The organism is Anaerosacchariphilus hominis (assembly GCF_014290175.1).
GTDB classification, from domain to species: domain Bacteria; phylum Bacillota; class Clostridia; order Lachnospirales; family Lachnospiraceae; genus Laedolimicola; species Laedolimicola hominis.
Map to the genome: position 1 here is coordinate 1 of NZ_JACOOR010000003.1, position 57671 is coordinate 57671.

Annotated in this window: 56 protein-coding genes, 2 pseudogenes and 1 riboswitch (1 of these 59 running past the window's edge); of the genes and pseudogenes, 2 read left to right on the plus strand and 56 right to left on the minus strand. The window is 51.0% G+C overall.

What is annotated here, in order from left to right; translation table 11 throughout:
* The 8 genes from H8S44_RS04895 to H8S44_RS04930 all read right to left on the minus strand — a co-directional run.
* Nucleotides 1–785, minus strand: a 785-nt coding sequence (locus H8S44_RS04895) for a virulence-associated E family protein (RefSeq protein WP_243167500.1), incomplete at its 3' end; no start/stop codon positions are given.
* Nucleotides 754–1398 carry a CHC2 zinc finger domain-containing protein gene (locus H8S44_RS04900; RefSeq protein ID WP_118693033.1) on the minus strand — a complete coding sequence of 215 codons (645 nt, stop codon included), beginning with the start codon at nt 1396–1398 and terminating at the stop codon, nt 754–756. The genes H8S44_RS04900 and H8S44_RS04895, both read right to left, overlap by 32 nt.
* Nucleotides 1399–1462: 64 nt before the next feature.
* Nucleotides 1463–3043 carry a MobQ family relaxase gene (gene mobQ, locus H8S44_RS04905; RefSeq protein WP_186871547.1) on the minus strand — a complete coding sequence of 527 codons (1581 nt, stop codon included), beginning with the start codon at nt 3041–3043 and terminating at the stop codon, nt 1463–1465.
* 194 nt (nt 3044–3237) lie between these two features.
* Complete coding sequence (locus tag H8S44_RS04910) at nt 3238–3747, minus strand: hypothetical protein (RefSeq protein ID WP_006873177.1); 510 nt, start codon at nt 3745–3747, stop codon at nt 3238–3240.
* Between the two features lie 57 nt (nt 3748–3804).
* On the minus strand, nt 3805–4059 hold the full coding sequence (locus H8S44_RS04915; protein ID WP_006575072.1) for a CPCC family cysteine-rich protein: 255 nt from the start codon (nt 4057–4059) through the stop codon (nt 3805–3807).
* 303 nt (nt 4060–4362) lie between these two features.
* Nucleotides 4363–4665 carry a DUF3847 domain-containing protein gene (locus tag H8S44_RS04920; protein WP_006859273.1) on the minus strand — a complete coding sequence of 101 codons (303 nt, stop codon included), beginning with the start codon at nt 4663–4665 and terminating at the stop codon, nt 4363–4365.
* Complete coding sequence (locus tag H8S44_RS04925) at nt 4662–4994, minus strand: hypothetical protein (RefSeq protein WP_006859272.1); 333 nt, start codon at nt 4992–4994, stop codon at nt 4662–4664. Before H8S44_RS04925 ends, H8S44_RS04920 begins: the two co-directional genes overlap by 4 nt.
* On the minus strand, nt 4995–5180 hold the full coding sequence (locus H8S44_RS04930; protein WP_033118356.1) for a hypothetical protein: 186 nt from the start codon (nt 5178–5180) through the stop codon (nt 4995–4997). It abuts the gene before it with no gap.
* Nucleotides 5181–5715: 535 nt separating this feature from the next.
* Between H8S44_RS04930 and H8S44_RS04935 the strand changes: the two genes are divergently transcribed.
* On the plus strand, nt 5716–6537 hold the full coding sequence (locus H8S44_RS04935) for a helix-turn-helix domain-containing protein (protein ID WP_006859270.1): 822 nt from the start codon (nt 5716–5718) through the stop codon (nt 6535–6537).
* A gap of 44 nt (nt 6538–6581) precedes the next feature.
* Here H8S44_RS04935 and H8S44_RS04940 read toward each other — a convergent pair whose 3' ends face one another.
* From H8S44_RS04940 to H8S44_RS05060, 25 genes and pseudogenes are all read right to left on the minus strand, one after another.
* Nucleotides 6582–7007 carry a hypothetical protein gene (locus tag H8S44_RS04940; protein WP_022261510.1) on the minus strand — a complete coding sequence of 142 codons (426 nt, stop codon included), beginning with the start codon at nt 7005–7007 and terminating at the stop codon, nt 6582–6584.
* 43 nt (nt 7008–7050) lie between these two features.
* On the minus strand, nt 7051–7578 hold the full coding sequence (locus H8S44_RS04945) for a hypothetical protein (RefSeq protein WP_186871548.1): 528 nt from the start codon (nt 7576–7578) through the stop codon (nt 7051–7053).
* A gap of 221 nt (nt 7579–7799) precedes the next feature.
* Complete coding sequence (locus H8S44_RS04950) at nt 7800–8009, minus strand: helix-turn-helix domain-containing protein (RefSeq protein WP_015514784.1); 210 nt, start codon at nt 8007–8009, stop codon at nt 7800–7802.
* A gap of 136 nt (nt 8010–8145) precedes the next feature.
* Complete coding sequence (locus H8S44_RS04955) at nt 8146–8304, minus strand: Maff2 family mobile element protein (RefSeq protein WP_070099084.1); 159 nt, start codon at nt 8302–8304, stop codon at nt 8146–8148.
* 199 nt (nt 8305–8503) lie between these two features.
* Nucleotides 8504–8671, minus strand: a complete 168-nt coding sequence (locus H8S44_RS04960) for a hypothetical protein (protein ID WP_002610319.1) — start codon at nt 8669–8671, stop codon at nt 8504–8506.
* Nucleotides 8664–10166: pseudogene (locus H8S44_RS04965) on the minus strand (VirD4-like conjugal transfer protein, CD1115 family); the annotation flags it as partial. The pseudogene H8S44_RS04965 and the gene H8S44_RS04960, both read right to left, overlap by 8 nt.
* A 156-nt stretch (nt 10167–10322) precedes the next feature.
* A complete protein-coding gene (locus tag H8S44_RS04970) occupies nt 10323–12200 on the minus strand; it encodes an AAA family ATPase (protein WP_173700118.1) in 1878 nt (625 codons plus the stop codon).
* A 16-nt stretch (nt 12201–12216) separates the two neighbouring features.
* Nucleotides 12217–13725 carry a MobQ family relaxase gene (gene mobQ, locus H8S44_RS04975; protein WP_226840161.1) on the minus strand — a complete coding sequence of 503 codons (1509 nt, stop codon included), beginning with the start codon at nt 13723–13725 and terminating at the stop codon, nt 12217–12219.
* Between the two features lie 252 nt (nt 13726–13977).
* Nucleotides 13978–14274 (minus strand): DUF3847 domain-containing protein, encoded by a 297-nt coding sequence (locus H8S44_RS04980; protein WP_117628576.1) that lies wholly within the window; start codon nt 14272–14274, stop codon nt 13978–13980.
* Nucleotides 14275–14386: 112 nt separating this feature from the next.
* On the minus strand, nt 14387–15409 hold the full coding sequence (locus H8S44_RS04985) for a DUF4179 domain-containing protein (RefSeq protein ID WP_055304257.1): 1023 nt from the start codon (nt 15407–15409) through the stop codon (nt 14387–14389).
* Nucleotides 15406–15966 carry an RNA polymerase sigma factor gene (locus H8S44_RS04990; RefSeq protein ID WP_055304255.1) on the minus strand — a complete coding sequence of 187 codons (561 nt, stop codon included), beginning with the start codon at nt 15964–15966 and terminating at the stop codon, nt 15406–15408. Before H8S44_RS04990 ends, H8S44_RS04985 begins: the two co-directional genes overlap by 4 nt.
* A gap of 83 nt (nt 15967–16049) precedes the next feature.
* The gene (locus H8S44_RS04995; protein ID WP_055304253.1) at nt 16050–16352 is read right to left on the minus strand and encodes a hypothetical protein; all 303 of its coding nucleotides are present in this window, start codon (nt 16350–16352) and stop codon (nt 16050–16052) included.
* A gap of 134 nt (nt 16353–16486) precedes the next feature.
* The gene (locus H8S44_RS05000) at nt 16487–16702 is read right to left on the minus strand and encodes a transposon-encoded TnpW family protein (protein ID WP_055304251.1); all 216 of its coding nucleotides are present in this window, start codon (nt 16700–16702) and stop codon (nt 16487–16489) included.
* A 79-nt stretch (nt 16703–16781) separates the two neighbouring features.
* Nucleotides 16782–18632, minus strand: a complete 1851-nt coding sequence (locus H8S44_RS05005; RefSeq protein WP_055304249.1) for a recombinase family protein — start codon at nt 18630–18632, stop codon at nt 16782–16784.
* 54 nt (nt 18633–18686) lie between these two features.
* A pseudogene (locus tag H8S44_RS05010) lies at nt 18687–18983 on the minus strand (VirD4-like conjugal transfer protein, CD1115 family); the annotation flags it as partial.
* Nucleotides 18980–19456 (minus strand): PcfB family protein, encoded by a 477-nt coding sequence (locus H8S44_RS05015; protein ID WP_118530730.1) that lies wholly within the window; start codon nt 19454–19456, stop codon nt 18980–18982. The pseudogene H8S44_RS05010 and the gene H8S44_RS05015, both read right to left, overlap by 4 nt.
* A gap of 82 nt (nt 19457–19538) precedes the next feature.
* Complete coding sequence (locus H8S44_RS05020) at nt 19539–19757, minus strand: DUF5348 domain-containing protein (RefSeq protein ID WP_118530728.1); 219 nt, start codon at nt 19755–19757, stop codon at nt 19539–19541.
* 19 nt (nt 19758–19776) lie between these two features.
* A complete protein-coding gene (locus H8S44_RS05025) occupies nt 19777–20688 on the minus strand; it encodes a DUF6017 domain-containing protein (RefSeq protein WP_186871550.1) in 912 nt (303 codons plus the stop codon).
* 540 nt (nt 20689–21228) lie between these two features.
* On the minus strand, nt 21229–22260 hold the full coding sequence (gene rseP, locus H8S44_RS05030; protein WP_186871551.1) for an RIP metalloprotease RseP: 1032 nt from the start codon (nt 22258–22260) through the stop codon (nt 21229–21231).
* 1 nt (nt 22261) lies between these two features.
* Nucleotides 22262–23404 (minus strand): 1-deoxy-D-xylulose-5-phosphate reductoisomerase, encoded by a 1143-nt coding sequence (dxr, locus tag H8S44_RS05035; protein WP_186871552.1) that lies wholly within the window; start codon nt 23402–23404, stop codon nt 22262–22264.
* Nucleotides 23405–23432: 28 nt separating this feature from the next.
* Nucleotides 23433–24242 (minus strand): phosphatidate cytidylyltransferase, encoded by an 810-nt coding sequence (locus H8S44_RS05040; protein WP_186871553.1) that lies wholly within the window; start codon nt 24240–24242, stop codon nt 23433–23435.
* A gap of 1 nt (nt 24243) precedes the next feature.
* A complete protein-coding gene (locus H8S44_RS05045) occupies nt 24244–24963 on the minus strand; it encodes an isoprenyl transferase (RefSeq protein WP_186871554.1) in 720 nt (239 codons plus the stop codon).
* Nucleotides 24964–25078: 115 nt separating this feature from the next.
* The gene (gene frr / locus H8S44_RS05050) at nt 25079–25633 is read right to left on the minus strand and encodes a ribosome recycling factor (RefSeq protein WP_186871555.1); all 555 of its coding nucleotides are present in this window, start codon (nt 25631–25633) and stop codon (nt 25079–25081) included.
* A gap of 26 nt (nt 25634–25659) precedes the next feature.
* Nucleotides 25660–26355 (minus strand): UMP kinase, encoded by a 696-nt coding sequence (gene pyrH, locus H8S44_RS05055; RefSeq protein WP_186871556.1) that lies wholly within the window; start codon nt 26353–26355, stop codon nt 25660–25662.
* Nucleotides 26356–26675: 320 nt separating this feature from the next.
* Complete coding sequence (locus tag H8S44_RS05060; RefSeq protein ID WP_186871557.1) at nt 26676–28028, minus strand: alanine/glycine:cation symporter family protein; 1353 nt, start codon at nt 28026–28028, stop codon at nt 26676–26678.
* 117 nt (nt 28029–28145) lie between these two features.
* A riboswitch (glycine riboswitch) is annotated at nt 28146–28248 on the minus strand.
* A gap of 198 nt (nt 28249–28446) precedes the next feature.
* On the opposite strand from H8S44_RS05060, the gene H8S44_RS05065 reads away from it, so the two are divergent.
* A complete protein-coding gene (locus tag H8S44_RS05065; protein ID WP_186871558.1) occupies nt 28447–30108 on the plus strand; it encodes a diphosphate--fructose-6-phosphate 1-phosphotransferase in 1662 nt (553 codons plus the stop codon).
* 83 nt (nt 30109–30191) lie between these two features.
* Here the strand turns inward: H8S44_RS05065 and H8S44_RS05070 are convergent, their stop codons facing one another.
* The 23 genes from H8S44_RS05070 to H8S44_RS05180 form a co-directional block, all read right to left on the minus strand.
* A complete protein-coding gene (locus H8S44_RS05070; protein WP_186871559.1) occupies nt 30192–30902 on the minus strand; it encodes an ABC transporter ATP-binding protein in 711 nt (236 codons plus the stop codon).
* A gap of 13 nt (nt 30903–30915) precedes the next feature.
* A complete protein-coding gene (locus H8S44_RS05075) occupies nt 30916–31674 on the minus strand; it encodes an ABC transporter ATP-binding protein (RefSeq protein ID WP_186871560.1) in 759 nt (252 codons plus the stop codon).
* 1 nt (nt 31675) lies between these two features.
* Complete coding sequence (locus H8S44_RS05080) at nt 31676–32740, minus strand: branched-chain amino acid ABC transporter permease (RefSeq protein WP_186871864.1); 1065 nt, start codon at nt 32738–32740, stop codon at nt 31676–31678.
* A gap of 9 nt (nt 32741–32749) precedes the next feature.
* Nucleotides 32750–33631 carry a branched-chain amino acid ABC transporter permease gene (locus tag H8S44_RS05085; RefSeq protein WP_186871865.1) on the minus strand — a complete coding sequence of 294 codons (882 nt, stop codon included), beginning with the start codon at nt 33629–33631 and terminating at the stop codon, nt 32750–32752.
* 198 nt (nt 33632–33829) lie between these two features.
* Complete coding sequence (locus H8S44_RS05090) at nt 33830–35020, minus strand: ABC transporter substrate-binding protein (RefSeq protein ID WP_334297562.1); 1191 nt, start codon at nt 35018–35020, stop codon at nt 33830–33832.
* A 103-nt stretch (nt 35021–35123) separates the two neighbouring features.
* Nucleotides 35124–36053, minus strand: a complete 930-nt coding sequence (locus tag H8S44_RS05095; protein ID WP_186871562.1) for an AEC family transporter — start codon at nt 36051–36053, stop codon at nt 35124–35126.
* A gap of 14 nt (nt 36054–36067) precedes the next feature.
* The gene (locus tag H8S44_RS05100; RefSeq protein WP_186871563.1) at nt 36068–38173 is read right to left on the minus strand and encodes a glycogen debranching protein; all 2106 of its coding nucleotides are present in this window, start codon (nt 38171–38173) and stop codon (nt 36068–36070) included.
* A complete protein-coding gene (locus tag H8S44_RS05105; RefSeq protein WP_186871564.1) occupies nt 38170–39153 on the minus strand; it encodes an NYN domain-containing protein in 984 nt (327 codons plus the stop codon). The genes H8S44_RS05100 and H8S44_RS05105 overlap by 4 nt, the downstream gene beginning before the upstream one ends.
* A gap of 11 nt (nt 39154–39164) precedes the next feature.
* Complete coding sequence (locus H8S44_RS05110; RefSeq protein ID WP_186871565.1) at nt 39165–40100, minus strand: ComEC/Rec2 family competence protein; 936 nt, start codon at nt 40098–40100, stop codon at nt 39165–39167.
* Between the two features lie 144 nt (nt 40101–40244).
* Nucleotides 40245–42089, minus strand: a complete 1845-nt coding sequence (gene ftsH / locus H8S44_RS05115; protein WP_186871566.1) for an ATP-dependent zinc metalloprotease FtsH — start codon at nt 42087–42089, stop codon at nt 40245–40247.
* Nucleotides 42090–42249: 160 nt separating this feature from the next.
* Nucleotides 42250–44910, minus strand: coding sequence for an ABC transporter permease (locus tag H8S44_RS05120; protein WP_186871567.1), 2661 nt, complete (start codon nt 44908–44910; stop codon nt 42250–42252).
* Nucleotides 44907–45590, minus strand: a complete 684-nt coding sequence (locus tag H8S44_RS05125) for an ABC transporter ATP-binding protein (protein WP_158363101.1) — start codon at nt 45588–45590, stop codon at nt 44907–44909. Before H8S44_RS05125 ends, H8S44_RS05120 begins: the two co-directional genes overlap by 4 nt.
* A 144-nt stretch (nt 45591–45734) precedes the next feature.
* Nucleotides 45735–46754: a sensor histidine kinase gene (locus tag H8S44_RS05130; RefSeq protein WP_186871568.1), complete on the minus strand. Its 1020-nt coding sequence runs from the start codon at nt 46752–46754 to the stop codon at nt 45735–45737.
* A 65-nt stretch (nt 46755–46819) separates the two neighbouring features.
* On the minus strand, nt 46820–47488 hold the full coding sequence (locus H8S44_RS05135) for a response regulator transcription factor (protein ID WP_186871569.1): 669 nt from the start codon (nt 47486–47488) through the stop codon (nt 46820–46822).
* Nucleotides 47489–47562: 74 nt separating this feature from the next.
* Complete coding sequence (locus H8S44_RS05140) at nt 47563–48132, minus strand: peptidylprolyl isomerase (RefSeq protein ID WP_186871570.1); 570 nt, start codon at nt 48130–48132, stop codon at nt 47563–47565.
* 12 nt (nt 48133–48144) lie between these two features.
* Nucleotides 48145–49224, minus strand: a complete 1080-nt coding sequence (locus H8S44_RS05145; RefSeq protein WP_186871571.1) for a M24 family metallopeptidase — start codon at nt 49222–49224, stop codon at nt 48145–48147.
* A 24-nt stretch (nt 49225–49248) separates the two neighbouring features.
* Nucleotides 49249–50085 carry an ABC transporter permease gene (locus H8S44_RS05150; RefSeq protein ID WP_186871572.1) on the minus strand — a complete coding sequence of 279 codons (837 nt, stop codon included), beginning with the start codon at nt 50083–50085 and terminating at the stop codon, nt 49249–49251.
* Nucleotides 50082–51104 carry an ABC transporter permease gene (locus H8S44_RS05155; protein ID WP_186871573.1) on the minus strand — a complete coding sequence of 341 codons (1023 nt, stop codon included), beginning with the start codon at nt 51102–51104 and terminating at the stop codon, nt 50082–50084. The genes H8S44_RS05150 and H8S44_RS05155 overlap by 4 nt, the downstream gene beginning before the upstream one ends.
* A 251-nt stretch (nt 51105–51355) precedes the next feature.
* The gene (locus tag H8S44_RS05160) at nt 51356–52975 is read right to left on the minus strand and encodes an ABC transporter substrate-binding protein (protein WP_186871574.1); all 1620 of its coding nucleotides are present in this window, start codon (nt 52973–52975) and stop codon (nt 51356–51358) included.
* Nucleotides 52976–53028: 53 nt separating this feature from the next.
* Entirely contained in the window at nt 53029–54006 is a 978-nt protein-coding gene (locus H8S44_RS05165) for an ABC transporter ATP-binding protein (RefSeq protein ID WP_186871575.1), read from the minus strand.
* A gap of 6 nt (nt 54007–54012) precedes the next feature.
* Nucleotides 54013–55005: an ABC transporter ATP-binding protein gene (locus H8S44_RS05170; RefSeq protein ID WP_186871576.1), complete on the minus strand. Its 993-nt coding sequence runs from the start codon at nt 55003–55005 to the stop codon at nt 54013–54015.
* A 295-nt stretch (nt 55006–55300) separates the two neighbouring features.
* Complete coding sequence (gene xylB, locus H8S44_RS05175) at nt 55301–56788, minus strand: xylulokinase (protein WP_186871577.1); 1488 nt, start codon at nt 56786–56788, stop codon at nt 55301–55303.
* Between the two features lie 88 nt (nt 56789–56876).
* Nucleotides 56877–57671 carry the 3' portion of a threonine aldolase family protein gene (locus tag H8S44_RS05180; protein WP_186871578.1) on the minus strand. 228 nt of this gene lie beyond the right edge of the window, so the window shows 795 of its 1023 coding nt (coding positions 229–1023); its start codon lies off the right edge, out of view — the gene reads right to left on this strand; it ends in the stop codon at nt 56877–56879.

The window sequence follows — 57671 nt, forward strand, 5'->3', positions numbered from 1 at the left end:
GAAGTGCCGCCAAACACGCACTGACGGGGGCGGTCTGCTGGGTGGGTTTCATAGGGTATCTTGTAAACCTCTTTCTGTCGGCTTAAAAATGACTTGATTTCCTCAATGCTCTTGGCGTTGGCGGTTGCCATCATTTCCGACATTTCGATAATCCAGTGACCTTGCAGCTTGCGGTACACATTGTCATCGTCCAGCTTCCGCAAATCATCGGAGAACCACTCGTCCCGGACTGCCAGCAGACGGAAGAAAGTGGACTTGCCAGCCCCCTGACCGCCGACCAGACAGAGCATGATTTCAAACTTGCACCCCGGCTGAAAGGCTCGTGAGATTGCACCCAGCAAGAACAGCTTCAATGCTTCATAGGTGTAATCGTCTGCGTCAGCCCCCAGAAAGTGCCGCAGGCAGAAGCGGATTCGCTCTGTCCCGTCCCACACAAGGGAACTTAAATAATCCCGGATGGGGTGGTACTTGTTTTCATTCGCCACAATCCCGATGGCGTTATCAATCTTTTTCTCATTGGTAAGCCCGTAGGTTTCTTCCAGATAGAGAAGCAGATACTTCATGTCCGTATCGTTCAGGGCGGTGCTTTCCCTGTGAAAACCGATGGGCTTTATGATGTCCTTGCGGTCAGTCAGGATGTTGTATGCGATAGCCCCGGAAAGCAGCGGGTCACGCTGGAACACAGTCAGGCAGTTCCGTATGCTCTGACGGACACCGCCTTTCTCGGTAGTTTCCAGCCCCTCCTTGATTTCCTCAATGCTCTGGGGTGGCTGCATGGCGTTCATGGTGTTTTTTAGTTCTTGCTGCGTCTGCGGCGGCAAGCTCTGCCATTCGCTGTTCAAGCTGTATCACATCCTTTCCGTAGTCCGTAATCAAAGCCGCTTTTTCCTCCGTTTCCCCAAAGAGCAGCACATCCAGCAGATATTCCACTTGGTCTTGCTTCTGTAAGGCTTCCACAAACCGGGGATGAAAGGCTTCCTCCGGGGAGTGCGGGGCATATTCCTTTCTCCATGCCCGGAGCAGGTGGAGATAATCGGCAAGGATACGGAAGCAACGGTTTTTTGCTTCCTGAAACTGTTCCTCCGGGGATTTCTGCCGGGGCTTGGGCTTTTTTGCCTTTCCCGGCGGTTTCCAGTCCTCATAGGAAAGCCCGAAGTCCTGTGCCAGTTGTACGGCGGCTTCTTTCTTTCCCAGCCCATACAGGGCGGCGGTAAAATCAATCACATCCCCATCCGCACCGCAGCCGAAGCAGTGGTAACGCCGATCCAGCTTCATGCTTGGGGTTTTATCGTTATGGAACGGGCAGCAAGCCATCCCGTTCCGACCTACATGGATTCCATAATGCTCCGCAGCCTGTCTTGTTGTGACGGACTGCTTCACAGCTTCAAATACATTCAAATCTATCCCTCCTTGAAAACAAAAAAGCACCTGACATTCTCTGATTGAAAATGGCAAGTGCCTGTTAAAGTTCCATATCCTGTTGTTTGTGTTTCGTCTGTGCCGGGACAGTTCTTTGTGCTTTTTTCTCGTCAGCCTTATCCTGCAAGACTTCCTTGATAGGCTGCTTCTTGGGCGGCTCTTTGCTTTCTTCTGTGCCGGGTGTAGCTTTCCGTACCCAGTAGCGGATGTCCCGCAACTTCTTCAAATCAGCCTGTACCTCGGTCAAAGGTTCTTTCAGCTCTGCGATTTCGCTGAGAAGTTTTTCCTGCTCCTCTTGCAGCTCCTTTTGGGTACTGTCCTTATCGTCCGGGTGCTTGGCAAGGTAGGCGGCGGCTTTCTCATACCGGGCAACCTCCGGGTGTTCCTGTTTGAATTTCTCCTTTGTTTTCTTGAAAAATATCTTCTGGTACTTCTCATAGACAGGCTTACATTCCTTGCAGTCTGTCCGGCTGGCAAGAATCCCGTCAATCACTTTGCTGCGGGCTTCCTTTGGCTTCATCTGATTGCGGTAATCTGCGGCTGATTTCCCGGAAGATTCCAGAAATGCTTCTAAGTCCTCCACAGTGGAAAGCCCCTTTTGCCGGAGATAGGATAGGGCTTCGCTGACTGCCTTTAAGTCCTGTGAAGTCCCCCGGTTCTGTCCAGCCCTCGTCCAGTCCTTCCGTTCTTCCTTTCGTATCTCCATATACTTCATCAGCAGATTGGGAAGAAGTGTCGCTTCCTCCGCCGCTTTTTGTGCAAGCAGCTCCTTCCGTTTTTCTCCCAGCTCGGTAATCCAGCCTTTGAGGTTTTGGATAAGCTGCCGGATGGACTTCATTAGATTGTTGGCGGCTCTGATTTCCCGGTTCAGGTTGCCGATATTCGTCTGGATACCCCGCTTTTCCATCTGCCGGACAGCAGCTCCCTCATGGACAGTAGGGACTATATCAAGCCCCTGTCTGGCATAGGAACGCAAGTCCACACGCTCTGGGCGGTCATTGGCTTCCAGATAGCGGTTCTGGATGACCTCCCATTCATGCCGCCAGATTTCGCAATACTTCTGGTCGTTCCAATCCACCGTATCCTCCTTGTGGCTTTTCCATCTGCCGGACGGAAGTTTTATCCGTTCCCCGTTTTCGTCAAGGTCATAAACCTTGCGGCTCTTGGGAAGCCATTTTCCATGTTCGTCCATTGCCCTCATAGTGAGCATGACATGGGCGTGGGGATTGTGTCCCGGCGGATGGGGGTCATGGATGGCAAAGTCAGCAATCATGCCTTTGGAAACAAACTGCTTCTGGCAAAACTCCCGGACAAGGACAGCATACTGGTCGGGCGGTATCTCTCTGGGGATGGTAAGCACCCACCGCCTTGCAAGCTGGGAGTTCCATTGTTTTTCCACCGCTTCGGCGGCGTTCCATAAGGTATTGCGGTCTGCATATTCCTGTGGGGCATTAGGTGGGAGCAGGATTTCATTGTGGACGATACCACGCTTTTCCGGGTAGTGCTTCACTTGCTGGTCATATTCACAGAACAGTTTTTCGCCACTCTGGTAAGCAGCGGCGGCAACCGCAGACTGCCGCTGACTGCGCTGAACAATCGTGATTTCGTTGTGTGGACAGGGCATTTCGTGTCCCTCCTTTCGCTAATTGGTGGACGGGGTGGCGTTTTACCACCTCATTTTGGGCAGAAAAAAAGCAGGAAACCTTTCTTTCAGATTTCCTGCTCGGTGTGCCGCTGTGTGGGCGGCGGGTATTTAGTTGTAAAAGTTCGGGACAAGTTGACCCGATGTGAAGCTGACGAACTGGAATTTATTTGTTGTTATTTTCTATCAATCCCCAAAACATCATAGTATTCATCACTATACTCAATGCCACTATTGTCAAAGCGAGATTGCAGTTCTTTTACATAGTCATAAGGGTTATCAATAGGGGAAATTTCTAATTCTGTTTCAAGATAACTTAATGTCGCTTTCTGTTCCTCTGTGCGGATTGCTTCTTCCTCTTTGAGGTGTTTTTCAAATTTGTCTTTGTCCATCCAAATAATCTGCTCAATAGGATTAGTAGAACCACAAGCAAGAATAAGTCTCATAAAATCCTCAAAGGTTCTTGCCAGTGGATAAACAAAAACATCTGCACAAGTATCAGGATTGCAGGCAAAAACCATTTCCCCATACGGCTCAATAAAGCAATACATAATACTTCCTTCAAAACCTATTGCCTTTGCATTGGTCGGATAGCAGAAGTAAGAATAAATATCTTCAACTTGTTCAAGACAAATCAAAGAGCCATTTATATTCAGTTCTTTGTATTGGTCAAAAAGTGTTTCCATTTTATCACACTCCTTTACAACTTCTAATTTTTCAGTTCTACAAGTTGGAAGTTGTCGCTATGAAATTTCTTTTTCATCATCTCTTGGTGGTCGGACATAACATAACATTTCTTTTTCACAAGCACCAAATTTTGAGAAATTGGATTTCGCTTCTTTTAGCGTTATTCCATGATTAGAGTCGCTTGGTTCGTTATCAGAAGCAATGAACGGGTCATTCTCCCAAAAACAAACGGGGCAAATATACCCACAATCTTCATTTGCCGGAACATTATAGGTAAAATATCCGCAGCAAGGACATTGGTATTTTTTCATATAAACCTCACGTTTAAGCCTTGACCTCAAATTCCTGATTTATTTCTGACTTTATTATACTTCATCGATTATCGAAAAGATAGCATATTTTATGAAACTTGTCGGCTGGGAACAGCTTGCACCGCAAGGTGTCCCCAACAGGCAAGTCCACAAAAGGGTAGCTGGCTGCAGCCAGCGCAGGGGAAGCGTAGCGTCCCCTGTTTGATTTGGAGCAGACCATGACTGCGGAAAATCACAGCTCTCCGGCGAGGAGCCTTCGGAGAACGCAATGCACCAACCTCTGGGTGGTGTATAATTGCGCCCTTACTCCGTAAGGGATTCCCCGGCTACCCGCCCTTTCACGCTTTCTGCAACTATTTCCTTCATGCCACTTTGAGAAAATGCCTGTTTCAGAATGTCCATCACATCCTCGTCTGTCAGCACTTCCGGCCTTAAAAGGAAACTTTCCAGCATAGCTCCTCTGGTACAGAGCCGGTGCGTCCGTTCCTTCCGGGTAAGCTGCTTCACCTGGTGTTCCAGTATTTTTTCTTCATGCTGCGCCCGCCGCAGTCTGGCTTCGCCTTTGGCAATCTCCTGATTCAGCTTTTCCAGCTTCTCATTTATCATGGCAGCCCTCCTTTGGGAAGCAGCGTGTAAATGCGGTTTGGTTCTCCCACACCCCGGCGCACCCGCAGGATAAGCCCGATGTCCTCCAATTCTTTCAGGGAACGCTTCACAGTGACGGGGCTGCGGGAGAGGGCTGCCGCTAATTCCATGATAGGAAAACGGACAAACAAAATGCCGTTGCTATCCTCTATCCCTGCCGTAAGGGTGGTGTTCAGCAGACGGGCATACATGACTTTTGCTGTGCTGCTGATCGGCAGCCGAAGCATTGCGGCGGGTAGCGGCATACAAGGCGGCAGAACCGTGTCTGCGCTCATAAATTCAAATTCCATTTAACTGATTTTCTCCTTTCGCTTGGCTCGTTTTGACAGGTAATGGGGGCAGTCTATCACGACAGCCCGGAAACTCTGCTTGCACTTATGCTGGCACTTCCGGCACAGGTCGTTGTAGGCCACACGCCCCCGGTCATTGAGGAAGAAGGAAAGCTCCAACTTCCGTTTCTTGCTCATTCTCGGCATAGTGCCTCCTATCATAGAAAATCCGCCCATTTCAGCCGTAACAACGGGAACAGGCGGATAAAGGTTTTTGGTGTCATGTTTCGGGGCGATTTTCAAGGAAAATACGGCCATAGAGCCGCTTTGAAATGCCCCATAGTATTACGGACGGGGCAGACTACACCCCGCCGATTTGTCGTGTTTGGGTAGCGTTTTGGTATCAGTTCTGCCGGGTTGTCCTGCTGTCGTTCCTGCCCCTGAATCTCACAGCGGCGTTTCGTTCCCGTTGGTACGCTCGCTGCGGTCAAGGTTCCTCCATTTCCTTGCCGCAGGTCGTTGCGCTACATCGCCGGGGAGCATATCCCATCAGGCCGGTCATTCGATTGGAAATAATCCATCGATGAACTGACTTAATCATAGCTCATTTTTGAACCCTTTCCCGTATGTCCATAAAATAGGAAAACCGCCCCAAAATCGAAAAATTCCACGATTTCGGAACGGTATATGGTATAATAAGGAATAACAGCGGCAGCCAGCCGCAGGAAGGAGCGATGTGTTTATGAAAACCCGCATTTCCGTACAGGAACGCCTGAAAGATTTACGGGTGGAACGGGGCTTGAATCTGGAAGAACTGGCACAGGAAACCGGCATTTCAAAATCAGCCCTCGGCAGTTATGAAAACGACAACGACGAATACAAGGAAATTAACCACGGCAGCCTGTTGAAGCTGGCAGACTTCTATCAGGTGTCGGTTGACTATCTGCTCGGCCTTACCAATAATCGGAGATATGAAAACACCCCGATAGAAGAATTACATTTGAGTGATGAAGTCGTGGAACTGCTGAAAAGTGAACGCTTCAATAACCGGCTGCTGTGTGAGATTATCTCCCATGAAAAATTTAAGGAATTGCTGGCAGACGCAGAAATCTATGTGGACGGGATAGCAACCATGCACTTCCATGACACAAACAGCTCACTGGCTGCTTTACGGGCTATGGTACTGGAAGAACACCCCGAAGCTGCGGCAGACCGGGCAATCAAAGTGTTGGAAGCCTGTCAGATAGAGGAAGAAGATTTTTTCTGCCATGTGACGCACAAAACATGGGACGTCATTCTCCATGATATACGCAAGGCGCACGAAAATGACAGCGAAAGTGCGCCGGATACCACGCCTGCCGATGAACTTATACGGGAAGTACAAAAGGCCATGCAATCTCCGGGGGACAGGGTTCAGCAATTCACGGAGATATTCTGCAAGGCGTTCCGGCTCAAATACAAGCGGCTCTCACAAGAGGAACGAAGCCTTTTGAAAAAGCTGTTCAAGAAATCCCCGCTGATAAAACAGTCTGGTATGAACTTCCGGCGCAGGCCGTGGAAATAAAAACAGCCGTTGTAGGATTTTGTTCCTACAGCGGCTGTTTTTATTTATGAATCTTCTCCAACAAAAGACAGGATATTTTCATCAGTTTGTAATGTAATTGTTGCGCTTTCTGAATCATCAGAATAAACTCTTGTTCCATATACGCCTGTAACAGGCTCCTCTAAATTTTCAAAAGTTAATCCGAGTTTCGAAGAAGAATTGTCAATCTTTTCAAGCGAATATGTACCTGTCCATTCTTGTTTATGAGTGTTATCTGTTAAGATAAAACTTTTTTCTTCAAAACTCAATGTCAAATCCAATACTGGTATGTCATCATGCACTGAACCTGAGAATAACATATTACCATCTAAATCAGTAATAAATTCTAAAGACCAGTTATATGATGATACCGACCGAGTTTGGGAAGAATCACACGAACATAAGCCTACACACATAAAAAAACATACGCATATTGCCAATAACCGTTTCATTTTACCTATTACCAACCTTAATTCACAACTGTTTTGCATTTAATTAGGGAAGTGTCACAGGGTAAGAAATAGCGAAAGCTCCACCGCCTGCCAAGGCATTATTAGCGGTAGCAACACCAGAAACAGAAACCGTTCCCTTATCTCCGCTATTACCTGTTCTTCCAGTATCCACATCAGTTTCGATTATTTCTTCACCGTCGGCTAATTCTGCAAATGCCGTATTGGTGGATTTTTTGTTCATAAGCACATTAACTGTACCAGTCATACCAGTGAACTCCGGTTTTGGAGATTCATACCACGGTACATACAACTTCACATGAACTTGAATCCCATCATCCTCATCATAAGTTGCATAAGAGTTAATACGAACATTAGCGACTGCTCTTTTGGTGACACCATCGGAAATCATAACATCGGTTAAGTATCCGTCATATTCTCCAATGACTACCGGCTGTTGAGTATCCGTTATTTCCGTTGTTGTTTCCGCTGCAAAAGCAGGAACCGCACTCACAGCAAAAAGCATACAAAACGCTACCAACGAGGTAAACAATCTTTTACTAAATTTTTTCATAAACAATGCTCCTTTCTAAAATGACCAGAACCTACATTTTTTGTATTCAGTTATTGGCAATATGCTACTAACCTGCAAGCACACTCTCAAATCATAAAATGTTTCAAATGTACTTGTTTTATTTTATGATAGCACTTATTTACATTGGGTACAATAGAAAATATACACCATTAAAATTTAATTTTTTGTGCAAATCGAATCAAATATAAAATTATATCGCTTTAGATATTGTCCTGTTCTAATTTAATCACATTCATAATACCACAATTCAAGGCTTCACAAATGCGAACCAGCGTTTCCATGCTGATATTCTTTCCCTTGCCCATGTTGGCAATCATATTTGTGGTAAGACCGGCGGCAAGCCGCAAATCCTCTTTCCTCATGCCACGCTCTTTCAGTGTGTTCCATAGTGGCTGATAACTAATGTGCATAGGCTTCCCGCCTTTCTTTCCATCGTCAAGTGTTTTATACCCATTATAGCAGAAATCTTGCGTTTCCACAATATTTCTTGACTACACCGCCGGTTCCGTCTGGATTGTGCTTTTCCTTTCTCCGCTTTTATTACATCTAATTAGCCATGAGCTGCTTAATGCCCTGTGATTTTGCGCCCGGATTGTCGTTTCCATATCCCTCTAAGAGATTGATAACGCCCCAAATACCAAGTCCTGCTCCAAGAGCGATAACCAAAGTCTGTAATACGCCGATTGCGCTGTTGAAAAATTCCATAAAACTCCTTTCTGCCGCAAATGCGGCTTGCCCCGTAAAAGGGTATAAAAAACGGCGGTCAGTTTTCAAACTGCCGCGGTCATAAGTCCCCGCGCTGCGTAAGTGTCTGCCGCGCGGCGGTATTCAGTTGTCAGTGTGGGCGATAGGAATTTTTGTAGGGGCGCGTATCATGCAAGTTGTCTTTTTCTTTGTTACTGCGTCAATTCCTCCTTTCTTTTCGCTGCTGCTCATACAGGGCTTCACACCGTTTCACAAATTGCCGGATAGCAGCCTGCCGCTGCTGTTCCCGTCGTTCAGCAATCGAAACAAGCCCGTTTATGGCTTCTGTGATTTTCTTGTCCTTTTTCTTTCTGATACGTCTATTCATGGTCGGTGTCCTCCTGCAAATCGCTTTCGCTGATTTTGTAGTAGTCAAATACTTCGTCCGGCTTCACAAGGGCGGGTCTGCGCCTTAAATGCTTTTCCATATCAAAAGTATTTTTCTTGTCATAGTCGGAAAGATATTTATAGTTTGGGTGCTTTGTAATGTCGTACTTATCAGAGAAGAACGGGCGCACCCCTCTAAGCTGTAAAATACATTTCCCGCCGTCCATGACTGCTATTTCATCTTCCGTCATAAGCTGCTTGCCTAACTTCTGATAGTTCAGCCCATGCGATACCTCGCGCCCCCGGTTCTCGGAAGTGTTGAAGCTGTCAATGGTTTCTTTCCCCAAGATTTCCGACATTTCTTTGAGGGTGGTTTTCTCCTTGCCGCCCAAGAAAAGGGTGGTGTCGCAGTTGCCGACTATGGTATCGGCGTTGTCCTTATAGATTGCCTTTAACTGGCTTTGCGACTGTAAGATAATCGACGCGGAGATTTCCCGGCTTCGTATGGTGGCTATGAGCTTTTCAAACTTCGGTATCTGCCCGATATTTGCAAATTCGTCTAACAGACAGCGCACATGGACGGGCAGCCTGCCGCCGTATTCATCATCTGCCTTGTCGCAAAGGAGATTGAAAAGCTGCGTGTAAAGAATACTCACGACAAAGTTAAAAGTATCGTCGGTGTCGCTGATGATAACAAACAGGGCGGTCTTGCGGTCGCCTATGGTGTCAAGCTCCATTTCGTCGGTTTCCATAAGGTCGCGCAGCTCCTTAATGTCAAAAGGGGCAAGCCGCGCACCGCAGGAAATGAGAATAGAGCTTCGTGTCTTTCCCGCAGATAACAGGAATTTCTTATATTGCCGGACGGCAAAGTGTTCCGGGTCTTTTTCCTCCAACCGTTCAAACATGAGGTCAACGGGGGACTGAAATTCCGGGTCGTCCTCGCGGGCTTCACTGGCATTTATCATTTCAAGCAGCGTCGTGAAGTTCTTTTCTTCCTCCGGGGCTTCGTACCAAATGTAGCCGATAAGGGCGCAGTAAAAGAGCCGTTCCGATTTTACCCAAAAATCCTCCCCGGCTTTTTCCCCGTCCCCTTTGGTGTTGGCAATCAAGGTATTTACCAGTTTCAAAATGTCTTTTTCGCTGCGGAGATAGGCAAAGGGATTGTAACGCATGGATTTCTTAAAATTTATCGTGTTCAGCACCTTTATCCGATACCCGCCGCGCTGTAAGAGCTTCCCGCACTCGACTAAAACCGTTCCTTTCGGGTCAGTTACAACGTAGCTTGAGTGCATTTGCATTAAGTTGGGCTTCACAAAAAATCTCGTCTTGCCGCTGCCGCTTCCCCCGATAACAAGGATATTTTTATTCCTTGCATACTTCGGCTGCTTCGGGCGGCTGTTCATGGTAAGCCGTTCCGTCTGTGTCAGCAGCACGTTATTTTGAAATACCGGGTCGGTGTAGGGCTTTATATCTTCGGCGTTGCCCCATGAAGCGTTTTGTCAAGTGCTTTTTAGAGTTATTGACGCAACATAGGCTCTTTTTTCCACGATAAAGCCCCACGCGGTCATACATGGGGCGGTGGGATTATGGTTGAAGTGGCGAAGTGGCAAAGTGGCAAGGTATCTGGGTTTTGCCACTTGGATTTTGCCAGTTCACTTTTTTAGGGCGTGATACCATGCTGCGCCGATACGCTTTGAGGTAATGCGTCCGTCAAGGTTTTTCTTTGCCGCCCGGACAGTACGGGCAGAAATCCCCGCGTCGGCTGCGGCTTTCTCTATGTCCTCGCTGGCAAGTTCTTTTCCGTCTGCCAGTAGGTCAAGTATCAGCTTTTCAGCCTGTTCGGTTTTGGTGGCGTTGTTGCCGCCCGCGCCGGACAGCAGCTCGTCGGCAGTTATATCATATTCGCCTATCCACTCAAAGCCTGTTTCCGGGTCAAGGCAAAAGGCAACGGGCTTTCCCTCCGGCGCAAGGGAAGATTTGTCGTGAATGATAACACGAACATTCGGCTCACGCTTCACGCGCCCGATTAAAAGGACGCTCCTTGCTGCGGCTCTAAAGTCGATAGAACCTAAGCCCCTGTATGCGCTCTGTCCTCCGGCAGCTTTGTTGAGGTGTCCGATAAGGATAACGGCGCACCCGGTACGCTCTGCAACTTCGGCAAGGCGGCGAAAAATGGGGCGCACCTCGTTTGCTTTGTTCATGTCGGCTTTGTCGCCCATATACGCCTGTATGGGGTCAAGGATAATCAGACGCGCCCCGTTCTGTATGATTGCTTTCTCTATGCGCTCGTCGGACAGGGTAAGCTCCCGTTTTGCTTCATCAATCACAAGCACCCGGTCAAGGTCTGCGGCGGCTTCTATCAAGCGGGGCTTGACGGTATCGCCCAAACCGTCCTCGGCGGTCTGATAAATCACTTGAAACGGCTGTATAGGCTTCATGCCCGGAAGCGTCCCGCCAGTGGTACAGGCAGCGGCAAGGCGCAGCGCAAAGGTGGTCTTGCCCTCGCCGGGGTTGCCCTGTACTATGGTTACTTTCCCAAAGGGGATATACGGCTCCCATAGCCATTCAACGGTCTGTGTGTCAACCTCGCTCATGCGGATAATCTCAACGGTTTCTTCCTGTGGCGGTTCTTTCAATCCATAGACAGCTTCCCGCAGATATTTCCCGTCTGTGATTTCGCCCCGGCGCGTCTGCACCTCGTTCCAGTCTTTGAAAAGAGGGATAAGGCGGTGGACGGTCAAGCCCTCCGGCATAAGCTCCACAAGGCGGCTGCAAGCGTCGTTTCCGGCTTTGTCGCTGTCAAGGCAGAGATATACGGTCTTGATGTTCGGGCGGTCAGAGAGAAAGCGCATAAGGGCTTTATCTCCCACGCCACCCAGCGCAAGATAGCTTTGCTTCTGCCAGTCCTTTTTGAACAGGCAGAGAAAAGATAAGAGGTCAATAGGGGCTTCAAAGACAAACAACCTTTCGCCCTCGCCCCGGTAGCAGAAGTTAAAGGCTTTATCGCTGCCTTTCACATCAAGCCGGAAGTTCCCGGCTGTGCCGCGCTGATGAGCGTAGCGTGGTACTCCGTCCTCGTCCCGTCCCACAAATATGGCGTTATGGTGGGCGGCTTCCTCGTAAATATCCCCGGTGGAAAAGAAAAAGCCCGACACATCTTCATCAATGTGGCGGGCGGCTGTGAGGTAGTTCCTCGCTATGCGGTTGTCGGAGCTGCGGGGCGGCAGTCGGAAGTCAGAAAAGGACGCAGGGCTTGGTCTGTCCGGCGGTGGTGCTGCGCCTTTTTCTCCTGTCAGCAGTTCTACGGCTTCGGTAAAGCTCTTACCGAAAAACTCCATGACAAAATCAATGGGTGCGCCGCCTTTGCTTTGGCTGTGCCTGTACCATTTGTTTCCCCGGATAGTCAAGCTGTCGTGCCGTTTCCAACGGTATTCCTGTCCGGCGCGGGTAAGCTGCTCGCCCCGTCCTTGAAGAAAAGAAACAAGGTCGGCTTGGTTGGCTCGGTCTATTTGTTCTTGGGTGTAATACATAAAATTTCAACTCCTTTCAGCGGTCTATATCATGCCGCTTGGTACGGTTCTGTGTCTGCTCCGGCTGCTCGGCTCTCAGCGCAATATCAACGCACTTGCGTATCTTCTGAAGCTCGGCAACCTCGGCGCGGGTAGCTTTCAATTTGGTGTAGTCGGTATCTCTCTGCTCTTTGAGGTCGGCGTATTCCTGTTTCCATTTGGAGATAGGCAGCGTCTTTGTATCTGTCAGATTTGCATGGAGATAGCGGCTTGCTGCATTCCATAAGGTTAGCTCGGCGCGGTGGGTTTCCTCATACTTATCCCGTTTGTTCGTCCAGCCGTTTTTCAGCTTTTTCAGTTCTGCATGAATGGGCTTGTACTGCAAATAATTCTCGCCGTTCTCTATCAGCTTTTGCAGCTCTTTCATGCGCTGCTCGGCGGCTTTCATTCCCTCCCGGATTGAAAAGGCTTCATCACTGACAGAGGAAAGAGAAGCGTCCAACTCGTCAAGGGTAGAGATACCATGCTCCGCAAGATAATTCGCCGCCTGTGATATGGTTTTCAGTTCGTCGGCTGCGTGTTGGTGCTGCCAGCTCTGCGAATACTTCCGGCTCTTTTCCCTCTGAACGCCCAAATACTTCATCAGAAGATTTGCAAGGTTCGGAGATTTTGGCGGTTGTTGTTTTCTTGGGGAAGTTTCCCACGCCGCAAGCAGTCCGGCAATCCATTCTTTGAGGTTGCCGATCTGCGCCCGGATTTCCTTTATCAGTCTGTTTGATTTGCGGATAGCCCGGTTCAGTTCGCCTTTCTCGGTGGCTATGCCTTTCTTCTCCATTTGACAGGCGGCTACGCCCATGTGGACAGTAGGTATCTCGTCAATTCCTCTCTCGGCGTTGCTGCGGTGGTCGATACGCTCTGTGCTTCCGGCGCGTTCAAGATAGCTGTTTGAAATATCAGCCCACGCTTTGCGCCACAAGAGGGCGTTGCCTTTGTCGTTCCAGCCTGTGAGGTCAACCTTGTGGGTCTTGTATCTGCCATTCGGCAAGCGTATGCGCTCCCCGTTTTCATCAAGGTCATATTCCTTTTTAGACTTCGCCGCCCACGCGCCGCGCTCGTCAAGTGGTCGCATGGTCAGCATGATATGACAATGGGGGTTGCCGCTGTCGGTGTCATGGATAGCAAAATCCACGCACATTCCTTTAGAAACAAATTGAGAGGAACAGTATTCCCGGACAAGCCGTATCTGTTCCTCTCGTGATAATTCTATGGGGAGTGCTGCGTCAATCTCACGCGCAAGCTGGGCGTTCCCGGCTTTCTCATAAAGTTCCACGCTGTTCCATAGGGTAGAACGGTCAGAGAAAGAGGGCGGGGCATGGGGCGGCAGCATGATTTCGGTATGGACAACGCCGCCTTTGCGGGTGTAGTCGTGGGTCATTCCGTCCCACTCGTTTGTCAGCTTTTCGCCGCTTCGGTAGGCGGCTGCGGCAACTGCTGATTTGCCTTTGCCCCGACTGACTATGCTGATGTTACAATGGTAAATGGCTATGGGTATCACCTCCAGTATAGCGGATATAAAACTTGTGGAAAATGAATAGCTTGCGTAGCAAGGTGTTCGGTTTCCGCAAGTACACAAAAGGGTAGACAGCGCAAGCTGTCGCAGGGGAAGTGTAGCGTCCCCTGTCTGCGGCAAAGCCGCCAATCGTAGCGCGGGGTAAAATCCCTGTGCTTAAGATAAAGCCCTCGGCAGAGCGCACACGCCCGTTAGGGTGTATAAGTGCGCCCTTAGTGTCTAAGGGATTTATTCAGCGTTCCCGTTCTCGGCTCGTTTTTTCAGATATTCCCGTACCAGCTCACTCGTCAGTGCAAACCTAAGAAGTGCTGCGGCTTCCTCGTCGCTCATGTTCTTTGCTTCCGGCACAATGCTTTCAAAGACTGCGCCTCGGACAATAAGGCGGTGGCTGCGTGTCCGGCGTTCCTCTTGCGACAGCTTTTGCCGCAGCACCTTTTCCCGGTTCTCAAACTGCCGGATTTTCTTTTTTCCGTCCTCGATTTCGGCTTGCAGTTCCTCGCGGGTTTTCTCTCTTGGCTTTGTCATGGTTGATCGCTCCTTTCTGCTCATAGCATAGAAAAGAGCAGCCGTTTTTGTGTGAAAAAGGCTGCTCTCATTGAATTATTTGGTTTGTATTTATATCGGTAACTACGAAAACTTATTGACTTATGCTTTCTAAAGGGAAAGTAACACTCCAATTTCCTTCGATATGTGTATCGCTCGTAACAAAATATCCATATACTTTATATTGGGTTAAATCAACATCTGACAAATCATAAACATATTCCACATACCGTTCTTGATGTTCACTATCAGTAGAAAATGCAATATTTGCGATACAGTGGATTTCCTCTCCTTTGTCATTTTTGAAATAGATATAGCCATGATTATCCGTTTCTAAACTATCCTCGTACTTGACTTGTATATGCAATTTCCCATCCACATATCCCATGGCTGTAATATCTACCTCAGCAATAGGGGAACACAGAATACCTGTTGTTTTCAATGCCTGAAAATTGTTTTCCATTTCATTGTAGTTTGTTCCCCCACCACCCCAAATTTGAGTCGGGGTAATTGTTTTTGGTGTAGCACTAATTTGGGTCAAATCCAAATCTGTCAATATCGCATCATATTCCTGCTTATTGCTCAGCATTTCTCGGACACAAAAAGTAATTTTCTCACCAATAATGTCTTTTTCATTCCATTGTGATATAGAAATTAGGAAAGTGGCGGTTTTTGTTTCGGTGTCATAGCTTATATTTTCACACGAACTGCTACAATCAAAAGGTGTATTGATACTAAAGCTATCAAACAAATCTGTCGTTTCATCAATTCTATCTCCGTCAATATCTTGTACGGAAATAAAAATCTTTGCTTCGCTACCCTCAACATAAGCCGAAATTACTTCAAACTTAATCCCATTATCCTCGCAGGACATACTAACAGGCTTTAACTTTTGGGCAATTGCCGGAGATACCTTGTAGAGTAGATTATAAGCTGGTCCAAAATCTGCTGCCGCTAATGCTGGAACAGACATGGTAAAAACAAGGAGCAAACTGGCTACCATAGCTCCCCATTTAATCCAAATGGGCTTCTTGACCTTTTTCTTATAGTTAAGGGCTTCGTCAATGTATTTGTTGTCAAGCTCGCTCATAGCGTCGGAAAACTTCTTTGCGTTCATATAAAGACCTCTCTTTCAATTAAATATTGTTTCATCTTTTCGCGGATACGGGTCAGCCGGACAGAGACATTTTTCTCTGAAAGCCCCACAACCTCGGCTATGTCTTTGTAGCTGTCAGAAAACCAATAGCGGCGCATGAAAATAACGCGGTTTTCAGTAGTCAGCGTATCTAAAAAACTTTCAATGATACGGGCTAATTCTTTAGCTTCAATTTCTGCTTCTACTGTGTGAGTATCTGCTACATAGGTTTCAATTTCCTCCAAAGCAATCGTGTAATGGCTGCTTCGTTTGGCTGCTTCCTTTCTCCAATAAATTTTGATTGAAATGTTCCGAACGATTTTCAGAACATAGGATAAAAGTGGGTTAGGTCGTGCAGGGGGAATAGTGTTCCATACACCTAAATAAGCGTCGTTTACACATTCCTCTGCGTTCTGCCTACTTCCTACGATATGATAGGAAAGATTGTGGCAGACTGTTCCGTATTTTATATCCAACTCCCGTATGCCTTGTTCTGAACGTTCAAAAAACATTTCTATGATTTTTTCATCCTCTATCATTGCACCGCCTCCTCTCCGGCTTCACCTATATACTACGGTTTTAACGACGAATACTACATCAAATCTCAAACTTTTTCAAAAAATTATACCACACTTCGCGTGAGATTGCTTGCGTTAGCTTTCGCCGCTTCGCTGGCGGCTCTCCGGCGTTGCTCATTGTATGGGGCGGTCAGACGGAAAGAGAAACGCCCCTTTGCAATATCAAACTCCATGCAGCCTGTTTCGTGGTCTGTGTCGGTCTGGTAGCACTCGTCGGGGTACTGCTCGGCATAAGCGGCAAGCCGCTTTTTGAGGTTGGTGTTGTGGGTGCGGATATGGATAAGGGGGTCTTTCTCGTCAAACCATATATCGGTGGTCTTTTCCTGTTTGGTAAGCCCTGTTCTCATGCAAGCTCCTTTCTGCGTCCCTGTTACGCAATAGGGGTGTTTTTCGGGTGTTTTCCTCGGCTCTTGACTTGGGGAAAACTGCGTTTTTGACGATAAAAACCGCCCAAACGGGGAATGTATCGTCGGGGCGGCTGTTATCGCAAGATTTCTGTTTTTTCCGGCTCTTGACCGTCAGACGCAGAAAAACGCAGACTGTCGGCAAGTATCGTTTTCAGCAGCTTGTCGGAGAATGTTTCTGTGGCGTTGTGGTTAAAAAACAGCTCCGCAACAATGGTCTGCCCGTTTCTCTGTGTCGTGATAACTCCGTCCGGTTTGGTCGGTGGGGTGGGTGTTCCTTTCTTTTCTGTCAATAGGTTACTCCTTTCTCCGGGCGTAAAAAAGGGACTTCCCGTAGTTCGGAAAATCCCTCTATGATGTTGCTATTCTGTTTTATGGTGCGGACAGTGCGGCGGCAGCCTGCGCCTTTTTCTTCGCCCGATATTCCCGCGCTTTGATACGGTCGTACTCCCGCCTCTTTTCAAGATTTCTCGCCCGGTATTCTCTTGAATAGTTGCGGTGGTAGGCGCGGCTCTTTTCCTTTCTTGCTTCTTCGATTTCCTCACGCATTTGCCGGATTTCCTGCTCTGTCGGCTCTGCAAGCTGTGTCAGTTCATTTTCAAATCTGCCGATATGGTTAAAATATATCCCGATATGCTGAATAGCCTGTTTCGCCCTTTTCTTGTCACGCTCATGCACTTCAATCCGGCTGATAAACTCGTTGAGGATAGTCGGGGTAAGGTCGGTAAAGTCAGCGTAACGGTCTATCAGCTTTACAAACTTCTGCGCCCGTCCTCCCGCGTTCTCAAAAGCGGATAGCTGTTCCCTAAGCTGTTCAAGCTCGGCTTTCAGTGAGTAGTATTCTTCGGAATACTTCTGCGACATCTGCTCATAGCGGTCTTGCGGGATAGTCCCCAGCGCGTTGTCCTCATAAAGTTTATTCAGCACCTTGTCAATCTGTTCAAGGCGCGTCGTGATTTGCGGGATACGCTTTTGCTGTTTCTTTGTCTTGTCGGTCTGCTGCATGGCAAGGCTCTTTTTCACTAAGGCTTCAAACTCTGCCCGGTTGCTGATAGAGTATTCCGCGATTTTTTTCAGCACATCTGCTACGGTCTGCATGAGCAGATCCGCGTCCATGATGTGCGGAGAGCTGCACTTGGGATTTTTGGCTTTTCCCTTGTGGTACTCGCTGCAATAGGCAACATGGCGCTTGCCGCCGTTTCGGTAATCTATGCGAATGTGCATTTTTGCGCCGCAGTCTTTACAGAAAAGCAAGCCGGACAGAGGGTGGATTTCTCCGTCCCCGTTGGGGCGTTTGACAGGTGCGTTTTCCAAAATCCGCTGCACATTTTCAAAGTCGGTGCGGTCAATAATCGGCTCATGCACATTTTCTGTGATGTGCCACTGGCTTCTGTCTACATAGTGGTTTCGCTTATCCCGAAAATGCTTTGTAGTCTTGAAGTTGACTACATCGCCGCAATACTCCTGCCGCGTGAGGATATGGGTCAGCGTGGCTTTGTTCCACTTGTAACGGTTATCCTCGTTGAGCGTCTTATTTTTACAAGTTCCCCGCCCGCGGTCTTTCATGTAGAAAGTGGGGGTTGGGATTTGCTCCTGTGTCAGATATACGGCGATTTGGTTTCGGTTTTTCCCGTCCAAAAACAGACGGAAAATAAGGCGTACAACCTCGGCGGCTTCCTCGTCGATTATCCAAAAATCCTTGTTGTCCGGGGCTTTGATATAGCCGTAAGGGGCTTCGGTGGCAATCGGCTTTCCACTCATGCCTTTGGTCTTAATGCCCGTTTTCACTTTCTTGCTGATGTCCTTTGCGTACCACTCCGACATGATATTGATAAAGGGGGCAAACTCTAATGTGTCGGGGTTTTCGCTGTCTATGCCGTTGTTGACTGCGATAAAGCGCACATTGTTCCGCCTGAAAATCTCCATAGCGTTTCCGACTTGGAGATAGTCGCGCCCCCAGCGGGTAAGGTCTTTCATAATACACACACCGATTTTTCCGCTTTCCACATCTTCAATCATGCGGGAGTAAGCAGAACGGTCAAAAAACCTGCCGCTTTCGTCGTCGTCAATGTAGTGCCGGATATTGGTTAGGTGCTGCCCTTTGGCGTAGTTCTCCAAAAAGATTTTTTGGTTCTGTATGCTGTTGCTCTCGCCGCCGTCCCTGTCCTCGTCGCCTACGGAAAGGCGGGAGTAAAGGGCTGTGATTTTATTGTAATTGCTCATGTGCATATCCTCCTGCGTCCATAAAGTCGTTGTTTACAGTTAAGATTATGCACTCCAACGGGCTGAACCGTATTCGATACCTTTTCGATATTTCTTTGCGTTCTTGCCTTTGAAGTACACCATAAGCCGGATAAGGACAGCCCCCGCAATACCGATAAGCAAATCCATAGGGGCAAGGCTCGGAAGCGGGTTTGCAAAGGCAGCGGAAAAGCCGTCTGCAAGGGAAAGCACCTTGCCGGAAAGGTCAGCTCCCGGAGAGAGCCGCACCGCCTGTCCGATTTTGTCAAAGAGATAGACAAAGAGCAGATAGGGGGCGTTTAGGATAAGCAGCTTTTTAAGTTCTGGCTTCATAGCGATACCTCCCTGTCCTTTTTCTTCACTTTGTCCCTCTGTTCGTTCAGAGCTGCCGCCTTATCTTTCATAGTAGAAAGCAGCTTGCGGATAGAGGGCTTTTTATCCCTGCCTAATTTCTTTGCGGTAAATTCCCGAAATGCTTCGGTCATAACGTCAATATCCTTGCCCTTAAAAGACACAAGATAGGTCGGCGGCTTGCCGTTCTCAATCTTCTTGACGTTGTAATCAAGCCCGTTTTTCCTTGCGATAGGGTCAAAGGCTTTGATATTTTGGTCGGTAATCTCAATGTTGGAAACCTTTTCTCCCGGCTTCATAAGCTGCCGCATAGTGATTTTTCCATGCGGGGCTTTGGTTAGCTGCCCTTTGCCTTTGGCAAGCAGGGCTTTCATAGCCTTTTGCAGCACTTCGGCGGTCAGCTTAGATGTTTTGATTGCTAAAGACACGACTTTTTCATTGACTTCATCTTGCATGAAATCCCTCCTTTCATAGTTTGGTTAGGGTGGTGTGCCGCTTCGGGGCATAAAAATAAGGCGTACATTTTTCATGCCGCCTTTAGATACGCACCCGCAGCCCGTTCAAATCCGAAGCCCTCACACCAACAAGATACCAGTTGTTCCCGTACTCCATGCGGGTCGGCTTCCATTTGCCGCGTACAAACACTTCAAAGCAATCCCCACAATGCAATCCTCCGTAGTAGTCGTTAAGGTCAAAGCGAATGTCGTAACGGTCTGCCGTTTCATCAAAAATCAAAGCTCCTGTTTTCTGTGCCATACTAAAATCCTCCTGTTTTTTAATAGCCGCCGTACATATCGTGGTTGACAAGGGCGGTGTAATAGCTGTCTATGGTATTGGGTGCGTTGAAAAGTACCGCTTTCAGATATTGCTTGATGTTGCGGATTTTCGTGGTGTTCTCTTTCATGCAGTCAAAGACAAATTCAATGTGGCTGCTGTTGAGCTTCATAAACTTTGCTTTGACAAGCTCTGCCGGATAATCGTCCCCGGCGATACGAATTGTCTTTCGTTTGGTGCAGACCGTTTCAAGGATAAGGGACACAATCTCGTCCAATCGTTCCCTGTCAATGTTGGTATGCTTGATAAAATGCTCATACTCGATATTGTCCTTGATGATTTCCTCATACACGCTGTATGCGTCTGCCGCTTCCGTTCCTTTCCGTTCCGGCTCTGCCGTTTCTTCCCTCAAAGGAGAGGGGTTAGGGGAAAGGATAGGAATGGAATGGTTATTTGATAAATCCGTATTTGATTTTTCTTTTTTTGATAAGTCAGTCTTTTGTATATCTTTATTTAATTGCATTGGATTTTCCAACGTCGGGTTATCCGCTGTCGGATTTTCCAATATCGGGTTATCCGCTGTTGGATTTTCCAATACCGGACAATCCAATGCCGGGGGCTGTGGCTGTTCGTAAATGGTGTACTCGATAGCGGTCATTTTACCTTTCTCGTCGCGTCCCTGCCGTCTTGTGATATATCCGGCTTTTTCAAGCTCCCATACAGCGGTGCGGATAGCGTCGATACTTTCCCGGTTGATATAGGACAGTCCTGCAAGGGTATAGTCCCAATCCTCCGGCAAGGACAGCATTTGTGATAACAGCCCTTTTGCTTTTAGGGAAAGCTCCTTATTGCGTAAATGGTGGTTACTCATAACCGTATATCCTGTGTTTCTCTCCACGCGGAAAACTGCCATAGCTTCATCAACTCCTTTGCTTCATATTTGTTACGCAGTAGAACAGCAATTTTGAGGGTTTAGGTATCAATCCCTTACTGTGTGAAAACCGCACCCGCAAAGCCTTATGTAGCAAAGCTCTTTTTGCCCCTACTGCGTAACATGAGGGTAAAAAAATAGCGGCGTTCCTTGTTTCCCTGTTGGGATAAGGTAACGCCGCCTGTGCGGTACATTATAATATTTTAACTTCTGTTCTATCATGCTATATGGTTCTATCCGTAGAAATCTGTATGCCCATTTATCAATACATAAAATGCGTTGGACTCTGGTTTTCGACTATCTTTTTACACCCATTTCTACACCCAAATGGCATGAAAGTATATGATTTTGTATGAAGTTTTATGAATTTACAATTTCAAAAAACCTTGTAACCATGCGGTTTTACGGACTTTTATTGAGGTATATAGATTTATGAAAAAAGGCTAATTTACAACAATACCTAATTTCATGTTATCTATATCCTCCTACTACAATAATATTTATGGTTCAAATTCCATATTTTTATAAAATGTTCCGAAAGTCATTGAACATCACCACCAGCATCAGCGCCATCAGAAGCATCAGGCCTACAAAATGTACCATGCCCTCCTTCTCCGGATCGATCCGCTTTCCTCTGCGGATTACTTCAAGAAAGAGGAACACCAGTCTTCCGCCATCCAGCGCCGGAATTGGCAAAAGATTCATCACGCCCAGATTGGCCGACAGCAAAATAGAGATATTCAGCATATTCAGCCATACATAAAAGCCGCCGTCCTGCTTGCTGGCCTCGTAGGTATTCCCGATAGTATTGACGATTCCCACCGGCCCGGAGATATCATCGGCGCTGACCCTTCCCCGGAACATCATTCCCAGACTCTGCAATGTGGTACTGATCCAGTATTTTACTTCATAGGCGCTGTACCAGACCGTCTGGAATATATTGCCCTTGGTCCGGACGCCTGAACCACGGAAGCCCAGCAGATAGGTGCCGCTCTCGGAAAGCTTCGGTTCCAGCGTCACTGCATGGCGCTCTCCGTCCCGCTCATAGGTCACAGTGACTGTCTCGCCCTGATGGGTCTGTACATAAAGGCTGACCTCCCGGTACACATGAATCTTCGTGTGATTCATCTGCACGATCCGGTCTCCCGGCTGAATACCTGCTTCCGCCGCCGGGTAGCCATCTGCCACAGCCACCACATCCGGCGCGTCGTAGCCGATACTGCCGATGATGAATAAAGACAGGAAAAAGGCCAGAATAAAGTTGAAAATAGGTCCCGCCGCCACCACGGAAATCCGGGTCCACACGGATTTTTTCCCGAAAGCGTTCTCGTCGTCGCTATCGCCGTCCTCGCCCACCATCATACAGGAACCGCCGAAGGGCAGAAGTTTCCAAGAATACCGGGTCTCTCCGATCTGTTTACTTAAAATCCGGGGGCCCATTCCCAAAGAAAACTCCGTCACTGCGATGCCGCCGCGCTTGGCCAGCAGAAAATGGCCAAACTCATGGAACAGCACAATCAGGCTGAATATCAGAAGCGCAAGTATAATCTTCAAGCTACCACCTGCTTTCGATGAATTCGTATACCGCCTGTTCTGTTTCCAGAATATCCTCCACAGACGGATTTTCTTTTACCTTATGATGCCCCATACAGGTCTCGATGATTTCGGGAATCTGCAGATAGGCAATCTTCCGATCCAGAAACTTGGCTACCGCCCGCTCGTTGGCTGCATTGTAGACCGTGGGCATGGAACCGCTCGCAGCAGCCGCGTCAAAGGCAAGCTTCAGTCCCCGGAAAGTCTCCATATCCGGCTTTTCAAAGGTGATCTCTGTCAGCTTCCAGAAATCCAGCCGCTCACCCGGCAGGAATCTGCGCTCCGGATAATACAGGGCATACTGGATGGGCAGCTTCATATCCGGTGTGCCAAGCTGAGCGATGACCGCCCCGTCCACGAATTCCACCATGGAATGAATGATACTCTTGGGCTGTACCACGATCTGGATATCCTTCGGTTCCACGCCGAAAAGCCATTTCGCCTCCATCATTTCCAGTCCCTTGTTCACCAGGGTGGACGAATCGATGGTGATCTTCCGGCCCATGGCCCAGTTAGGATGTTTCAGGGCATCCTCCACCTGAATATTCTTCAGATCTTCTATTTTTTTCCCGCGGAAAGGTCCGCCGGAGGCCGTCAGCAGAATCTTTTTAAGCTGACCTTTTGTTTCTCCGTTCAGACACTGGAAAATGGCGCTGTGCTCGCTGTCCACCGGCAGAATCTTCACGCCGGTCTCTTTCGCCAGTGGTATAATGATATGCCCTGCGGTCACCAATGTTTCTTTGTTGGCCAGGGCAATGTCTTTTCCTGCTTTCATGGCCGCAATAGTGGGAACGATTCCGATCATTCCTACAATGGCAGTCACCACGATCTCCGCCTCCGGGATGGTGCAGACCTCAATGAGGCCATCCATACCGGATACAATCTTCACATCCAAATCTTTTACTGCGTCCCGCAGTTCTTTTGCCTTTTCTTCCGTCCAGACTGCCACGGTTCTCGGATGGAACTCCCGGATCTGCTCCTCCAGTTTCTTCACATTGCTGCCTGCAGCCAAAGATACGATTTCCAGATCGCCGTTATTTCTCGCCACTTCCAGAGTCTGGGTTCCGATGGAACCGGTGGAGCCCAGAATTGCTATCTTCTTCATGCTTTTCTCCTCATTGCCTTATGAAACTCTATCGGCTGAACACCAGAAGGGTCAGCGCGTAAATGATCGGTGCGGTAAAGATCACGCTGTCGAACCGATCCAGGATACCGCCGTGTCCCGGAATCAGATGGCCGTAATCCTTAATAGCATGGTTCCGCTTGATGGCCGAAGCCGCCAGATCACCGATCTGGGACACGGCGCCGCCAGCCGCGCACAGAATCACACAGCCCTGCCAGTCCAGCTCAAAAATCAGGCCGTAAATGGCTCCCAGAAGGGCTGCGCCCACAATACCGCCGATACCACCCTCCACAGACTTCTTCGGACTTAAGACAGGAGCCATCTTGTGTTTCCCGATAAGCATTCCCACTGCGTAAGCACAGGTATCGCAGCCCCAGGAACAAATGAAAATCAGGAAATACACAATGGGCGTATTTTTTCCCTCCACAGGAATCATGCGGGTCTGGTATAAGAAAGAAAGCATCAGGGCCACATACACCAGGCCGAAAAAGGGCGCGGTGATCTCGTCGGTCTTATACTTCGGAAAAGTCACCACATAGATGCCCATCAGCACCATCAGGAAGGCCACCAGCAAAAGGGGCCCAGCCAGGTTCAAAGCTTCCCCCATGTAAACAGCTCCATAATAAAGTACCGCAAAAATCATGCCACAGATACCTGGGGCTTTTTTCTCCAGTCCGAAGACCTTTAGAAACTCCCAGTATCCAATCAGGGAAATCAGAAGGGTAAATCCAAACAGTACCGGACCGCCCGCGATTCCTGTGGATATAATAATTGCCAGCAGCACAATGCCGCTTATCAGTCTCGTAAGAAATGACTTCATCTTATTCCTCCCTTACGCCGCCGTAGCGTCTGTCACGCTTATTATACGCGTCAATGGCCTTTTCCAATTCAGCTTTTGAGAAATCCGGCCAGTGTACGTCGGCAAAATAAAACTCGGAATAGGCCAGCTGCCACAGCAGATAGTTGGACAGCCGCTGCTCACCGCTGGTGCGGATCAGCAGATCCGGATCCGGAATTCCCGCCGTATCCAGGTAGCTCTCAAAGGTACTCTCGCTGATATCTTCCAACGTAAGCTTCCCGGCGTCCCGATCCGCCGCCATCTTCTTCATGGCCCGGATCATCTCATCCCGGCTGCCGTAATTGATGGCGATCTGGAAATTCAGGCCGTCATTATTCTTCGACGCTTCCTCCAGTTCCATGATCCTCTCCTGAATATCCGGATCCAGACGGGTCTTATCGCCGATGACCCGTACCCGCATATGGTTCTTCTCCGCGGTCTTCAGACAGGTCTTCATATAATTCCGCAAAAGCTTCATCAGGGCGTCCACCTCATCCTGAGGACGCTTCCAGTTTTCTGTGGAAAAAGCGTAGACGGTCAAATACTTGATTCCCATATTCCAGGCTTCCCGGCAGATGGTTTCCACATTCTTGCTACCCTGGGCATGTCCGTAGTTCCGTGGCATCCCCTTGGCCCTGGCCCAACGGCCGTTGCCGTCCAGAATGATGGCCACATGCTGCGGTATCTTTCTGTTTTCTTCCATTTTTTATTCCTCCGTGTTATTCCGGCGACCCGATGCTCCATCTGTCTGAATCGCACAATGGGACGGGCAGCAAAAAGCAGCCGCCCGTCCCCTCCTGTTTTCTTGCATGAAGTCCTTATACGGTCATAATCTCCTTGGACTTCTCCTCCACTGCCTTATCGATGTCCGCAATGTACTTATCAGTCATCTTCTGAGTCTTGGTCTCCAGATCCTTCATGTCGTCCTCGGAAATCTCATTGGCCTTGTTCTGTTTCTTGAAGGCTTCATTGGCGTCACGACGGATATTGCGGATGGCTACCTTGGCAGCCTCGCCCTTCTTTTTGATATCCTTTACCAGATCCTTTCTGCGCTCCTCTGTCAGCTCCGGGAATACCAGACGGATCACAGTGCCGTCATTGGACGGTGTAATGCCAAGATCAGAGGTCATAATCGCTTTCTCGATGGCCTTGATCAGGCTCTTTTCCCAGGGCTGAATCTGCAGCATTCTGGGCTCCGGTACGGAGATATTTCCCACCTGCTGAATGGGGGTCGGTGTTCCGTAGTAATCCACCTTCAGCTTGTCCAGCACATGGGGATTGGCCCGGCCTGCACGGATCGCCGTCAGCTCCCGGATCATGGCGTCGTAAGACTTTGTCATCTTCTCTTCATATACTTTTAATCTCTCATCCATATTCAAATCCTCCAGTCAGTTAATACTTATACGGTAATTTTTGTTCCGTTAAACTTACCTCTTACGGTATTTACAATGCTGTTCTCGCCCTCCAGGCCGAATACCAGCATGGGCATCTTATTCTCCATGCACATGATGGAAGCAGTCAGATCCATGACGGCCAGACGCTTGTCTACCACCTCAGCGATGGAGATCTCGTCGTACTTCTTCGCGTCCGGATTCACCTTGGGATCGCTGTCATAAACGCCATCGATGGCCTTGGCCAGCAGAATCACATCTGCCTCGATCTCAATGGCCCGAAGGGTCGTGCCTGTATCTGTGGAAAAATAGGGGTGTCCGGTACCGCCTGCAAAGAACGCTACGCCGCCTTCCTCCAAAAATGATACCGCCTCATCCTTGGTAAACAGCTTGGCAAAGCCGCCGCATACAAAGGGGGTATATACCTGGGTCTTCATTCCTACAGAGCGGAAAATTTCGGAGGTGTAGATACAATTCATAACCGTAGCCAGCATGCCAATCTGGTCTGCCTTGGTACGCTCCATATTCTCACTGGTACGGCCTCTCCAGAAATTACCGCCTCCGATGACGATACCTACCTGAATGCCGTCGTCCACCAGAGTCTTCACCTGATTTGCCACGCCCAGAACCGTAGCCTCATCAAAGCCTGTGTGCTTCTCTCCCGCAAGAGCCTCACCGCTTAATTTCAGTAATACTCGTTTCATGTTCGGATCTCCTTCTTGTAGTCCGCAGTACTCACACTGCTCAATACTAGGTTTAGTATATCACAAGTATAACCCCCATTTCAATCAGGGATTGCGTAAGATTTCTTTTTTCCACTCTGAAACTAAGAAAGAATGTGCCATTGGCACATTCTCGCGCTGAGGCGCGGTTGCTTCAGCAACCATCTACCACTGCGCCGAGTGCGCATCTTTGCAAGCTCTGCTTGCTTTTATGGAATAGGGAATTCTATCGGAATTTCCTATTCCATAAAAAATACCGCCGGCATCCTTCCTATGAATGCCGACGGTATCCTTTTCTCACTTTATTTTTTTCCGTATTTCTTACTGATTCCCACCACGACACCGCTCAGGGCTATCAGGGCCATGGCGTTCGGGATAACCATCAGACCGTTAAAGAAATCTGCCAGCTCCCATACCAGGTCTACTTTCAGGGTGGAACCTACGATAATAAAAGCTACGACAATGATGGAGTAAACCTTCACCGCTTTTTTGCCGAACAGGTACTGCACGTTGATTTGCCCGAAGAAATGCCAGCTCAGCACCGTAGAGAAGGCAAAGAACAGAAGGCAGATGGCCACGAAAATATCTCCAAAGCTTCCGAATCCTCTCATAAATGCCTCCTGGGTCAGGGCGATGCCGTCCTTGCCGGAATCCAGGGCTCCGGTAGTCAGCACGGAGAATACTGTCAGATTCAGTACAATAAAGGTATCAATGAAGACGCTGATCATGGCAGTCAGTCCCTGCTCATGGGGATTTTTCGCCGCCGCCCGCGCATGAGCATGGGGTGTGGAACCCATACCGGCCTCATTGGAGAAAAGTCCCCGGGCCACGCCGTAGCGGATGGCTTCCCGTACGGTGATACCTGCCGCGCCGCCGACCACTGCAGTCGGATTAAAGGCACCCACGAAAATCATTTTAAACGCGCCCGGAAGAGCGGTAATATTCATGCCGATCAGAATCAGGCTTCCTACGATATAGATGCCCGCCATGAAGGGAACTACTTTTTCTACCACCGCTGCCAGTCTCGTGGTGCCTCCCACAAAGATAAAGGCTGCGATCACGGCCAGAAGAATACCGATGGCCACCGGCGGGATATTCATGTTCCTGGATTCAAAGACGCCGGAAAATGCCGCGCCGATGGAGTTTGACTGTACCATATTGCCCATGAAGCCCAGGGCCAGGATGATAAATACCGCGAAAATCACGGCCAGAACCCGTCCGAAGGTTCCTTTAAACGCCTGATGGATGTAGTAAACCGGGCCTCCGGTCACCTCGCCGTCCTTCTTTGTCTTATATTCCTGGGCAAGGGTGGCCTCGCCGTAGATAGTCGCCATTCCGAAAAAGGCGCTGACCCACATCCAGAAGATGGCTCCCGGACCGCCCGCAATCAGGGCCGTAGCCGCTCCGGTCAGATTACCCGTACCTACCTGGGCCGCTATGGCGGTGGCCAGAGACTGGAACGGGGTCATCTCGCCCTCTTTCCGCTCTCCACCGGATGACTTAAAGTGTCCAAATACAAGGCGGCAGCCCTCTCCGAACTTCCGTACCTGAATAAACTTCAAACGAATCGTAAAGAAGATTCCCGTACCGCACAGGATGATGAGCAGAATCAACCCCCACATCCATTCATTCACTGCTTTCACAAATTCCAACATCGCTTTTTCCCTCTCTTTTTCACGTATTTCGCTGCGCTTTTCCCTTTTTTCCGGATTTTGGCGCAAAAATAAGAGCTGATTTTTCAATCAGCCCTCCAAAGAGTAGAACAATCTGCTTATGTAAGCCCTGTCCTTTTGCCTGAGAGATAGACAGACGTTTGTTTTTCGTCTGTGTTACACCTTCGGCGCTCATCGCTTGAGACTCTCCAGAGTTCATCGGTTTGTGTTTTTCGACCGTGTTGACTATAGCACACTTTTGTCCGTCTGGCAAGGACTATTCGCAAATTTTTTTCCTGCCTTTCCTTTTTTCCCGAAAATCCTGCTTTTTTTCCCCGGTACTTGTTTACTTTTTCCCCAAAATATATTAAAATCGAACCGAACTATAATGTTACAAATTTTTATAAAGGAGATTTTTGTTATGGAAATTTCAGCTTTACAGAAAGCCAGATATGAGTACACTCCGAAGCTTCCGGGCATGCTCAGAAACGGCATCGCAGATATTTGCGTAAAAGAAGGCGAAGCGACACAGAGCGTAGCAGATCAGGACAAGATCAAGGCGCTGTTCCCGAACACCTACGGTGAGAAGGAAATCACCTTCGAGAAAGGCCAGAACACTTCTGCTCCCAAGAAGCAGGTGGTAGGCGTAATCCTTTCCGGCGGACAGGCTCCGGGCGGACACAACGTTATCTGCGGTCTCTACGACGCGCTGAAGGCTACCAACAAGGAGAACGTTCTGTACGGTTTCAAGGGCGGCCCCAGCGGACTGATCAACGATGATTTCGTAGAGTTCGACGATGAGTTCATCAACCAGTACCGTAACACCGGCGGATTCGATATCATCGGTTCCGGCCGTACCAAGCTGGAGACTGAGGAGCAGTTCGCTATCGTTTCCGAAGTATGCAAGAAGCATGGCGTAACCGCTGTTGTTATCATCGGCGGCGACGATTCCAATACAAACGCTGCCGTACTGGCTGAGTACTTCGCAGCACACAATACCGGCGTTCAGGTTATCGGCTGCCCGAAGACCATCGACGGCGACCTGAAGAACGAGGATATCGAGTGCTCCTTCGGTTTCGATACCGCTACCAAGACCTACAGCGAGATCATCGGTAATATCGAGCGTGACGCAAACTCCGCTAAGAAATACTGGCATTTCGTAAAGGTTATGGGAAGAAGCGCTTCTCACGTGGCTCTGGAGTGCGCTCTGCAGACTCAGCCCAGCATCTGCCTGGTTTCTGAGGAAGTAGCTGCAAAGAAGATGTCCCTGTCCCAGATCGCTGACTACATCGCTGACTCTGTAGCAAAGAGAGCTGCAAAGGGCATGAACTTTGGTGTGGCTATCATTCCTGAGGGTGTGGTTGAGTTCGTACCGGAGTTCTCCGTACTGATTCAGGAGATCAATGAGCTTCTGGCAGGCAGCAAGGCTGAGGCATTCAACGCTCTGGCTACCTGGGAAGAGAAGTATTCCTTCATCGAGAAGGGCCTGACCAAGGAGTCCATGGAAGTATTCGCTATCCTGCCCCAGGCTATCCAGCAGCAGCTGTTCCTGGAGAGAGATCCCCACGGCAATGTACAGGTTTCCCTGATCGAGTCTGAGAAGCTGTTCTCCGCTCTGGTTAAGGATAAACTGGAAGCAAGAAGAGCTGCCGGAACCTACAACGGTAAGTTCTCCGCTCTGCATCATTTCCTGGGATACGAAGGAAGATGCGCATTCCCGTCCAACTTCGATTCCGACTACTGCTACTCTCTGGGTTACAACGCATTCATGCTGATCCAGTACGGTTATAATGGATACCTGTCCAAGGTTTCCAACCTGTCCAAGCCGGCCAGCGAGTGGGTTGCAGGCGGTATGCCCATTACCAAGATGATGAACATCGAAAGAAGACATGGCGAGGACAAGCCCGTTATCAAGAAGGCTCTGGTTGAGCTGGACGGCGCTCCCTTCAAATACTTCGAGGCTCATCGTGAGCAGTGGGCTGAGGATACCTGCTTCGTTTATCCGGGTGCTATCCAGTACTACGGACCGACTGAAGTATGCGACGCTACCACCAAGACTCTGGCGCTGGAGCATGCTGAGTAAATTCCGATAAAATGTCTAAATAACAAAGATTCCCCGCGAGGCTTTGAGCCCACGGGGATTTTTGTTACTTCTTATTCTTCTTTTTATTCTCCCAGATACGCTTTCTTAACCTGGTCATTATCCAGAAGCATCTTGGCGTCGCCTTCCAGGACGATCTTGCCGGTCTCCAGGACGTAGCCTCTGTTGGCGATGGAGAGAGCTTTCTTTGCGTTCTGCTCTACCAGGAGAACGGTGGTGCCGCTCTTGCTTACTTCCTGGATGATGTCGAAAATCTCGTTTACGAAGATGGGGGACAGGCCCATGGAGGGCTCATCCATCAGGATGATCTTCGGATGGGACATGAGGGCACGGCCCATGGCCAGCATCTGCTGCTCGCCTCCGGACAGGGTTCCTGCCATCTGGTTCTTACGCTCCTCCAGACGGGGAAAGCGCTTGTATACACGGACCAGAGTCTCCTCGATCTCCTCTTTGTCTTTCCGGGTGAAGGCGCCCAGCTTCAGGTTATCCAGAACGCTCAGCTGCGCGAATACCCGGCGTCCCTCGGGGACGTGGGCCATTCCCATGGATACGATCTTGTGGGCAGGAATCTTCGTGATATCCTGTCCCTCAAAGAAAATCTCTCCATGCTTCGGGGAAACCAGTCCGGTGATGGTCTGCAGAGTGGTGGTCTTACCTGCTCCGTTGGCTCCGATCAGGGCAATGATCTCACCCTCGTTTACCTCGAAGGAGATTCCTTTAATGGCCTGAATCATGCCATAATATACCTGTATGTCTTTTACTTCCAGCATTGCCATATTCTCGTTCCTCCTATTCTCCCAGGTAAGCCGTGATTACCTTCGGATCCTTCAGCACCTCTGCGGTGGGGCCCTCTGTCAGAACCTGACCGAAGTTAAGGACAGTCAGCTTCTCGCAGATGCCGGATACCAGCTTCATATCGTGCTCGATCAGAAGAATCGTCATATGGAATTTATCCCGTACAAACCGTATGGTCTTCATCAGTTCCAGTGTCTCGTTGGGGTTCATGCCGGCCGCCGGCTCATCCAGAAGCAGAAGCTTCGGATCCGTCGCCAGGGCTCTGGCGATCTCCAGCTTTCTCTGCTTACCATAGGGCAGGTTGGACGCTTTGTAGTCGGCCTCCTTATCCAGATCGAAGACCTTCAGAAGCTCCATGGCCCGCTCGTTCATCTCCTTCTCCACCTTATAGTATCTGGGCAGGCGGAGGATACCGGTCAGGGTCGAATATTTGTAATGATTGTGAAGTCCTACTTTTACGTTGTCCAGAACTGTCAGTTCACTGAATAATCGGATGTTCTGGAAGGTACGGGCGATGCCGTGCTTGTTGATCTCAATGGTCTTTTTCCCGGTGATATTCTCGCCGTCCAGCATGATATAGCCATCGGTGGGTTCATACACACCGGTCAGCAGATTGAACACCGTGGTCTTTCCGGCTCCGTTGGGGCCGATGAGACCGTATAACTGTCCCTGTTCTATCTCCATGTGGAAGTCGTCCACGGCGCGAAGTCCGCCAAAGGAGATTCCAAGATTCTTTACTTCCAGTAATGCCATCTTACTTTCCCTCCTCTGCTTTGCTTCTCCGCTTGAAAAACGCCTTCATCCGCTCCTGGATCTCCTGGCCTCCCTGGCTGGAGGTGAAGATCATGGTGGCGATCAGAACCACTGCGTAGATCAGCATACGGTAATCGTTCAGGGCACGGAGCATCTCCGGAAGCAGGGTCAGTACCACGGCAGCGATGATGGAACCGCGGATATTGCCGATGCCGCCCAGAACCACGAATACCAGAATCATAATGGACATGTTATAGCCGAAGTTCTTCGGCAGCGCAATCAGGGTAGACAGGTTATGGGCGTACAGTACGCCGGCGGTTCCTGCCAGAGCTGCGGATACGCTGAAGGCCAACAGCTTGTATTTGGTAATATCGATACCTACGGACTCAGCCGCGATCCGGTTATCACGAATGGCCATGATAGCGCGGCCCGTACGGGAGTTGATCAGATTGATGACGATAAACAGCGTCACCAGGATCAGGATAATACCGATGAGAAAGGTGGAATCATTGGGGGTTCCGGTGATTCCCTGAGGTCCCTTGATCAATACCTGTCCGCCCGGCTCCAGTCCCAGCGAAATACTATCTTTGGTGGACATATGAAAACCTGCGCTGTCCCGCCCCAGGAACACTACATTGACCACGTTCTTAATGATCTCGCCGAAGGCCAGGGTAACGATAGCCAGGTAGTCGCCCTTCAGACGCAGTACCGGGATACCAATCAGCAAGCCGAATATGGCCGCCACTACTGTTCCAATCAGCAGCGCCAGGAAAAACCGCAGACCTGCAGGCTGAATCACATCTGCTGTGATTTTAGAAAACAGCGCACTGGAAAAAGCGCCCGCGCACATAAAGCCCGCGTGTCCCAGACTCAGCTCTCCCAGGATACCTACGGTCAGGTTCAGGGAAATAGCCAGAATCACATAGACGCAAAGGGGAACCAGCAGTCCCTTTAACAAACTTGACACCATGCCCGCCTGCATACAAAAGGTTACGATAATATAAGCTGCAACTACAATTCCGTATGTAATCAGATTGCTGCGAAGCTGTTTGCTCATTTTCTTCATCTTCTCCACCTACACTTTCTCCTGGATCTGCTTACCCAGAAGTCCGGTGGGCTTCACAAGCAGAACCACAATCAGGACCGCGAACACGATGGCGTCCGCCAGCTGGGAGGAAATATAAGCCTTGCTTAAGATCTCAATAATGCCCAGCAAAATACCGCCGATAAAGGCACCCGGGATGGAACCGATACCGCCAAATACCGCTGCTACGAAGGCTTTGATACCGGGCATAGCTCCCGTATAGGGTGTCAGAGCCGGATAGGAAGAACACATCAGCACGCCTGCGATAGCTGCCAGGGCGGAACCGATGGCGAAGGTCAGCGCAATGGTGGCATTGACATTGACACCCATCAGCTGTGCCGCTCCGCTGTCCTCAGATACCGCCAGCATGGCGCGTCCAGACTTAGAATACTTCATAAAGAGCATCAGACCGGCCATGATAATCAGGCAGGCCAGAACTGTCACAATGGTCTCGCCGGAGAGCACCAGCTGTCCGTCCATGAGCTTCAGGGCCGGAACGGTTACCACAGATGTAAATGACTTTGTATTAGCCCCATAAATCAGAAGTGCTACGTTCTGTAGAAAATAGCTGACACCGATGGCGGTAATCAGTACTGCCAGCTTAGAAGCCTTTCTCAGGGGCTTGTAGGCAATCCGCTCAATCAGAACGCCCAGCACCGTACATGCCACTACGGAAATCAGAACGCCCAGCACCGGCGGAAGTCCCATACCACTGACTGTGGTAAATACCACGTAAGCGCCAATCATAATAACGTCTCCATGCGCGAAGTTCAGCATCTTCGCGATACCGTATACCATGGTGTAGCCCAGCGCGATCAGCGCGTACACACTGCCCAGACTGATGCCGTTCACCAGGTAGGATATAAATCCTATCATACATAACACCTCTTCTTTTTTCTGTTTTACGAGTTTGCGTTCCATTATAGCATAGAAGCTGCGCTCGCACAACACTTTATTGCATTAACACGACATATTTCCCGTTTTCCGCGGAAGTTCTCTGTCGTATATGCGAAAACGAGAGGATCCTTCTGCAGAATCCCCTCGTTGGGTTATCGTAACACGATCTGTAACTTACAGCTCTGTGTACTCTCCGTCTACAACCTTAACTACCAGCGGAGCCTTGTTCGGCTCGCCATCCTCGCCCCAGGTGATGTCCTTTCCGGTAATACCGCTGTAGGATACGTCAGCCATAGCTGCCTTCATGGCATCGCACAGATCGGATACGCTCATATCCGGGGTAGCGCCTGCCGCCTCGATAGCAGCCTTTACTACATAAACGCAGTCGTAAGCGTCAGCAGCGAACTGGTTCGGAGTCTCGCCGTAAGCTTCCTCGTACTTGGATACGAAGCTCTGTACCTGCTCATCCTCAGACTTTGCAACGAAGGGAGCCAGGAAGGTCAGTCCCTCTGCCAGAGCGGTATCGAAGTTCTCTACGCCCAGGATTCCGTCCATACCGTCGCAGCCAAAGAAGGTCGGCTCATAGCCCTGCTTGTTGCACTCTGCCAGTACCAGAGAAGCCTCTGTGTAGTAGAAGGGCATGAACAGCAGGTCTGCGCCTGCATCCTTAGATTTCTGAACCTGTACGGAGAAGTCAGTCTTGTTATCAGCCGTGAAAGCCTCTACGGACACGATTTCGAAGGGCTGGTTTGCAGCCTCCTCAGCAAATGCCTCATAGATACCGGTGGAATATACGTCAGAGCTGTCGTAGATAACAGCTACCTTCTGTGCCATTCCGTTCTCGCCGATGTACTTTGCGGACTCAGTACCCTGTGTCGGGTCGGAGAAGCACATACGGTATGCGTTGTCATACTGTACGCACTCTACTGCTGTTCCGGACGGAGTGATCTGGAACATATTGTCCTCATGGGTCTTCTCTACAACTGCGATACAGGGTGCGCTGGTGGTGGTTCCGATGAGAACCTGCATACCCCAGTCCTTCAGGTTGTTGTAAGCATTGACAGCCTTCTCAGCGTCGTGCTCGTCATCCTGGAAGTTATAGTCGATCTGATATCCGTTGATACCGCCTGCTGCGTTGATCTCGTCAACTGCGATCTGGATACCGTTCTTTACTGCGTTTCCATAGATAGCAGCGCCGCCGGTGATGGGGCCTGTGCCGCCGATCTTGAATGTGTCGCTTCCTGCTGCGTCAGAAGAAGCAGAAGAGCTGTCTGTTGTGGTCGTGGTGTCCTTGGAACCGCCGCAAGCTGCGAGGGAAAGAACCATGGAACCAGCCAGAAGTAAGCTTAATGCCTTTTTCATAATAGTTTCCTCCTTTTGAAAACTGATATGTAAATAATATCGGTTACTATCTTACCCCCGCTTAAATAAATTTGTCAATTCTTTTTTTCAAACTTGTCAAAACTTATCAGATAACTTTAACCAGCATAATCACCACCGGCAGGGTTACCAGCATCAGAAGCATGGACTGGGCCACCGCCCGGGCCGCGAACTCCGGCTCGCACCGGTACTCCTGGGCCATGATAACATTCAACGAGCCTGCCGGAAGGGCGGAAAGCACCACGAAGGTCATGGCCGTATTGGCAGAAAAGCCCAGAAGCTTCACCACCGGAATCATCAGAATCGGGATGGCAATGAGCCGCAGAAAGGACACGGCGAAAGAATACTTGTCCCTCAGGATATCGCCCACTTTCATTTCCGCGATCTCCGCTCCGATGACCAGCATGGAAATGGGCATCATCATCCCTCCCACGGAGGACAGGGTAGTGCTTAAGAAAGCCGGGAACCGGACGGGCAGCATATAGAAGACAATGGCCAGTACCGATACCAGCAGCATCTTATTGGTCAGGATATCCTTTGGCGAGACCTTCTGGGTCTTCCCTGTCCCCTTTGCCAGCAGGGACAGACCCCAGGAAAAGAAGAAGATATTATAAGCCGCGTTATAGGCCACCGCGTAGAGCACGCCCTCCTCCCCCACGATCTCGCTGATCATGGAAAACCCAATAAAGCCCACATTGGCGAATACCGCCATGGTAGTAAAGATCTCTTTTTTGCCCCGGGAAAGCCCCATGGCCTTTCCCAGTCCCAGCATCACCGGAATAGATACCGCATAGTAGACGGAGGACGCCAGGAACACCATCAGAATTCCCTTCAGATACTCCGTATTCAGTGCCTGCTGGGAAGAGGACAGGATACTGAAATACAGTACGATATGCACCAGTACCGTAGACAGGCTCTGCTTTACCTGGGGTGTGATAATCTTCTTTTTGGCGAAGAAATAACCGGCTCCCATAATCAATATGATTTTCACAAGTAATTCCATTAAGTCAATCAGCATTTTCATTTTCCTTTTTAGTTTTCTTCCCGGGCCTCCAGAACCAGAACGGAACGGGCTCCCAGATACAGGCTGTCTCCCCGGGCCTCTTTTTCTTTCCCTTCCGGATAAAAGGCTCCGGCCTCCCCGTCGCAGGTGCAGACCCTTAAGATCCAGACCTTTCCCTCCGGCAAGGCCGGCAACGCCACATGGATGCCCTCCCACCAGGGATTCACAGCCAGATAGACCAGATCGTCCCGGTTCTTTTCTTTCTCATACCCCGCGTACAGAACGCCGAAGGCTCTGGTATCCGAGGTCAGCGCACTGTCCCATGCCCTCTCCGTATGGAAACTGATACCCGGAAACCCGCAGACCGCTTTTGGCAGCTCTCTTCGGATGGCCGGGTGGGATTTTCGGAAGCCTATCATGAACCGGAAGAATTCATAGAGCTCCACCGCCTCCTCTGTCTCCTCCCAGTTCATCCAGGAGATCTCATTGTCCTGACAGTAAGCGTTATTATTGCCACACTGGGTCTTTCCCCGCTCGTCCCCGGCCGGGAACATGGGCGTGCCTCTGCTGCACAGAAGTACCGCGCAGGCATTCTTCATGAGCCGCAGGCGAAGCTTCCGCACCCGGGGCTCCTTCGTTTCTCCCTCTTCCCCGCAGTTCCAGCTCCGATTGTCATCAGCCCCGTCTGTATTGTTCCAGCCATTGGCTTCATTATGCTTGCCATTATAGCTGTACAAATCCCGCAGGGTGAAGCCGTCGTGGCAGGTCAGAAAGTTCACGGAAGAATTCGATCCGCTGTAGCCCGTATGATTTTCCGAATACAGATCCCCGGAGCCTGCGATCCGGCTGGCCGCCTCCGGGGCAAACCAGTAATCCCCCTTCAAGAAGCTGCGGAGCGTATCCCGATAACGGCCATTCCACTCGGCCCAGCGCTTCCATGCCGGAAAGCTGCCTACCTGATAGAGACCACCCGCGTCCCAGGCCTCGGCAATCAGCTTGGTATTCCCCAGAAGTGGGTCAAAAGCCAGCTGTTTTAACAAAGGCGGGTTGCTCATGGGGGATCCATCCTCGCTGCGTCCCAGGATACTGGCCAGATCAAAGCGAAAGCCGTCCACCCTGTACTGGCTCACCCAGTAACGCAGACACTCCACGATCAGTTCCTGGACGATGGGATGATTGCAGTTCAGGGTATTGCCGCAGCCGCTGAAGTTATAGTAAAAGCCCTCCGGCGTCAGCATATAATAAATCTGGTTGTCAAAGCCCTTAAAGGAGATAAAGGGACCATTTTCATTTCCCTCGGCAGTGTGATTGAACACCACGTCCAGAATGACTTCGATTCCCGCTCCGTGGAGATCCCGGATCAGCTCCTTCAGTTCCGTGCCCTCCCGGTTATACTCCTCCGCAGCTGTATAAGCGGTATTCGGTGCGAAAAAGCTGACTGTATTATAGCCCCAGTAATCCAGCAGGGTCCGTCCGTCCACCTCACGCTTTCCCATGGTCTCGTCGAACTCGAAAATAGGCATCAGCTCCACTGCCGTAACACCCAGCTCCCGCAGGTAGGGAATCTTTTCCCGCAGGCCCGCAAAGGTTCCCGGATGCTTCACACCGGAGGAAGAATGTCTTGTAAAGCCCCGCACATGGAGCTCATAAATGATGAGATCACTCATGTCATAGCTTGGATCCGGAGCGTCGCCCCAATCAAAGTTATTCTTCACCACCCGTGCATGATAAAGACCCTCCTGCTTCTGCATCTCTCCCCAGACGCTCTGGCCGGTCACAGCCCGGGCATAAGGATCCAGAAGCACATGATCCCGGCTGAACAGCAGACCCTTCTCCGGATTCCAGGGGCCGTCCAGCCGGTAAGCGTATTCAAATTCCTCGATATCCAGTCCGAAGACGATCATAGAATAAACTTTCCCGATCCGGTAACGCTCCGGAAAAGGCAGCACCGCATAGGGCTCCTTCGCCTTCCGGTGATAAAGCAGCAGCTCGCAGGAAGTGGCTCCATGGGAATGGACCGTGAAGTTCACGCCCTCCTCCAGAGCCGTGGCTCCATACATCTCATACAGGCCCGGTCGCACCGGAAAGCCAGCCACCTCGTCCAGCGGCTTCATGGAACAGTGTTCTTCTCTCATCCTTTTTTCTCCTTGATGCTGACCACATTGCCGCTGACAGAAAGGGAGCGGATGCTCCGCAGGAAACTGGACAGACGGCTGTAGCCGTAATCCTTCAGATCGAAGGAGGGATACTTTTTATGGATATTATCATAGATGACCGACAGGTTTTCCACCTGACCGCCGCTGTTCTGGATAAAGACCAGAATCTCTTTCTCCAGCTTTGTCCTGTCCAGATCGCCCTTCAGGCCCACTGCCCAGGCAGAATCCTGCTGGTAGAGACTTAAGCGGGGGCAGGTATCCTGCAGGAATACCATGAGCTTGGTGTAGCCGTAATTACGCACATCAAAATCGGTGAAGCGATCGTTTAAACGGCTTCCCAGTTCTCCCAGATAGGTGATCTTGCCCTTGTTCTCATTATCGTTGATGATGGAAATGATGGCGTCCTCGATCTGGGTCAGAGGCGTCACGGCGCTTCCATGCTCTTCCTCGGCCATTGTCTTTCCACTCTTCTTTTGTCCGCCGGAAACGGACACTGTCTCTGTATCGGCAACCTGCTTGTTGATGAGATTCAGGTGGATAAATTTGTTACAGGCCTTGGTCAGGGCCATGGGGGTCTTGGACTCGCCCATACCGATGACGTACATATTCTCCTCCCGGAGGCGCATGGCAAGCCGGGTGAAATCACTGTCGCTGGTCACCAGGCAGAAGCCATCCACCTTTCCCGAATACAGGATATCCATGGCGTCGATGACCATGGCCATATCGGTGGAGTTTTTGCCTGTAGTGTAGGAAAACTGCTGAACCGGCGTGATGGAATTTTCCAGAAGCACCTGCTCCTTCCAGCCGTTGGACTTGCCGGACCAGTTTCCATAGATCCGTCGGAAGGACGCATATCCGTAGTTTTCGATCTCATTGAAAATGCTTGCCGCATACCTGGCGCTGATGTTATCCGAGTCAATCAGCACCGCGAACTGTTTCTTATCTTCTATCTGTTCCATTGCTTTTTCCTCTACTTTCCTTTCGGTTCTCCCGGCGTCCAGTTATCTGACGGGGATGTGTTAAAGGCGATCGTTTGTCCGTCTGACACGGCCACTACGGTTCCCTGATCATCGGTCCGGAAGATCTGGATTCCCATCTTCCGAAGCCTGTCCAGGACCTCCGCATGGGGGTGTCCGTAGGTATTTCCCTCGCCGCAGCTGAAGACCACATACCGGGGATCGATGGCCTTTATAAAGTTCTCCGTATTGGCGGTGCGGCTGCCGTGGTGAGCCGCTTTGTAGACGTCGGCCTTCAGGTTCTCGCCGCTGGCCACCATATCTTCCTCAGAATGCTCTTCCGCGTCCCCGGTAAATAAGAAGCTGTTTTCGCCAAACTGCACCCGCACTCCGATAGAATAGTCATTGGCATTACTGCCGTAGCTGTCCTTCACCGGGCACACCACCGTGACCTCCGCCTCGCCCAGCGTATATACGTCGCCCGCTTTCGGATGGGTCACCTTGTAATCCCTGGCTTTTACCGCCTGAATCACGTCGTCGTAGGTCCGGGTATCCTTGCTGTAATCGGGCATCCACACCTGATCACAGTCGAATTTGTAGATAATCACGTCCAGACCGCCGATGTGATCCGCGTCCGGATGGGTACCGATGACATAGTCCAGATGATTGATGCCCTGATTTTCCAGATAGGCCTGCACCTTGGTTCCCTTGCTGTTATTGCCTGCGTCGATGAGCATGGCATGGTCGCCCTGCCGTATCAAGGTGCAGTCGCCCTGTCCGATATCCAGATAATGGACCTCCAGCGTGGAACCGTCGGACACGGCGGTTCCGCCTGTCTCTTTCGTAAGCTGCTCCTGTACCGGATAGATGGCTGCCAGCACCAGCGCCACCACCGCCAGCAGAAAACGCTTTGCCTGATTTTTTCCTTTTCCTCTTCTGCCTCGTGCCATAATGTCTGTTTTACTCCCTGTTTTCATACTCTTTTCCATATACCTTTCCATTATAGCACAAAACAGGCGTTCGGACAGTAATTATTTTTCTGTCCGGACGCCTGTTTCGGATTTCTTCCTATTATATAAGTTTCGAATAAAATTTTACTCAGTTTCTGCCGGCGCTGCTTCCTTCCGGTTCAGGATTTCCATGAATTCTTCGCCGGTGATGGTCTCCTTCTCGTACAGGAATTTGGCGATCTCATGGAGCTTCGGCATATTCTCACTCAGGAGCTTTCTGGCCTTCTCATGCTCGGCCTTCACGACTTCTACCACCTTTTTATCTATCAATGTCGCAGTCTCCGGTGAGCATGCCAGGGAAGTGTCACCGCCCAGATACTGGTTGCTGACGGTCTCCATGGCCACCATATCGAACTCGTCATTCATACCGAACCGGGTAATCATGGCTCTCGCCAGCTTCGTAGCCTGCTCGATATCGTTGGACGCGCCGGTGGTGATGGAGTGAAATACCAGCTCCTCGGCCACGCGGCCACCGGTGAAGGTAGCGATCTTGTTCTCGATCTCCTCCTTGGTCATCAGATTATGTTCGCCGGATTCCACCTGCATAGTGTAACCGAGAGCCCCCGAAGTACGGGGAATAATCGTAATCTTGTGAACCGGAGCGGAATGGGTCTGAAGCGCCGCCACCAGAGCGTGTCCCACCTCATGATAGGAAACAATCAGCTTTTCCTTGTCGGAGAGAACCTTATTCTTCTTCTGGTAGCCTGCGATAACCACCTCCACGCTTTCCTCCAGATCGCTCTGGGTCACATATTTCCGATTCTGGCGCACGGCCCGCAGGGCCGCCTCGTTGATGATATTGGCCAGCTCCGCTCCGGAAGCGCCTGCTGCCGCCCGGGCGATAGCGTTGAAATCAATGTCATCGCCCATATGGACCTTCCGGGCGTGAACCTTTAGGATATCCTCGCGGCCCTTTAAATCAGGCAGTTCTACCGGAACCCGTCGGTCGAACCGGCCCGGACGAAGCAGGGCCGGATCCAGGGAATCCGGACGGTTCGTCGCCGCCAGAATCATGACGCCTTTCCGGCCATCAAAGCCGTCCATCTCAGTCAGCAGCTGGTTCAGGGTCTGCTCCCGCTCGTCGTTGCCGCTCATTCCGCCGCCGTCACGTTTTTTACCGATGGTATCGATCTCATCGATGAAAACGATACAGGGAGCCTTCTCATTGGCCTGCTGGAACAGGTCCCGGACCTTGGCCGCGCCCATACCCACGAACATCTCGACGAATTCTGAACCGGAAATAGAGAAGAAAGGAACGTTAGCCTCGCCTGCTACCGCCTTTGCAAGCAACGTTTTACCGGTTCCCGGAGGGCCTACAAGCAGCGCGCCCTTCGGCATGGTAGCTCCAATCTCTGTATATTTAGCCGGATTGTGCAGGAAGTCTACGATCTCGGTCAGAATCTCCTTGGCCTCATCCTCGCCCGCCACATCGGAGAATTTGATGCCGGTGGTGGACTCCACGTAAATCTTGGCGTTGCTCTTGCCGAAGGTCATGGCGTTGCCGCCCATCATGCCGCCCATTTTCTTGTTCAGATTCTTCATCAGCATCTGGCCGATGACAATCATGATGATAAAAGGCACCATGGAGACCAGAAGGGACATCCAGGGGGAGGCCTCCTCCACGATCTCTGTGCCGAATTCTACGCCCGCGTCCTGGAGACGGTTCACCAGATCCGGGTCATTGAAGACGCCGGTCTTATAGTAGTTTACCGGATCCGCATTGTCGGAAAAGATGATCTGATTATCCTCCACCTGAACCTGCTGGATCTCTTTCTTATCCAACATGGTCAGAAAAGTGTCGTAGCCTACTTCTTTTACCGTAGGGCTCAAAACCCTCGGGAAGACAAACATATTTAACAGAATCATGATCACTATCACGATGGTGTAATAAAAAATAAATGGTTTCTTGTTGTTCTTGACTTCTTTCATCGCTATCTCCTGTCATAATAAAATGCGGCGGAAGCATGTCCGCCGCAGAGCCAAACTCTCTCATTCGGCGTTTTCATGTTAAGAAGAATAGCATTTTACGCCGGAAGAATCAATGAAGATTCCATAAACTTTTCTAAAAAACTTATGATCTGACATTTCCTTACAGGCTTTCCTGCCGGATACTGTCGATGATATTGGCTTTCCGGAGCTTGCTTTTCGCATACAACATGGTGGAAAATACCACCAGAAATACGCTGGCTATCACAACCACGATACTTGCCGCCGGTACATAGAATTCCGTATCCATACCGGATCCCACCACCCGGTAGATAGCCCAGGTCACCAGAAGGGACACCGGCAGACCGTAAAGCAGCGCTTTCAGTCCGTAAAGGACACATTCGTAGCTGAGCATCCGGTTCATTTCCTTTGGCGTCATGCCCACGGAGGACAGCACCGCGAACTCCCTCCGGCGCAGCAGAAAGCCCGTGGAAATGGTGTTGAACACATTGGCCGCCGCAATCAGGGAGATGAGGGCGATGAAGCCATAGGCAAAGATATCGACAGTCATCAGCATGCTCTTCATGCCGCGAAGCTCCTGGGCCGCGTCATTTACATAGAGATACTCTTCCGTATCTACCGTTTCTATCAGTTTATTCAGCTCCTCCGCCACCTTCTGATGGTTCGCAGCCTTCAGATACACACAGCCCCGGGGCAGACAGCTTTCCAGTTTTTCTCCGAGTAGCGATGCAAGCTGGCTTTTTGACACTACCATGCCCAGCCCCATATCACCGGCAAAGAGATTCATGGGGCCGCTTTCTACCAGTTTTGCCGCATAGCCTGTGACAGAAATCTGATAAGGCTCCTGATCCACCTGACCTCCGTCCGCTTCTTCCTGGGCCTCCTGCCATGCGGTATAATCGGTAAGCGTAATCGTTATAGGCTCCCCGGCAGATTTCAGGGTTTTCACAGTCTGGTATCGGCCTGTGGCAGAATGGTAGGCCCGGACCTCATTTCCTATCATAAGCGGGATCTGTCCGTCTTTTTCCTCCGGCTCCGGAATTTCCGAGGAAAGCAGCCATTTTTCATATTCTTCATCGGAAAGCACAAGCAGTTTTCCATCCAGGTGAAGATAGCCGTTCTCATCTTTCTCCATCTCCCAGAGCTCTTTCCTGGCGCTTTCATCCATCTGATCCGGCTTCAAGAGAATATCCGGATAACATTCCTGCACATACAGAGCCTGCTCCACGCCGTCCACAGACGCGATTTCCTGCCGAAGCTTTGGATCATGCACGCCGTAGACCGATACGTCATATTCCGGCACCGCCTTCGCATCGAACAGACTCTTTTTCAGATAGGTGGAATAGGAACTGGCCGACACAAAGAGCACGATGCTGATAAACAGGGACAGCACCGTCGCCCGGTACTGCTTCTTCGCCCTGGAAAAATACCGGTTCGCCAGCCCTGCGGGCATCCCGAACAGCTTCTGACTGAGGCGGCCTGTTTTGCGGGTTCTTTTTTGTTCCCGTCCGGAAATCCGGATATCCCGGGAAAGCCGGATGGCTTCCATGGGCGGAATCTTCGCTGCCCGTCTGGCCGGAATCCAGGCGGAAATCAATACGGTCACAAGGGCCGTCAACGCCGCAGTCAGAAGGGCCGGCCAGGACGCGTAAACCCGCATGGGAATCTCTCCCTCATAAATATATCGAAAGGATCCGGAGGTAAGGGAAAGGGCCACGCCAATTCCCGCAATGCCGGACAGGATGCCGAAAGGAATTCCGATGCTGCTTAAAATCAGCGCTTCCCGGTATACCATGCTCCGCAGCTGCCGGGGCGTCGCGCCGATGGACGCCAGCAGACCAAACTGCTTCGTCCGGTCGCTGACCGAGATGGCGAAGGAATTATACACCAGGGATACGCCTCCCGTCATAATCAGAAGAATCAGGATCACGGACATGCCGTAAAGCAGACGCATAAACGCGCGATTCGCAGAGATTCCCTGTGTCCGAAGAAGCTCGCTGTTATAGGTAACGCTGTAATCGTTCAGATACGCATCGGTAAACTCATAGATGTCCCTGCCCTTTTTCAGCTTAAAAAAGCTGGTATAGAGGCAATCCGACACCGGAGACGTATCTTTCCGGGTAAAGCACAGGAAACCGGCGCTGTGCCATCCGTAATACGGCTCCTCCATGTAGCCCACTACGGTATACTCCCTGGGTTCCCGGATCAGAAGCTCTTCTTTTCTCGCGTCCACATCCGGATTTTCCTCATCCCTGTATACAACCGGGTTCTCAGCTCCCAACCGTTCGCCGTTTAACAGGCGCTCTCCCAGATCCAGAGACAGGGTATCGCCTACCGCCACCGGTGTTCCATTCTGTTTCAGCGCCCATCTTGCCTGATCTGACAGAATCAGCTCCCGGTCATTTTCCGGCAGTCGTCCTTCCGTCACCCGGATAGGCATCTGTTTCTCAAAATCCGCGTCAATTCCGACCACATAATAATAGGGCAGCGCCGAACTATTATAATAAGACGGCTTTACCCCGTCCAGAGCGTAGCCCAGTTCCTGCCAGGTGACCTGCATGGTGACTTCTTTCATTCCGGCCAGTTCTTCCACCTTTTTCTCCGGAATCTGCATGGCTTCCCCGTGCCAGTCCCCATTTTCCGCAATCACATTTTCCAGCATATAGTGCTGCAGGCTGGAAATAAAGGTAGTGACAGCCGTCAACATGGCGGTAGCCAGCAGGATTCCGATGATCGTAACCATGGTCCGGGTCCGGTTAGCCTTCAGGGTTTTCGCCGTCAGTCTGGTAAATACGTTCTTCATCGACGAATCACCTCGTCTCTGGCAATACGGCCATCCTCGATGGCGATGATGCGATCGGCCTGGAGGGCCAGATTTTCGTCGTGGGTGATCATAACCAGGGTCTGGCTGTATTTTTTGTTGGAGAGCTTTAAGAGCTCCATGATTTCCTGACTGTTCCTGGAATCCAGGTTGCCGGTGGGCTCGTCGGCCAGCACGATGGCCGGGGCGTTCATCAAGGCTCTTCCGATGGACACCCGCTGCTGCTGGCCGCCGGAGAGCTGGTTGGGCAGATGATTCTTCCGATCTTCCAGACTTAAAAGTTTCAGGAGTTCCTGCAGGCGCTCCTCTCCCACCTTTCGGCCATCCATCTGCACAGGCAGGGTCATATTTTCCACCACGTTCAGGACCGGAATCAGGTTATAGAACTGGTAAATCAGGCCTACCTCCCGCCGCCGGAAAATGGCCAGCTGCTCCTCGTTCTGACCGTAGACGTCAATGCCGTCCAGGTAGACTCTGCCCGAGGTGGGCCGGTCCACGCCGCCCAGGATGTGGAGCAGGGTGGATTTACCGGATCCGGAAGGGCCGATGATGGCCACGAATTCGCCACGCTGGATATAGAAGGATACGTCGTCCAGGGCCCGCACTTCGTTTTCGCCGGAGCCGTATACTTTGGTGAGATGTTCTGCTTTTAAGACTTCCATGTCTGCCTCCTCTTGAGAAATGGGCGCGGCGGGGTTTTCTGTGGTTCGTGAAGCACTCCCGGACGGCCGGTTTCCCGTTTTATGGATTCAGTATACAGGACACAGATGACGGGGGCGTGACTTTCCGGTGACAGATTTGTCACTTTATACAATACCTTTATAGAAGCGAATCGTAAACCGGGCCCCGCCCTCCGCCCGGTTCTCGCCCCTGATGGAGCCGTTCTGCTGTTTGATGATCATGCGCGACAGGGCCAGTCCAATGCCGATGCCGGAGCCGAAGGAACACTTTCCTTTATAAAACCGCTCAAAGAGATGCGGCAAATCCTCCGGAGCGATGCCCGGACCGTTATCCTCGATGACCAGCTCGGTGTAGAGGCTATTTTCCTGAGCGCGCAGCGTCAGGACGCCGCCCTCGCCCGCATGCTCCATACAGTTTTTTACAATATTACTGACCGCCTCACAGCTCCAGGAGAAATCCCCGGTAAATGCGGTCTCTGCCGGAATGTCCAGCTTCACCTGCTGCTCCCGCAGCTCCATTGGGATGGCGAAGGGCTCCAGCACGCTATCCATAAGTTTCTGTACCTCTACCTGTTCCTGTACAAATACCGCGGTACCCGCGTCAATCCGGGAGATTTTAAGCAAAGCCTCCACCAGCCAGCTGATGCGGCCCTGGAGTTGTCCGGCCTCGTAGAGGAGCTTGCGACGCTCCTGCAGGTCGGTCTCCTGGCCCAGGCGGGCCAGCACCAGGTTCAGGGAGGTCAGGGGCGTCCGCAGCTGATGGGAGATATCGGCCAGGGAATCGCTTAAGTATACCTTCTCCGCCTGCAAATGATCGGCCTGCTCGCTCAGACGATTCAGCAGCTTCGACAGCTCATTGGCCAGAATCTCAAGCTCTCCCTCCCGATACTGGGTAAAATTCAGATCCCGCTCTCCGTGAAGCATCCGATCTGTGTCCGCGGCCAGCTTTTCCAGACGGCGGTAGCGGCACAGCGTGAAGGCGAGCCACAGGGCAATGACCAATACACAGCCAAGAACCGCCAGCAGGAATCCGGCCATAGCCGCCTGCTGTCGTATAAGAAAAAAGCCTGCCGTTGCCGTGATGGCAGCGACGCAGGCCGATATAAGTACGCTCATTCTGAATTCTTTGTCTCGTAGATATCGCATGGATTCCTCCCATACTTTCTGCTTTCCATCTCTTTTACTCTAGAATCAACAGCCAAATTCGTTTTTTATTCCAGCTTATACCCGAGTCCCCGCACCGTCCGGATAATCGTCGGATTCTGCGGATCCGTCTCTATCTTTTCCCGCAATCTTTTGATATATACGGTCAGCGTATTGTCATTCACAAACTCCCCGGCGGCATCCCAGATTTCCTCCAGAAGCTGTCCCCTGGTCAGTACCATGCCCCTGTGATTCAGAAAGAATAACAGCAACCGGTACTCCAGCGCCGACAGGCAGCAGTCCGCGCCGCCCTTCGTCACCAACGCCCGCACCGTATCCACCCGCAGATCCCCAAGCTCCACAATAGCCCCAGTCTTCCCGCAGCGGCGCAGCACACTCCGAATCCGGGAAATCAGCTCTCTTGGCCGGAAGGGCTTCCTGATATAATCCTCCGCTCCCAGGTCAAGTCCCGTCACCACGCTGAATTCATCCCCCGAAGCTGTCAGAAAAATCACCGGCGTATCCGACTCCGCCTTCACTGCCGAGCACACTGTGAATCCATTGCCATTCTGCAGGGACACGTCCAGCAGCAGCAAATCAAAGCTTTCCTTCTGAAGCGCTTCCAGCGCCTCTTTCTGCCCCGCCTCCGCCTGCACCCAAAAGCCCTCCGCTTTCAGCACCGCACTCAAATTTTCAATAATTGCTGAGTCGTCCTCGACCAGAAGTATTTTTGTCAAATCTTTCCTCCTCGATAGATGTCTGTTTCTGCAAATCATGTTTATTCTAACATAGGTTTCTTCTGTATTCTTTTTTATTTCCAGCAGGGTGGCAGCTTCTGCTCCTTCATGCGGATCGGCTCAGGATAGGTCTGGCCGTGGAGCTCCAGCTCTACACGGTCGATGATTTCCGGTTCTACGGGCTCGTTGACTTCTACGCCGGGGATGGGAAAGTCTACGGGGATGGTTTTGACTTTTTCCAGGCGGTAGATCTCGTCCATACCTTCCAGAACACGGCCGAAGACCGGGTAGACGCCCTTGTGGTCGGGGCAGTCCCGCAGGGGGAAGAAGAACTCGCAGGAGGCCAGGCCGTCCGCGCCGTAACCGCCCATGCAGACTGCGCCCGGATGGGAATCCAGGGGTGTGATCTCCGGATGGAGCTCAAATTCATTGGGAATCAGGTACTGGGCCTCTTTTTTGCCGAAGGCGGTGTAGCTTACGTCGATCCAGCTGCCCGGGACGATGCGCTGGATGGCGTGGTGATCCATGAGACCGCGGGAGGCCACGTAAATAAAGCTGTTCACTGTGTTGGGCGCTGCATCGGGCAGCAGCTCAATCACAATCTTTTTCCCGTTTTTCATATATAAAGCAGCAATCGGATTCATTTTAATTTCTCCTTAACCGATGATCTCCAGTTCCTTCGGATAATGATTCAGCACCTCGCAGCCGTCCTCGGTCACAAGCACCAGATCCTCCACCCGAACGCCGGTATCCCCGGTCAGGTAGATGCCCGGCTCGATGGAAAAAATCATGCCCGGCTCGGCCTTATCCGTGTTCACGGAGGATACGTCACCGAACTCATGCTCGCCGAGGCCGATAAAATGGCCCAGACGATGGGTGAAATAGGGTCCGTAGCCCGCTTCGGTGATCAGATCCCGGGCTGTTTTGTCCAGCTCGCAGAGCGGAATACCCGGCTTGATTTTCGCAATAGCGGCCTCATTGGCCCGGCGCACCATATTGTATACAAGCTGATGCTGCTCACTGACCTCCTTGTAGTAAAAGGTACGGGTCATGTCAGAGCAATAGCCATCCTTGATGCAGCCTACGTCGAAGAGCACGCAGTCTCCCGGCTTCACCACCGTATCGTCCGGCGCATGATGGGGATCCGCCGCATTTGCTCCAAAAGCTACCAGGGGCTCGAAGGAAAAGCCGTCGGCTCCCAAATCCTGATAGATTTTCAGGGTCTGCTCAGCCACCTCTTTCTCGGTGACACCCTCATGAATCAGGGTCTTAAACTTCGCGATGGCTTTATCATTGATATCGGAGGAAACACGCATCAGCTCCTGCTCCTCGGCATCCTTGACGCCGCGGGTCTTGTCCACCGCCAGAGACGCATTGACAAAACCTGTGGCCGCTTTCATTTCCATCAAAGGAAGCAGAAAACGGGCGGTCAGATCCTTATCCACACCCAACACACTATCGTGATCCAGATACTTCGCCACAATCTCGGCTGCCGGATCCGTATCGTCATACCAGACCTTCTCCACACCCACCTCTTCCGGTACGGTGAACAGCTTGTTCAGGAAATACACATGTTTTCCATCCGCCCGCAGGTACAGGGCGTAAAAGCGCTCGAAGGGCGCGATATATACGCCGGTCAGATAATAGATGGACATGGGATCCACGATCAGCATCTGACTTAAGCCCATTTCCTTTAACGCATCCAGCACACGTTTTACTCTATTCTCTTTTAACATAACTTCCGTCTCCTCTCTTGCCATTTAAAACTGCTTTCTCAGCTTCGGATCCAGCAGATCCCGCAGGCCGTCGCCGATGAAGTTCGCGCCCACGGCCATGGTAAAGATCGCCAGTCCCGGGAAGCCTGCCACCCAGAATTTATTGAAGTAGCCCACACCGTCGGACACCATCATGCCCCACTCGGGCGTAGGCGGCGCGGAGCCAAGGCCTAAGAAGCTTAAGGTCGAGAACATCAGGATCTGATTTCCGATATCGGTAGTCGCCATAATCAGTACGGAGCTGATACTGTTCGGGATAACTTCTTTCAACAGAATCCGGAGCCTGGACGCGCCCAGTGCCTCGGAAGCAGTCACATATTCATTTTCTTTGACGCTTAAGACCACGCTTCGCATGAGTCTGGCATAGGTGGGCCAGGCCACGATGACCAGAGCGAACATGGTATTGAACAGGTTGGAACCCATCACAGCGTTGATGATCATGGCCAGAATCAGGGACGGGAAGGACAGAATCATCTCAGAGAGACGCATCATTACATTGTCCACCCAGCCGCCCACGTAGCCTGCGATGGCTCCGTAAAAGGTACCGATGACGCCCGCGATCACCACCGTCAGACAGCCTGCCAGCAGGGAATACCGACCGCCGTAAATCACGCGGCTGAAGATATCCCGCCCAAAGTTGTCCGTACCGAAGAAATGTTCCGCTGACGGCGCCTGCAGCCGCAGGGTCAGATCCTGTGCAATGGGGTCATAGGGCGCGATAACCGGCGCCAGAATCGCCAGCAGGATCCAGGCCAGACAGATGATAACACCCAGCGTAAATAAATAGTTGGATTTGAACATTTTTTTGATTGAACGAATCATCCGTTGCACCTCACTCTCGGGTCAATGACGCCATAGAGAATATCCACGACCGTATTGATCACCATGTAATTCAAAGCTATCAGAAGCGCCACTCCGATGATGGACGGATAATCCACGGAAAGCACCGACTCATAGGCAAACTGTCCCACGCCGGGCCAGTTGAAGATGGTCTCCACCAGTACCATGCCGCCTAAGAGGTTTCCCAGACCCAGACCGATGACGGTCAGCACCGGAATCAGCACATTGCCCAAAGCATGGCGTACAATCAGTCCCACACGGCTTAAGCCCTTGGCTCTGGCCGTACGGATATAATCAGTGGACATGACATCCAGCAGGTTCGACCGGGTCGTTCTGGTAATCAGGCCCATGGTAAAGGCCGCCAGCACCAGTCCCGGCAGAATCAGATGCTGCAGAGCGTCCAGCGCCTTGGCCGGATTGCCCTCGATGAGGCTGTCGATGACATACATACCCGTCACTGTGGCCGGAGCGGAAAAGCTGTTGCTTAAACGACCCGGTCCCGGGAAAATATGTAATTTATAATAGAAGAAATACAGCACTAACAGGGCGAACCAGAAGCTGGGGATGCTGACGCCGGTCACGGACAGGGCGCGCACCACCTGGTCAAGGATGCTGTTTCGCTTAATAGCGGAAATGACGCCGAACAAGATACCCAACAGCGCCGCCAGAATGATCGCGAAAAGCGCCAGCTCAATGGTAGCCGGATAGCATCTGGCCAACTCATCCAGCACCGGCTTATTGGTACGGATGGACGTACCCAGATCCAGATGCAACAGATTTTTGATGTACAGAATATACTGCACGAAAACCGGCTGATCCAGTCCGTATTTGGCCCGGTAAGCCGCTACCACCTGCGGATCGTTCAGGGCACGTTGGCTCAAGTTCGCCACGGTCGGGTCACCCGGTATCATTTTCGTCAGAATAAATACCAGGGTGGCCACGCCGAAGAGCATGACGACCAGATAAATCAGTCTCTTTCCTATGAATTTCAGACGTTCCATATTCCACCTCGTTTTTCTTATTTCCGCCGTGCTCCGTTCCCGGCGGCATACGCCCGCAAACACAGTTGCAGGCCGGAACTCATTTTCACGGAGAACAGGTACTTTCGTCAGCGCTGCCGTTCCACTCTGTCCAGAGTGCGTCAGCCGTTCACGACAATATCTGCTTTCGGAATCGCCGCTTCCGAAAAAACGGCTTTCGGACGGAAGAGAAATCCCCTCCGTCCGCAAATTCCGTCTTATGTTTCTAAACACTACTGAATGTTAATCAGTGTCAGGTCAAGGGCATAGGGATCAGAGATGCCTACGCCACTCAGTCTGGTGTTGTAAGCGATATGTGCCGGTGCCTGTGCGATCATAACGAACGGACCGTCCTCGTACATGGCATCCTGAATCTTCTCCAGAACCGCGATACGTGCGTCGTTGTCGGTGGCTGCCATGGTCTCCTGATACATGTCTGCCAGCTCCTGATTCATATCAGCCGTCCAGCCTGCACGAAGTCCTACCACTCCGCCCGGCAGGAACTCCAGCTGTACGTTCGGGTCATTGTAATCGGTTCCCCAGTACATCACAGTGAAGCCCAGGGTTCCGTCACGGTAAGCGTCACCATAGCCTGCTGCCCAGGGCTGCGCTACGATATTTACGTTGATACCGATCTGTGCCAGATCGTCCTTTACCTTCTGAGCCAGGTCAGACAGGAGTACACCCTCCATATCCAGATCGCATACAGTCAGATCTACATCGAAGCCCTCTGCGTAACCAGCCTCAGCCAGCAGCGTCTTTGCTTCTTCCAAGTTGGTGTAATCGGCTGTTCTCTCACCCTTGCTTCCCATGAAGCCCACCTGGATGATGTCATAGGGCGTCAGAGTACCCTCTCCGCAGATGGTCTGGATTCCGGTGTAGTCCAGAGCCTTACGGACTGCCTGCTGTACCTTCGGATTTGCCATGGGACCGCTGTAGGTCTCATTCATGTTCATCATCACAAAGCCTACGGTCTTGGTAGCGCCATTGATGATCTCGATACCATCAGCGCCCTGCAGCTCTTCCATGGTGTCGTCGGTCATGTTCATGGCCACGTCGATGTCACCGCTGGACAGAGTCATCATCTGGGTGTTGGAATCCGGCTGGATCTTGATGATATATTTATCTACGTTGGTTGCCTCACCCCAGTAGTTCGGGTTCTTCTCCAAAACTACTTCCTCGTCCGGGGTATAGCTGGTCATCACATACATACCGGAGCCTGCGCTGGCGGTATCCAGGTAGGACTGTGCGGTATCGGTGGTGGCCGCGTCCTCAGCGTCGGTTCCGCCATTCTCCTTTACAACGGCACTGTCCAGTACAGCCAGGGAGCTGTAGGTCAGCTTGGAAAGGATGGCGCTGTCCTGCTGATTCAGATGGAAAACGATGGTCTTCTCATCGGGAGTCTCGATGCTGTCGATGGTATCCGCGATGAAGGCCGGGTTGCCCTGCAGGTTCTTGCAGCGGTTGATGCTGAAGGCCACATCTGCAGAGGTCATGGGGTTGCCGCTTGCGAAGGTAATGCCGTCCTTCAGGGTCACAGTCAGGGTCAGGCCGTCCTCTGAGAACTCGTAGGTGTCAGCCAGACAGGGCTCGGGAGCGCCGTCGTTGCTGTAGAATTTGAACAGAGTCTCGTAGCACGCGTTTACAATCATGGGCGGATATTTCTCATAGACATATCCCGGATCCAGGGTAGAGAAACCGGAACCCATGGCTACGACTACGGTACTGGAACCGGAATCTCCTGCCGCCGCGCTGCTTCCGTCAGAAGACGCGTTGTCGCTTCCGCCGCCGCAGGCTGCCAGGCCGAGCACCATGGTCAGGCTCAGTGCAAGAGCTAAAAACTTCTTCTTCATAATATTTCCTCCTTTTAAACTCTATTGAGACGCCCTGCCGGGCGTTGTCTCCATTATTTTTTCTCCGAACCATCATACAGATGACAGGCTACATAGTGTCCTGTCTCCACCTCCCGAAGCTCGGGAATCTCTGTCTTACACCGGTCGCAGACCTTTGGACACCGGGTATGGAACCGGCAGCCTGTCGGCGGATTGGAGGGGCTTGGAACCTCTCCCTCCAAATGGATGCGCTTAACGCCACCCTCTCCCACCTGGGGAATAGCTGACAGCAAGGCCTCCGTGTAAGGATGATAACGCTTCTCATATAACTGATCGTAATTCGCGATCTCCACCATTTTTCCCAGATACATGACGCCTACCCGGTCGCTGACCTGATAGACCACATTCAGGTTATGGGAAATAAAGAAGTATGTCAGTCCTAACTTTTCCTTTAACTCCTGCAGCAGATTCAACACCTGAGCCTGCACAGACACGTCCAGTGCAGATACTGCCTCGTCGCAGATGATGATATCCGGCTCCAAAGCCAGGGCTCTCGCGATACCGATTCGCTGCTTCTGGCCTCCGGAAAGCTCATGGGGATAACGGCTCAGGTGATAGGTATCCAGGCCGACCAGACGCATCAGCTCCTCGATGCGGGCGTCCACATCCATCTGCCCCTTGAGACCGTGAATCTCGAAGGGCTCCATGAGAATCTGCTTCACGGTTCTTCTGGGATTCAGGCAGGCCGACGGATCCTGAAAAATGATCTGGGCCTTTTTCCGCATATTTTTAAGTTCTTTTCCCTTCAATCCCGCGATATCCGTGCCATCCAGGTAAATATGACCACCCGTGGGCTTCAAAAGCCGCACCAGAGACCGTCCCAGGGTACTCTTGCCGCAGCCGCTCTCGCCCACCACGCCAAAGGTCTCCCCCCGCATGATCTGAAAGCTCACATCGTCCACGGCCTTGACAGTGCCCGATTTTTTATCTTTTCCTTTGAAATATACTTTTACATGATCGGCTTCCATCAATACTTTGTTCTGATTTTCCATCCTGATTTAGGCCTCCTCATTCTCTTTCGCGTACTGCCAGCAGCGCACCAGCCGTCCGTCCGGAAGCTCCGTCATGGGCGGTTCAGCCTTCCGGCACTGGTCGGTGGCATAGGGACATCTGGGGGAAAAGCTGCAGCCCTCGATGCGCTCGTTGGGGTTCGGCACCATACCCTCGATGGTCTCCAGCGGATTCCGCTCCTTGGTAATCCTCGGGATGGCATTCAGAAGTCCCCTGGTATAAGGATGCTTCGGGTTCTCAAAGAGCTCCTTCACCGGCGCCTGCTCCACGATATGGCCGGTGTACATGACGATCACTGTATCGCACAGCTCGCTCACCACACCCAAATCATGGGTAATGAAGACGACCGAGGTTCCCATGCTCTCGTTCAGTTCCCGGATCAGGTCGAGAATCTGAGCCTGAATGGTTACATCCAGTGCCGTCGTGGGCTCATCGGCAATCAGAATCTGGGGCTGACAGGCCAGGGCCATGGCAATCATAACACGCTGGCGCATACCGCCGGACATCTGATGGGGATACTCATGGGCCCGGACCTCTGGGTTTGCGATACCCACCGCGTGCATCATCTGCACTGCTTCTTCCATGGCTTCTTTTTTCTTCATGCCACGGTGAAGCCGCAGGGACTCGGCGATCTGCTTGCCGCATTTGATAATCGGATTTAACGAAGTCATTGGCTCCTGGAAGATCATGGAGATCTCATTGCCACGGATCTTCTGCATCTCTTTCTCGGACGCCTTCACCAGATCTTTTCCATGATAGAGGATCTCGCCTCCGGTAATCCGTCCGGGCGGATTCGGGATTAGCTGCATCATGCCAAGAGAGGATACGCTCTTGCCGCTTCCGCTCTCGCCTACGATACCCAGCTTCTCGCCTTTATGTAAGGTGTAATTCAGATGATCGACGGCGTGTACCGTGCCCTCCACCGTCTGGAATTCCACGCACAAATCTTTGATTTCTAATATCGGCTCTGACTGACTCATGTTTTCCTCGCTTTTTCGCTTTACACTCTTAAAGTATCGACGCGTTAATATCACACGTAATATACATGTTTAGTAGAATAACACATTTTGTGAAGAAATTCAACTGGGGATTTTTCTTGTTATATAAAATGCGGACGGTAGGAAAGAGGCGGATATCCCCGGAAATGTCCGTCTCTTTCCTGCCTTTGATTATAAATCTCGTAATTTTTTATACAAAAAGACGCCCGAGCAACAGAAAATAACAGCCTATCAACTGTGGTATTTTCTGTTATTCGGACGTCTCTGCTAAAATACGTTACAATTTCGCCATTTCTTTATAAAGCGGCTCCAGGCAATGATATGCCTGATCGAAGATGGGCTTCAGTTTGCCGTACTCTGCCTGGTTGGCCTGGTTGGGCTCCACTTCTTTTTCGAACTTCAGGAAGCGTTTCACTTCGTCGAAGCTTTCAAAGACACCTACTCCCACACCTGCCACTACTGCTGCGCCGATGGCTGTGGCGGACTCCACGCAGTCGGGCATCCGGAACTTCACGTTCAGCACGTCAGACAGGATCTGGGCTACTATCTGGCCCTTGGCTCCGCCGCCGGTCAGGTTCATATTCTCGATCTTCGCCTGCTTCCGGTATGCCTGAAGAATCAGTTCCATGTTCATGGCGATACCCTCGATGACGGCCCGGACATAATCCTTCTTCTCATGCTCCGGCTTGATCCCTAAGAAGGCTGCGCTGGTATCCGGATTCCATCTGGGGCTTCGCTCACCCAGCATATAAGGAAGGAACAGCAGATTCTGCGCTCCTGCCGGGGACTTTTCGATGAGCTGGTTCATCTCATCGTAGGACATGCCATCGCAGAGAGCCCGGCGAATGTAGGCATAGGAGCTGCCCGCCGCCTGCATGGTGCCGCAGGGCATGTATTTCCCGGGAATTACATGGGCAAAACAGAATACTGTCTTATCCTTATCAATAAAGGGCTCCGTGGTGGTTCCTCCGATCCATGCGGACGTGCCGAAGGTCAGATAGAACTCTCCGTCGCCGATGCAGGCCGCGCCCACTGCGGAAACGGGGCCGTCGCCGCCGCCGCAGACCACCGGGGTTCCTGCAGGAAGTCCGATCTCTCCGGCTACCCGATCCTGGATATATCCGGCCACATCCGTGGACTTTTTCAGTTCCGGCAGCTTCTCCTTATCGATTCCAGCCGCTTCCAGAATCTCGTCGGACCACTGAAGCTTCCGAAGATCCAGAGCCTGTGTACCGGACGCGTCGGAATAGTCCGTCACAAAATTTCCCGTGGCTCTCTGAATGATATAATCCTTGGCCTGAAGCATCTTATATGTCTTTTCATAGGTCTCCGGCTCATTCTTCTTCAACCACATCAGCTTCTCGATGCTGTAGCTTGCGCTGACCCGGTGGCCTGTGATCTGATAAATCCGGTCCGTGCCAATGGTCTTTTCTAGCTGCTCTGCTTCCTTTACTGCTCTCTGGTCCGCCCAGATCATGGAATCCCGCAGCGGATTGCCATGCTTGTCTACCACCAGGCAACCCTGCATCTGAGCACTGAAGGACATGCCTACTACCTGCTTCGGATCTTCCCCATCCAGAACCGCTTTCGTAGCCTCACATACCGCATCCCACCAGTTTTCCGGATCCTGCTCCGCGTAATTTCCGTGGAAGAAATGTACGTCATAGGACGCCGTATAGCTGCGAACCAGCTTTCCCGTGGTGGTGAAAAGCGTGGCCTTATTCCCCGAAGTTCCCAAATCATGTGCTATCAAAAACTGTTCCATACCCCTTGCTTCCTCCTTGTGCCTTTCCTTCTCCTGTGTAACACAGTTTTCTGTCCTTTATTATAACTCCTGCGCCCTGCTTCTGCAATCACAAAACGTCCGCCAGATGCTCCACATCCTCCATCCGGGTGCCCCAGCTGGTGGCAAAGCGGACTACCGTATGGGTTTCGTCGTACTTCTCCCAGAAGCTGAATACCACGCTCTGTTCCAGCTTCTTTTTCTGCTCATTTTCCAGAATCACGAAAATCTGGTTCGTGGGCGTCTCCAGGAAAAACGGATAGCCCTTACTCCGCAGAATCTCCCTCAGCCGGTCTGCCGTCTCGATGGCATTCCGGCTGATTTTCAGATACAGCTCATCGGTAAACAGGGTATCGAACTGAACGCCCAGCACTCTTCCCTTGGCCAGCAGCGCCCCCTGCTGCTTCACCATGGTCATAAAGTGCTTCGGCGCCTTCTTCGGGAATACCACTGCTTCGCCGCAGAGGGCTCCCACCTTGGTTCCACCGATATAAAAGACCGTAGTGAGCCGGGCCAGATCCGCCAGGGTTACCTCATTTTCCCGACAGGCCAGGCCGTAGCCCATCCGTGCTCCATCCACATAGAGGGGCAGTTCGTACTCGCTGCACACCTTGCTGATAGCTTCCATCTCTGCTTTTGTATACAGGGTGCCATATTCTGTGAGCTGGGAAATATAGGCCATGCCAGGGAACACCATATGCTCGTGGTTCCCATCTCCATAAAAGGCTTCCAGATAGGACCGCAGAGTCTCCGCCTCCATCTTTCCCTCTTTTCCGGGTACCTCCAGTACCTTATGGCCGGTGAATTCGATGGCTCCAGCCTCATGGACGCTCACATGGCCCGTAGCCGCCGCCACTACGCCCTC

Excerpts from the sequence above, each read along its gene's own strand:
- H8S44_RS05155 (WP_186871573.1), bottom strand. The coding sequence starts at position 51,104 with ATGGAACGTCTGAAATTCATAGGAAAGAGACTGATTTATCTGGTCGTC.
- H8S44_RS05165 (WP_186871575.1), bottom strand. The coding sequence starts at position 54,006 with ATGGAAAATCAGAACAAAGTATTGATGGAAGCCGATCATGTAAAAGTA.
- H8S44_RS04985 (WP_055304257.1), bottom strand. The coding sequence starts at position 15,409 with ATGAACGCAAAGAAGTTTTCCGACGCTATGAGCGAGCTTGACAACAAA.
- H8S44_RS05095 (WP_186871562.1), bottom strand. The coding sequence starts at position 36,053 with ATGCTGATTGACTTAATGGAATTACTTGTGAAAATCATATTGATTATG.
- H8S44_RS04910 (WP_006873177.1), bottom strand. The coding sequence starts at position 3,747 with ATGGAAACACTTTTTGACCAATACAAAGAACTGAATATAAATGGCTCT.
- H8S44_RS05080 (WP_186871864.1), bottom strand. The coding sequence starts at position 32,740 with ATGAAGAAAATGAGCAAACAGCTTCGCAGCAATCTGATTACATACGGA.
- H8S44_RS05110 (WP_186871565.1), bottom strand. The coding sequence starts at position 40,100 with ATGGCACGAGGCAGAAGAGGAAAAGGAAAAAATCAGGCAAAGCGTTTT.
- H8S44_RS05125 (WP_158363101.1), bottom strand. The coding sequence starts at position 45,590 with ATGGAAGTCTTAAAAGCAGAACATCTCACCAAAGTATACGGCTCCGGC.
- mobQ (WP_186871547.1), bottom strand. The coding sequence starts at position 3,043 with ATGCCCTGTCCACACAACGAAATCACGATTGTTCAGCGCAGTCAGCGG.
- H8S44_RS05130 (WP_186871568.1), bottom strand. The coding sequence starts at position 46,754 with ATGCGATATCTACGAGACAAAGAATTCAGAATGAGCGTACTTATATCG.
- H8S44_RS05120 (WP_186871567.1), bottom strand. The coding sequence starts at position 44,910 with ATGAAGAACGTATTTACCAGACTGACGGCGAAAACCCTGAAGGCTAAC.
- H8S44_RS05020 (WP_118530728.1), bottom strand. The coding sequence starts at position 19,757 with ATGGCACAGAAAACAGGAGCTTTGATTTTTGATGAAACGGCAGACCGT.
- H8S44_RS05025 (WP_186871550.1), bottom strand. The coding sequence starts at position 20,688 with ATGGCAGTTTTCCGCGTGGAGAGAAACACAGGATATACGGTTATGAGT.
- H8S44_RS05160 (WP_186871574.1), bottom strand. The coding sequence starts at position 52,975 with ATGAAGAAGAAGTTTTTAGCTCTTGCACTGAGCCTGACCATGGTGCTC.
- pyrH (WP_186871556.1), bottom strand. The coding sequence starts at position 26,355 with ATGAAACGAGTATTACTGAAATTAAGCGGTGAGGCTCTTGCGGGAGAG.
- H8S44_RS05075 (WP_186871560.1), bottom strand. The coding sequence starts at position 31,674 with ATGGCATTACTGGAAGTAAAGAATCTTGGAATCTCCTTTGGCGGACTT.
- H8S44_RS04990 (WP_055304255.1), bottom strand. The coding sequence starts at position 15,966 with ATGATAGAGGATGAAAAAATCATAGAAATGTTTTTTGAACGTTCAGAA.
- H8S44_RS05015 (WP_118530730.1), bottom strand. The coding sequence starts at position 19,456 with ATGCAAGATGAAGTCAATGAAAAAGTCGTGTCTTTAGCAATCAAAACA.
- H8S44_RS05065 (WP_186871558.1), top strand. The coding sequence starts at position 28,447 with ATGGAAATTTCAGCTTTACAGAAAGCCAGATATGAGTACACTCCGAAG.
- H8S44_RS04995 (WP_055304253.1), bottom strand. The coding sequence starts at position 16,352 with ATGAGAACAGGGCTTACCAAACAGGAAAAGACCACCGATATATGGTTT.
- H8S44_RS04945 (WP_186871548.1), bottom strand. The coding sequence starts at position 7,578 with ATGAAAAAATTTAGTAAAAGATTGTTTACCTCGTTGGTAGCGTTTTGT.
- H8S44_RS05040 (WP_186871553.1), bottom strand. The coding sequence starts at position 24,242 with ATGAAGTCATTTCTTACGAGACTGATAAGCGGCATTGTGCTGCTGGCA.
- H8S44_RS05060 (WP_186871557.1), bottom strand. The coding sequence starts at position 28,028 with ATGTTGGAATTTGTGAAAGCAGTGAATGAATGGATGTGGGGGTTGATT.
- H8S44_RS04920 (WP_006859273.1), bottom strand. The coding sequence starts at position 4,665 with ATGATAAATGAGAAGCTGGAAAAGCTGAATCAGGAGATTGCCAAAGGC.
- H8S44_RS05170 (WP_186871576.1), bottom strand. The coding sequence starts at position 55,005 with ATGAGTCAGTCAGAGCCGATATTAGAAATCAAAGATTTGTGCGTGGAA.
- H8S44_RS04950 (WP_015514784.1), bottom strand. The coding sequence starts at position 8,009 with ATGCACATTAGTTATCAGCCACTATGGAACACACTGAAAGAGCGTGGC.
- H8S44_RS05145 (WP_186871571.1), bottom strand. The coding sequence starts at position 49,224 with ATGTTAAAAGAGAATAGAGTAAAACGTGTGCTGGATGCGTTAAAGGAA.
- H8S44_RS04980 (WP_117628576.1), bottom strand. The coding sequence starts at position 14,274 with ATGACAAAGCCAAGAGAGAAAACCCGCGAGGAACTGCAAGCCGAAATC.
- H8S44_RS05070 (WP_186871559.1), bottom strand. The coding sequence starts at position 30,902 with ATGGCAATGCTGGAAGTAAAAGACATACAGGTATATTATGGCATGATT.
- H8S44_RS05045 (WP_186871554.1), bottom strand. The coding sequence starts at position 24,963 with ATGGAAGAAAACAGAAAGATACCGCAGCATGTGGCCATCATTCTGGAC.
- H8S44_RS05105 (WP_186871564.1), bottom strand. The coding sequence starts at position 39,153 with ATGGAACAGATAGAAGATAAGAAACAGTTCGCGGTGCTGATTGACTCG.
- ftsH (WP_186871566.1), bottom strand. The coding sequence starts at position 42,089 with ATGAAAGAAGTCAAGAACAACAAGAAACCATTTATTTTTTATTACACC.
- dxr (WP_186871552.1), bottom strand. The coding sequence starts at position 23,404 with ATGAAGAAGATAGCAATTCTGGGCTCCACCGGTTCCATCGGAACCCAG.
- H8S44_RS04960 (WP_002610319.1), bottom strand. The coding sequence starts at position 8,671 with ATGAATAGACGTATCAGAAAGAAAAAGGACAAGAAAATCACAGAAGCC.
- H8S44_RS05150 (WP_186871572.1), bottom strand. The coding sequence starts at position 50,085 with ATGATTCGTTCAATCAAAAAAATGTTCAAATCCAACTATTTATTTACG.
- xylB (WP_186871577.1), bottom strand. The coding sequence starts at position 56,788 with ATGGAACAGTTTTTGATAGCACATGATTTGGGAACTTCGGGGAATAAG.
- H8S44_RS04955 (WP_070099084.1), bottom strand. The coding sequence starts at position 8,304 with ATGGAATTTTTCAACAGCGCAATCGGCGTATTACAGACTTTGGTTATC.
- H8S44_RS04925 (WP_006859272.1), bottom strand. The coding sequence starts at position 4,994 with ATGGAATTTGAATTTATGAGCGCAGACACGGTTCTGCCGCCTTGTATG.
- H8S44_RS04935 (WP_006859270.1), top strand. The coding sequence starts at position 5,716 with ATGAAAACCCGCATTTCCGTACAGGAACGCCTGAAAGATTTACGGGTG.
- H8S44_RS04930 (WP_033118356.1), bottom strand. The coding sequence starts at position 5,180 with ATGCCGAGAATGAGCAAGAAACGGAAGTTGGAGCTTTCCTTCTTCCTC.
- H8S44_RS04940 (WP_022261510.1), bottom strand. The coding sequence starts at position 7,007 with ATGAAACGGTTATTGGCAATATGCGTATGTTTTTTTATGTGTGTAGGC.
- frr (WP_186871555.1), bottom strand. The coding sequence starts at position 25,633 with ATGGATGAGAGATTAAAAGTATATGAAGAGAAGATGACAAAGTCTTAC.
- H8S44_RS04915 (WP_006575072.1), bottom strand. The coding sequence starts at position 4,059 with ATGAAAAAATACCAATGTCCTTGCTGCGGATATTTTACCTATAATGTT.
- H8S44_RS05100 (WP_186871563.1), bottom strand. The coding sequence starts at position 38,173 with ATGAGAGAAGAACACTGTTCCATGAAGCCGCTGGACGAGGTGGCTGGC.
- H8S44_RS05005 (WP_055304249.1), bottom strand. The coding sequence starts at position 18,632 with ATGAGCAATTACAATAAAATCACAGCCCTTTACTCCCGCCTTTCCGTA.
- H8S44_RS04970 (WP_173700118.1), bottom strand. The coding sequence starts at position 12,200 with ATGTATTACACCCAAGAACAAATAGACCGAGCCAACCAAGCCGACCTT.
- H8S44_RS05140 (WP_186871570.1), bottom strand. The coding sequence starts at position 48,132 with ATGAATCCGATTGCTGCTTTATATATGAAAAACGGGAAAAAGATTGTG.